Annotated in this window: 46 protein-coding genes (1 of these 46 running past the window's edge); 23 read left to right on the forward strand and 23 right to left on the reverse strand. The window is 49.1% G+C overall.

Going from position 1 to position 57,671, the window contains the following annotated elements; translation table 11 throughout:
* The first annotated feature begins 193 nt into the window (after window positions 1–193).
* From T497_RS0114285 to T497_RS0114300, 4 genes are all read left to right on the forward strand, one after another.
* Entirely contained in the window at window positions 194–2,749 is a 2,556-nt protein-coding gene (locus T497_RS0114285; protein ID WP_028516206.1) for a glycoside hydrolase family 9 protein, read from the forward strand.
* A 326-nt stretch (window positions 2,750–3,075) separates the two neighbouring features.
* Window positions 3,076–6,174 carry a glycoside hydrolase family 9 protein gene (locus T497_RS0114290; RefSeq protein ID WP_028516207.1) on the forward strand — a complete coding sequence of 1,033 codons (3,099 nt, stop codon included), beginning with the start codon at window positions 3,076–3,078 and terminating at the stop codon, window positions 6,172–6,174.
* 117 nt (window positions 6,175–6,291) lie between these two features.
* Entirely contained in the window at window positions 6,292–7,401 is a 1,110-nt protein-coding gene (locus T497_RS17010) for an Mbeg1-like protein (RefSeq protein WP_051530693.1), read from the forward strand.
* A 10-nt stretch (window positions 7,402–7,411) separates the two neighbouring features.
* Window positions 7,412–9,802 carry an endonuclease MutS2 gene (locus tag T497_RS0114300; protein WP_028516208.1) on the forward strand — a complete coding sequence of 797 codons (2,391 nt, stop codon included), beginning with the start codon at window positions 7,412–7,414 and terminating at the stop codon, window positions 9,800–9,802.
* 161 nt (window positions 9,803–9,963) lie between these two features.
* Here T497_RS0114300 and T497_RS0114305 read toward each other — a convergent pair whose 3' ends face one another.
* The 3 genes from T497_RS0114305 to T497_RS0114315 form a co-directional block, all read right to left on the reverse strand.
* Entirely contained in the window at window positions 9,964–11,070 is a 1,107-nt protein-coding gene (locus tag T497_RS0114305; protein ID WP_028516209.1) for a cation diffusion facilitator family transporter, read from the reverse strand.
* 312 nt (window positions 11,071–11,382) lie between these two features.
* Window positions 11,383–11,742 carry a TerY-C metal binding domain-containing protein gene (locus tag T497_RS0114310; RefSeq protein WP_037325233.1) on the reverse strand — a complete coding sequence of 120 codons (360 nt, stop codon included), beginning with the start codon at window positions 11,740–11,742 and terminating at the stop codon, window positions 11,383–11,385.
* The gene (locus tag T497_RS0114315; protein ID WP_028516211.1) at window positions 11,732–13,969 is read right to left on the reverse strand and encodes a substrate-binding domain-containing protein; all 2,238 of its coding nucleotides are present in this window, start codon (window positions 13,967–13,969) and stop codon (window positions 11,732–11,734) included. The genes T497_RS0114310 and T497_RS0114315 overlap by 11 nt, the downstream gene beginning before the upstream one ends.
* Before the next feature lie 758 nt (window positions 13,970–14,727).
* Here T497_RS0114315 and T497_RS0114320 point away from each other — a divergent pair.
* The 7 genes from T497_RS0114320 to T497_RS17020 all read left to right on the forward strand — a co-directional run bounded on the left by T497_RS0114320 (window position 14,728) and on the right by T497_RS17020 (window position 23,436).
* Window positions 14,728–16,653: an ATP-binding cassette domain-containing protein gene (locus tag T497_RS0114320; RefSeq protein ID WP_028516212.1), complete on the forward strand. Its 1,926-nt coding sequence runs from the start codon at window positions 14,728–14,730 to the stop codon at window positions 16,651–16,653.
* Window positions 16,654–16,667: 14 nt separating this feature from the next.
* Complete coding sequence (locus T497_RS17780; protein WP_028516213.1) at window positions 16,668–17,612, forward strand: dockerin type I domain-containing protein; 945 nt, start codon at window positions 16,668–16,670, stop codon at window positions 17,610–17,612.
* A gap of 115 nt (window positions 17,613–17,727) precedes the next feature.
* Window positions 17,728–17,865, forward strand: a complete 138-nt coding sequence (gene scfA / locus T497_RS18180; RefSeq protein ID WP_009985845.1) for a six-cysteine ranthipeptide SCIFF — start codon at window positions 17,728–17,730, stop codon at window positions 17,863–17,865.
* 70 nt (window positions 17,866–17,935) lie between these two features.
* Window positions 17,936–19,303 (forward strand): thioether cross-link-forming SCIFF peptide maturase, encoded by a 1,368-nt coding sequence (scfB, locus tag T497_RS0114335; RefSeq protein ID WP_028516214.1) that lies wholly within the window; start codon window positions 17,936–17,938, stop codon window positions 19,301–19,303.
* A gap of 72 nt (window positions 19,304–19,375) precedes the next feature.
* A complete protein-coding gene (locus T497_RS0114340; protein WP_028516215.1) occupies window positions 19,376–20,164 on the forward strand; it encodes a helix-turn-helix domain-containing protein in 789 nt (262 codons plus the stop codon).
* Window positions 20,165–20,399: 235 nt separating this feature from the next.
* A complete protein-coding gene (locus T497_RS0114345; RefSeq protein ID WP_028516216.1) occupies window positions 20,400–21,458 on the forward strand; it encodes a M15 family metallopeptidase in 1,059 nt (352 codons plus the stop codon).
* A 325-nt stretch (window positions 21,459–21,783) separates the two neighbouring features.
* Window positions 21,784–23,436 carry a peptide ABC transporter substrate-binding protein gene (locus T497_RS17020; protein WP_242840025.1) on the forward strand — a complete coding sequence of 551 codons (1,653 nt, stop codon included), beginning with the start codon at window positions 21,784–21,786 and terminating at the stop codon, window positions 23,434–23,436.
* Between the two features lie 6 nt (window positions 23,437–23,442).
* Here T497_RS17020 and T497_RS0114355 read toward each other — a convergent pair whose 3' ends face one another.
* Window positions 23,443–24,186, reverse strand: a complete 744-nt coding sequence (locus tag T497_RS0114355) for a glycosyltransferase (protein ID WP_028516217.1) — start codon at window positions 24,184–24,186, stop codon at window positions 23,443–23,445.
* A 314-nt stretch (window positions 24,187–24,500) separates the two neighbouring features.
* Between T497_RS0114355 and rpmG the strand changes: the two genes are divergently transcribed.
* From rpmG to rplA, 5 genes are all read left to right on the forward strand, one after another.
* Entirely contained in the window at window positions 24,501–24,650 is a 150-nt protein-coding gene (rpmG, locus tag T497_RS0114360) for a 50S ribosomal protein L33 (protein ID WP_009984160.1), read from the forward strand.
* 17 nt (window positions 24,651–24,667) lie between these two features.
* A complete protein-coding gene (secE, locus tag T497_RS0114365) occupies window positions 24,668–24,913 on the forward strand; it encodes a preprotein translocase subunit SecE (protein ID WP_028516218.1) in 246 nt (81 codons plus the stop codon).
* A 26-nt stretch (window positions 24,914–24,939) separates the two neighbouring features.
* Entirely contained in the window at window positions 24,940–25,467 is a 528-nt protein-coding gene (gene nusG, locus T497_RS0114370; RefSeq protein WP_024861793.1) for a transcription termination/antitermination protein NusG, read from the forward strand.
* A gap of 93 nt (window positions 25,468–25,560) precedes the next feature.
* Complete coding sequence (gene rplK / locus T497_RS0114375; protein WP_028516219.1) at window positions 25,561–25,986, forward strand: 50S ribosomal protein L11; 426 nt, start codon at window positions 25,561–25,563, stop codon at window positions 25,984–25,986.
* Between the two features lie 123 nt (window positions 25,987–26,109).
* The gene (rplA, locus tag T497_RS0114380; RefSeq protein ID WP_024861795.1) at window positions 26,110–26,805 is read left to right on the forward strand and encodes a 50S ribosomal protein L1; all 696 of its coding nucleotides are present in this window, start codon (window positions 26,110–26,112) and stop codon (window positions 26,803–26,805) included.
* 182 nt (window positions 26,806–26,987) lie between these two features.
* Here rplA and T497_RS0114385 read toward each other — a convergent pair whose 3' ends face one another.
* The 12 genes from T497_RS0114385 to T497_RS0114440 all read right to left on the reverse strand — a co-directional run bounded on the left by T497_RS0114385 (window position 26,988) and on the right by T497_RS0114440 (window position 39,814).
* Window positions 26,988–27,911 carry a hypothetical protein gene (locus tag T497_RS0114385; protein WP_028516220.1) on the reverse strand — a complete coding sequence of 308 codons (924 nt, stop codon included), beginning with the start codon at window positions 27,909–27,911 and terminating at the stop codon, window positions 26,988–26,990.
* Between the two features lie 45 nt (window positions 27,912–27,956).
* Window positions 27,957–28,214, reverse strand: a complete 258-nt coding sequence (locus tag T497_RS17025) for a hypothetical protein (protein WP_037325237.1) — start codon at window positions 28,212–28,214, stop codon at window positions 27,957–27,959.
* An 11-nt stretch (window positions 28,215–28,225) separates the two neighbouring features.
* A complete protein-coding gene (lysS, locus tag T497_RS0114395; protein WP_028516221.1) occupies window positions 28,226–29,806 on the reverse strand; it encodes a lysine--tRNA ligase in 1,581 nt (526 codons plus the stop codon).
* A gap of 17 nt (window positions 29,807–29,823) precedes the next feature.
* The gene (greA, locus tag T497_RS0114400) at window positions 29,824–30,294 is read right to left on the reverse strand and encodes a transcription elongation factor GreA (protein WP_028516222.1); all 471 of its coding nucleotides are present in this window, start codon (window positions 30,292–30,294) and stop codon (window positions 29,824–29,826) included.
* 186 nt (window positions 30,295–30,480) lie between these two features.
* Entirely contained in the window at window positions 30,481–31,653 is a 1,173-nt protein-coding gene (locus T497_RS0114405) for a S41 family peptidase (RefSeq protein WP_028516223.1), read from the reverse strand.
* A 68-nt stretch (window positions 31,654–31,721) separates the two neighbouring features.
* Window positions 31,722–33,113: a murein hydrolase activator EnvC family protein gene (locus tag T497_RS17785; protein ID WP_196243050.1), complete on the reverse strand. Its 1,392-nt coding sequence runs from the start codon at window positions 33,111–33,113 to the stop codon at window positions 31,722–31,724.
* A 90-nt stretch (window positions 33,114–33,203) separates the two neighbouring features.
* Window positions 33,204–34,115, reverse strand: coding sequence for a permease-like cell division protein FtsX (ftsX, locus tag T497_RS0114415; protein WP_028516225.1), 912 nt, complete (start codon window positions 34,113–34,115; stop codon window positions 33,204–33,206).
* Window positions 34,112–35,110: a cell division ATP-binding protein FtsE gene (gene ftsE / locus T497_RS0114420; protein WP_028516226.1), complete on the reverse strand. Its 999-nt coding sequence runs from the start codon at window positions 35,108–35,110 to the stop codon at window positions 34,112–34,114. Before ftsE ends, ftsX begins: the two co-directional genes overlap by 4 nt.
* Window positions 35,111–35,178: 68 nt before the next feature.
* Window positions 35,179–36,264 carry a helix-turn-helix domain-containing protein gene (locus tag T497_RS0114425; RefSeq protein ID WP_019680782.1) on the reverse strand — a complete coding sequence of 362 codons (1,086 nt, stop codon included), beginning with the start codon at window positions 36,262–36,264 and terminating at the stop codon, window positions 35,179–35,181.
* 228 nt (window positions 36,265–36,492) lie between these two features.
* The gene (argS, locus tag T497_RS0114430) at window positions 36,493–38,262 is read right to left on the reverse strand and encodes an arginine--tRNA ligase (RefSeq protein WP_028516227.1); all 1,770 of its coding nucleotides are present in this window, start codon (window positions 38,260–38,262) and stop codon (window positions 36,493–36,495) included.
* A gap of 23 nt (window positions 38,263–38,285) precedes the next feature.
* A complete protein-coding gene (locus T497_RS0114435) occupies window positions 38,286–38,708 on the reverse strand; it encodes a DUF1934 domain-containing protein (RefSeq protein ID WP_028516228.1) in 423 nt (140 codons plus the stop codon).
* Between the two features lie 32 nt (window positions 38,709–38,740).
* On the reverse strand, window positions 38,741–39,814 hold the full coding sequence (locus tag T497_RS0114440; RefSeq protein WP_028516229.1) for a D-alanine--D-alanine ligase family protein: 1,074 nt from the start codon (window positions 39,812–39,814) through the stop codon (window positions 38,741–38,743).
* 366 nt (window positions 39,815–40,180) lie between these two features.
* On the opposite strand from T497_RS0114440, the gene T497_RS0114445 reads away from it, so the two are divergent.
* Entirely contained in the window at window positions 40,181–41,173 is a 993-nt protein-coding gene (locus T497_RS0114445; protein ID WP_028516230.1) for a hypothetical protein, read from the forward strand.
* 48 nt (window positions 41,174–41,221) lie between these two features.
* Here the strand turns inward: T497_RS0114445 and T497_RS0114450 are convergent, their stop codons facing one another.
* Window positions 41,222–42,241, reverse strand: a complete 1,020-nt coding sequence (locus T497_RS0114450) for a glycoside hydrolase family 130 protein (protein WP_028516231.1) — start codon at window positions 42,239–42,241, stop codon at window positions 41,222–41,224.
* 228 nt (window positions 42,242–42,469) lie between these two features.
* Between T497_RS0114450 and T497_RS0114455 the strand changes: the two genes are divergently transcribed.
* From T497_RS0114455 to T497_RS17035, 5 genes are all read left to right on the forward strand, one after another.
* The gene (locus T497_RS0114455; protein ID WP_037325240.1) at window positions 42,470–43,765 is read left to right on the forward strand and encodes a galactokinase; all 1,296 of its coding nucleotides are present in this window, start codon (window positions 42,470–42,472) and stop codon (window positions 43,763–43,765) included.
* A gap of 363 nt (window positions 43,766–44,128) precedes the next feature.
* On the forward strand, window positions 44,129–45,454 hold the full coding sequence (locus tag T497_RS0114460) for a CCA tRNA nucleotidyltransferase (protein ID WP_028516233.1): 1,326 nt from the start codon (window positions 44,129–44,131) through the stop codon (window positions 45,452–45,454).
* A complete protein-coding gene (pflA, locus tag T497_RS0114465; protein WP_028516234.1) occupies window positions 45,451–46,194 on the forward strand; it encodes a pyruvate formate-lyase-activating protein in 744 nt (247 codons plus the stop codon). The genes T497_RS0114460 and pflA overlap by 4 nt, the downstream gene beginning before the upstream one ends.
* Window positions 46,195–46,421: 227 nt before the next feature.
* Window positions 46,422–48,239 (forward strand): asparagine synthase (glutamine-hydrolyzing), encoded by a 1,818-nt coding sequence (asnB, locus tag T497_RS0114470; RefSeq protein ID WP_028516235.1) that lies wholly within the window; start codon window positions 46,422–46,424, stop codon window positions 48,237–48,239.
* Window positions 48,240–48,470: 231 nt separating this feature from the next.
* A complete protein-coding gene (locus T497_RS17035; protein ID WP_051530695.1) occupies window positions 48,471–49,985 on the forward strand; it encodes a carbohydrate-binding domain-containing protein in 1,515 nt (504 codons plus the stop codon).
* 351 nt (window positions 49,986–50,336) lie between these two features.
* On the opposite strand, the gene T497_RS0114480 is transcribed toward T497_RS17035, so the two are convergent.
* The 3 genes from T497_RS0114480 to T497_RS0114490 all read right to left on the reverse strand — a co-directional run bounded on the left by T497_RS0114480 (window position 50,337) and on the right by T497_RS0114490 (window position 54,802).
* Window positions 50,337–51,017: a ComF family protein gene (locus T497_RS0114480; RefSeq protein ID WP_028516236.1), complete on the reverse strand. Its 681-nt coding sequence runs from the start codon at window positions 51,015–51,017 to the stop codon at window positions 50,337–50,339.
* A 96-nt stretch (window positions 51,018–51,113) separates the two neighbouring features.
* Entirely contained in the window at window positions 51,114–52,229 is a 1,116-nt protein-coding gene (locus T497_RS0114485) for a THUMP domain-containing class I SAM-dependent RNA methyltransferase (protein WP_242840026.1), read from the reverse strand.
* Window positions 52,230–52,243: 14 nt separating this feature from the next.
* A complete protein-coding gene (locus tag T497_RS0114490; RefSeq protein WP_028516238.1) occupies window positions 52,244–54,802 on the reverse strand; it encodes a transglycosylase domain-containing protein in 2,559 nt (852 codons plus the stop codon).
* Between the two features lie 187 nt (window positions 54,803–54,989).
* On the opposite strand from T497_RS0114490, the gene T497_RS0114495 reads away from it, so the two are divergent.
* Window positions 54,990–55,331, forward strand: a complete 342-nt coding sequence (locus T497_RS0114495; RefSeq protein WP_028516239.1) for a hypothetical protein — start codon at window positions 54,990–54,992, stop codon at window positions 55,329–55,331.
* On the opposite strand, the gene T497_RS0114500 is transcribed toward T497_RS0114495, so the two are convergent.
* From T497_RS0114500 to T497_RS0114510, 3 genes are all read right to left on the reverse strand, one after another.
* Complete coding sequence (locus tag T497_RS0114500; RefSeq protein ID WP_028516240.1) at window positions 55,323–55,913, reverse strand: flavin reductase family protein; 591 nt, start codon at window positions 55,911–55,913, stop codon at window positions 55,323–55,325. The genes T497_RS0114495 and T497_RS0114500 overlap by 9 nt on opposite strands.
* 145 nt (window positions 55,914–56,058) lie before the next feature.
* Window positions 56,059–56,835, reverse strand: a complete 777-nt coding sequence (locus T497_RS0114505) for an EFR1 family ferrodoxin (RefSeq protein ID WP_028516241.1) — start codon at window positions 56,833–56,835, stop codon at window positions 56,059–56,061.
* A 45-nt stretch (window positions 56,836–56,880) separates the two neighbouring features.
* Window positions 56,881–57,671: the 3' portion of an NCS2 family permease gene (locus T497_RS0114510; RefSeq protein WP_028516242.1), read on the reverse strand. 571 nt of this gene lie beyond the right edge of the window; the window shows 791 of its 1,362 coding nt (coding positions 572–1,362); its start codon lies beyond the right edge, outside the window; it ends in the stop codon at window positions 56,881–56,883.

Raw genomic sequence — 57,671 nt, forward strand, 5'->3', positions numbered from 1 at the left:
TTCGGCTAACGATCCTGATGAATGTGAGCGAGTTTACGAGCGGCAACGTGGCAAGCGGTCGAGCTGGCACAGCTCGTTTGTGAAAAATGTTGTTTTTGGCTTGACAAATCTGCGGTTTTATTGTATATTTAAGGTGTATAGGTGTGGTGTGATACCATATCTGAAAATATTTAATACGAGAGGGGTATTAAAAATGATAATCAAAAAAATCACGGCGGCAGCTTCTGCACTTGCCATGTCTATGGGTATGCTCTCATACGCTCCCACAGCAGGTCAGCAGGACGCAGCTTCCACAGCAAAGGCGGCTTCAAGCTACAACTACGCTGAGGCTCTCCAGAAGTCGATGTTCTTCTACGAAGTACAGCAGTCAGGCAAGCTCCCCGAATGGAACCAGGTACCGTGGCGCGCAGATTCCATGGTGGACGAGGACGGCAAAGAGACTGATGTTGTTCCCGGCGGCTGGTTCGATGCAGGCGACCACTTCAAGTTCTGCCTTACAAATGCTTACTCGGCTTCTATGCTGGGCTGGGGCTACATCGAGTATGAGGACGCTGTTAAAAAGGCCGGTCTTGACGACCTCTACCGTAAGAACCTCCAGTGGGGACTCGACTACGTTATGGGCTGCGACAAGGGCGGCGGAAGCGTAGTAGGAACTATCGGCGACTTCACAGGCGGCTCTACCGACCATAACATCTGGTGCAGCGCTGAGGTATACCTCCGCAAGCATCATCTTAACAACGGCGACTGGGAGCGTCCTTATGACGTTATCAAGAATGCTTCCGTAGCAGGCCTTTCGGCAGCAGCACTTGCAGAGGGCTATATCATATTCAAGGACAGCGATCCCGACAAGGCTGCCCAGTACCTCAAGCACGCAAAGGATCTCTTTGAGGGAGCTGACAAGATCAGAGCCTGCAAGGATATCGGCGGCATGAGCGGAATGTACAAAACAGAATCATGGATCGACGACTGTATGTTCGCAGCTCTGTGGCTCTACAAGGCTACAGGCGACAAGGCTTATCTTGACAAGGTTGAAAAGGACTATATCCCCAACTTCCCGCTTGAAGAGCAGTCTACTGCAAGAAAGTATACATGGGGACTCTGCTGGGACGATACTTCACAGGGCGCTGCATTCCTCTATGCTCAGATAACACAGGATCAGGAGTGGATCGACCACTGCGCACGTCACCTCAAATACTGGATGGGCGAGGACGAGAAGAAGCTCCAGTCCATAACTCCGAAGGGACTTTCATGGCTGTTCCAGTGGGGCTGCCTCCGTCATGCAACAACAACTGCGTTCCTTGCAAAGCTGGGCTCTGATACAATATTCAAGGGCACTGCAAATGAGAGCAAGTTCGACAAATGGGGCGACTCACAGATGAACTACTGCTTCGGCGATAATGAAATGGGACTCAGCTATGTTCTCGGCATGGGTGAGAAAAGCCCTACAGCTATCCACCACAGAACAACTTCGGGCGTTCACGATGACCACTGGAATGACCTCGGTCAGAAGTCAAGCGGCACCGAGGGCTGGCAGACTGAGTATGCTCATACTCTCTACGGCGCACTTATCGGCGGTCCTGACAGCAAGGGCAACTACGGCGACTACAAGGTAGCAGATTACCAGTACACAGAGGTAGCTATCGACTACAACGCAGGCTATACAGCTTGTCTCTGTGCTATGATAGACGATTACGGCGGAACTCCGCTTGCAGACTTCCCGCCTGCTGAGATGCCCAAGTGGGCTGAGTGGGAGGTAGCTGCTGTAGTAAATGGAACAGCAGGTACTACATATACCGAGATAAAGGCTTGGGCTATGAACCACACAGCTTGGCCTGCAAGAGTTGCCAAGGATGTTGAGTACAGATACTTCTTCGATGTATCTGAGGTCATCGATGCAGGTCTCTCGATTGACGATATCAAGGTAGAGGGCAAGTCACAGCAGTACGAGAGCGGTCAGGGACACGCTACAGTTACAGGTCCTCACAAGTATGAGGGCGATCCTACAGGCAATACATACTATGCAAGCATAAAGTTCGACGACGGCAGAGCTATCCAGCCTACAGGTCAGAGCGAGCACAGAGACGAGGTACAGTTCAGGATCTCTATTCCTGACGCAGTAGACGGCAAGTCCACAGCAGGCGCTTGGGATACATCAAACGACTGGTCATACCTCGGCGGTCTTGCAAAGGCTACAGACCTCAAGAAGGCTGATTCTCTCAACGAGCATATGCCTATGTACGTTGACGGCGTTATCGCATGGGGCGAGGAGCCTGACGGCACTAAGTTTGTAGCTAAGCCGTGCACAAAAGGCAGTGGGAGTAGTACACCAGCAACAGGTACAACAACCACAGCTCCAAAGCCAACAACAACCACAACAACCTCAGTTACAACAACAACTTCAACTGCAACTACAACAGGCAGCACAACAACTGCTACAACAACTAAACCGGATCCTACTGAGGGTACAACAACTTCAATAAACCAGGGAGGAAACAGCGTTTCCAAGTGGGGCGACGCTAACTGCGACAAGGGCGTTGACCTTGCAGACGCTGTTATCATCATGCAGGCTCTGGCTAATCCGAATAAGTACGGCACAAGCGGTACCGATGAGCACCACATCACGGAGCAGGGTACTATAAACGGCGACGTTTATGAGAACGGCTCGGGCATCACTTCTGCTGACGCTCTGAGCATTCAGAGATATCTTCTCCACCTCATCGACACGCTTCCCGAAAGCTACAAAAAGTAAGCTTCGGAAGCTCGTAAAAGGCAATATAAGAAAAATAATGAATTAATTCATATTTTGGAAATAAGAGGGTTTTACAGCCCTCTTATTTCTTTTACCTTTTTGACATTGTACACAAAATTTTCACAATCCCATTAGGGAAATGAACGAAATTCCAGAAAACTATTTACTTTTTTTTCTCGATATAATATAATATGATTGGTAAACAGAGGTCGGTGCAAGCTCCGCTCAGGAGGCTCTGTTTAGCCCGTAATACAAGCATATAACCGCAGCGTTTGCACTGACACTGCGTTATAAGTTATATTCAAATTTTCAGGGAGGGTATTCAAATGCACAAGAATGCAAAGAAGCTTATTGCCAGCGTAATGTCTATGGCTATGATCATTCCTTCAGCAGCTAATCTGGTTGCTCCTATGAATGCATCAGCTGGTCTGGTCGTTGGTGAGAGCGAATTCACACACAAGGCACTTCCATGGCACACTTGTGAGTCATCACCTGCTAAGCAGGACTTCAACCTTGAGGACGGTTCATTCCATATAAAGGTTCTCGTTCCAGAGGGTGCTGACCACGAGAAGTGGGACCTTCAGGTAAGACACAGAAACCTCAACTTCAAGGCTGGCCACGAGTACAAGGTAAGCTGTAAGCTCAAGGGCAGCAGAGACGGTATGGAGATCTGCTCAAAGATCGGTAATATCGCTGGTACAGAAGAGTATTTCGAGCTCGACGGCGGTTCCAAGGATATGCACATGGGACCTGATATGGGCGGTCAGTGGCCACAGGCTGCTGTAAAGCTCACAACTGACTGGCAGACATTCGAGGGTACATTCAAGCCTACTAAGGACCTTGAGGCTTGCGAGTGGTGCTTCCACTATGCAAAGGGTACTAAGTATCAGGGTAATGCTCAGGAAGGCGACGAGATCTGGTTCGACGATCTTGTAATCGACTGCGTAACTTGTGGCGACAAGGAGCACGGCGAGGGCTGCTGCAACGCTGATCCTAACGAGGGCTACGGCGCTACAACCCGTGACTACAGTGCTAACTTCGACAAGAACCTCAAGAAGAACGGCAAGACTGTTAACTTCATTTCTGTAAACCAGGTTGGTTATTTCACAAATCTCGCTAAGATCGCTGTTCTCGGCGATAACAAGGGTGATATCCTTCACGGCGCTACAAAGATCAACCTCTCAGGTACATATACATGGGAGCTCGTTGACGCTAAGTCAGGCGACGTTGTTGAGACAGGCGAGACAGGCGCAGTTACTAAGGATGCTGATTCAGCAGACTCAGTTGCTAAGATCGACTTCTCAAAGGCTAACAAGCCAGGCAGATATTACCTCCGCATCAAGGGCGAGGACTGGAGATCATTTGAGTTCAATATCGGCGACGACATCTACACAGACAAGTCACACGATATGCTCAAGAACGCTCTGAACTACTTCTATCAGAACCGTTCAGGTCTCGATATAGAGGAGAAGTATATTACATCAGGTGATACAAAGACTCTTGCTCACGAAGGTGGTCATAAGACTGATACAGCTTATGTTCAGACAGAGTGGCACAATGAGTACCTCAAGAACGAAGAGGCTACATCTACATATGCTTCATCCAAGATCACAGCTAACAAGGGCTGGTACGATGCTGGTGACCACGGTAAATACGTTGTTAACGGCGGTATCTCTGTATGGACTCTCCTTAATATGTATGAGAGATCTCTGTACAATGAGAAGACTAAGGAAAAGTTCGCTGACGGTTCAGGCACAGTAAATATCCCTGAGAGCGGCGATTCAAAGAAGATTCCTGATATCATCGACGAGTGTCTCTATGAGCTCGAGTTCATGACAGCTATGAAGGTTGACAAGTCCGAGCCTACATGGGGCAGCAAGTGCGCAGGCATGGTTTACCACAAGCTCCACGACCACAAGTGGACAGGTCTTGCTACAAAGCCTTGGGACTACTCAGGCGAGAAGCTCGAGGACGGTTCAAAGGGCTGGAACACAGAGCGTATCGTTAAGCCTCCAACGCTTGCAGCTACACTGAACTATGCTGCTTGTGCAGCTCAGGTTGCAAGACTTATCAAGCCTTATGACGCATCAAAGGCTGAGTTCTATCTCCAGGAAGCTAAGGACGCTTATGCAGCAGCTGACAAGAACTGGTATGAAGCTTCTAAAACAGAAGAGACAAACAAGACTTCACTCTATGCTCCGTTCAACCAGGCTAAGGGCGGTGGTCCTTACGGTGATAACGAGGTAAGAGACGATATGTACTGGGCAGCTTGCGAGATCTTCACATCTTGTAAGGCTCTCGAGGACGGCGACGCTGATACATACCTCACAGCTCTTTCCAAGTATGATAACGCTTTCAAGATCCCTGAGAGAATCACTGGCGGTGAGAACCAGACAGGTACATTCTCAGTTCTTAACTGGGGTAATACAGCTTCCGCTGGTTCTATCTCACTTCTCCTTAACAACCAGTACCTCACAGCAGATCAGAAGGATACACTGATCACTTCACTCAAGAAGACTGCTGATGCATATATCGCAGAAGAGGAGTCACAGGGTTACGGTATCCCATACAAGTATGACGGTCCCGGATACACTGATGAGAACAACCTCTCCAAGGATATCATCATCAAGGGCTATGAGTGGGGTTCAAACTCAATGGTTATCAACAACCTCATGGCTATTTCTTACGCTTACGATGTAACAGGCGAAGAGAAGTACCTGAACGGTGTTGTTACAGGTATGGACTACCTCCTCGGCTGTAACCCGCTTTCATTCTCATATGTAACAGGTTACGGTACATACAAGGAGAGAAATCCTCACCACAGATACTGGTCACACGAGCTCGATAAGACTCTGCCTATGGCTCCTGACGGAGTTCTCTCAGGCGGTCCTAACGCTGGTCTCCAGGATCCATACGTTCGTGCACTCGGATTCGTTCCCGGCGAGGCTACAAACCCATCACAGAGATGCTTCGTTGACTCTATCGAAGCTTGGTCAACCAACGAGGTTACAATCAACTGGAACGCTCCTCTTGCTTGGATCGTTGAGTTCCTCCAGGATAAGGACGAGAAGTACACATACATCGATGGTCAGCCAGATCCAGGTAAGACAACTACAACTACTACTAAGGATCCCGGCACTGTTACAACAACCACAACTGTAAGCACACCTGACGTTAAGGCTGACGTTTGGGGCGACGCTAACTGCGACAGCGATGTTGATATGTCAGACGTTGTTCTCATCATGCAGAACCTTGCTAACCCGAACAAGTACGGTCTCAACGGTTCTGATGACAAGCACATCACAGCTAAGGGTCTTGCTAATGCAGACGTTGCTTCACATGGTGACGGCGTAACAGCTAACGATGCTCTCCGCATCCAGGAGTACCTCCTCAAGAAGGTTTCCACACTCGATCCTACTAAGTAATTAAATTACTTGAATAATCAAGAAGCGGCGATTATCGCCGCTTCTTTTTTGTTTATACGCCCTCCACTTGAAAAGTTAATAAATAAGTGATATAATAGTGAGTAGCGCAAATTTATCATGGTTAAACTTCTTACAGGGGGCGGTATTCTGGCAAATATTCTTGATTATCTTGACTGGCGCGGCGATGTTCCTTTTTCTGCCGATCCATTCAATGAAATAGACGGACTTATTCTTTCTCAGCTGTGCTACGTGAATCTTGACGGCGCAGTTTCAGACAGCTTCGATGAGGAGATATCTATTCCCGACGCTTACCGCAGATACCGACCTGACCTCATTGATCCGAAATCTACCATACTTACCTTTGAGCAGGATAATCTGCTTTTCAGAAAGCTTGCGGAGTCAAGGCGTTTCCGCGGCACTATGCTGAGAGGCTATGTCAGCGAGAAGCAGCACGCCGAGGATATGCAGTTCGCAGCTCTGACCTACAGGCTCGGAGACGGCAGCGGCTTTGCGGCATTCCGCGGTACTGACGGCTCGGTCATCGGTTGGAAAGAGGACTTCACACTCAGCTATATGCAGATGACCTCGGGACAGGAGAGAGCTATCACATACCTCAATCACGCCTTTGAGGGCAGCGAATGTCCCATAAGAGTGGGCGGACACTCAAAGGGCGGAAATTCCGCGATATACAGCTCCCTTTTCTGCGATGAGAGCATACGTAAGCGCATAACCAATATCTACTCATTCGACGGTCCCGGATTCCGCGATGAGATACTCAATTCCGAGACATACAAGGAAATGCTGCCGAGAATAAGGAGCTTTATACCCGAAGCTTCTATCGTGGGAATGCTGCTGGGCAGCGGCTCCGATCCGACGATAGTGAAAAACTCCGCTATCGGTATCAAGCAGCATTATGCCTATAACTGGGAGCTGAAGCGCAACCGCTTCCTCCTTGCAGACAGGCTGAAAAAGTCGGGAGACGTCATAAACAGAGCCATTTCGGGTATGCTGGACGACCTAAGCGATACCGAAAGACAGATATTCTCCGACGCCCTGTTCGAGATACTCCGTGCTCCCGATAAGGATACGCTGAAGGAGATAGCAAAGCTCAAGTCCTATCCGTCCATAATCAAGGCGATATCAAATCTTCGCCCCGAGCAGCAGGCGGTAATGAAAACTGCCTTCAAGAAAATAGCTCAGAACGGAACAGGCGCATTTTTCAAGTAAAGGATAAAACATGGATAAATACTTAAAAACATTAGAACTTGACAAAATACTGGAGATGCTGGCGGAGCTCACCTCAAACGAGGAGACGCGCCGCATGGCTTTAGCAGTCCGTCCCGACAACGATTTGGAGAGGGTTCGCTACGAATGTCTCAAGACATCGCAGGCGCTTTCACTGTCGGTGCAGTTCGGAACTCCGCCGTTCAGCAATTTCAAGGATATAAGCTCAGTGGCTGCAAGAGCAAAGCAGGGAGCTGTCATATCTCTCCGTGACCTTATGGATATCGCGGCTATGCTCCGCCAGATAAAGGCTCTTGCGGACTGGTACGCTCACTGCGAGAACGTGGAAACAGAGCTTAGCTATCTGTTTTCAAGATTGCAGCCCAACGACTGGCTGCTTGAAAAGCTGGAGCGCTCCATAATCTCTGAAAACGAGATAGCCGACGCTGCAAGTCCCGAGCTGGCTGCAATACGCCGTAAAATAAACCGCGCAGGTATGCAGCTCCGTGAAACTCTCGATAAAATGATAAAGAACAAGACCACTCAGCAGTACTTGCAGGAGGCGAATGTCACTATCCGTGACGGACGATTCGTTCTTCCCGTAAAATCGGAGTACCGCGGACAGGTCAGCGGTCTTATACACGATACATCGGCTACGGGACAGACCATATTCATCGAGCCTATGGCTATCGTCGAAGCCAACAACGATATCCGTCTCCTTGAAGCCAAGGAGCAGGAGGAGATAGAGCGTATTATCCGTCAGCTCTGCCGCGACTGCGGCGACTATGCGGATATACTTGCCGAGAATTATAAGGTCTGCACTGAGCTGAACCTCTATTTTGCAAAGTCAAACTTAGCGGCAAAGCTGAACTGCTCCCTGCCCGAGATAACCGACGACGGCACTATGCACCTGAAAAAGGCTCGTCACCCCCTTATCGACAAGAACAAGGCTGTTCCCGTGGAGATAAGCCTTGGCGAGGATTATCAGGCGCTGATAATCACAGGTCCGAATACAGGCGGTAAGACTGTATCTCTGAAAACTGCGGGACTTCTTGCGGCTATGACAATGTGCGGACTTCTTATCCCTGTTGCCGACGGCAGCAAGATCTCCGTTTATGACCATATCCTTGCGGATATAGGCGACAGCCAGAGCATTGAGCAGAACCTCTCCACATTCTCGTCCCATACAAACAAGGTCATCGAGATACTGAAAACTGCCGACGAGCAGTCGCTGGTGCTCCTTGACGAGCTTGGTTCGGGTACGGATCCCGTGGAGGGCGCGGCACTTGCCATATCCATTATCCGCCGTCTCATGGAAAGCGGCGCCAAGGTAATGGTGACTACTCATTATCAGGAGCTGAAAGTATTCGCAATAGACAGCGAGGGCGTGGAAAACGCCTCCTGCGAGTTCGACATAGAGATGCTGAGACCGACATATAAGCTTATCGTGGGCTCTCCGGGTAAGTCCAACGCTTTCGCTATATCCGAAAGCTTGGGTATGCCGTCGGATATAATCGCTGACGCCAAATCAAGAGTAAGTGAAGCAAACACCCGTCTTGAAGAGGTCATCGGCAAGCTGGAAGCAAGCCGTATGGAGCTTGAAAAGCAGAAAGAGGAGATATCACGTCTGAGAGCAGAAACTGCTGAGCACGAGGAGGCTATCCGTAAGGAGCGCGAGCAGCTCGAAAAAACAAAGGCTGAGGAGCTTGAAAAGGCGAGACTCCGCGCAATGACCATTATCGAGCAGACAAAGGCGGAGTCCAACGAGCTTCTTGACGAGCTTGACAGACTGCGCAAGGAAAAGGATAAAAAGGATTTCAGCAGCAACGTTTCGGGCATGAAGTCCAAAACGAAGCAGAGCTTCAACAAGATGTACGATACGGCAAATCCCGTGGAGAAGCGTGATCCCAACGAGGGCTACGTGCTGCCGAGAAAGCTCCGCCGCGGGGATACGGTGTACGTTGTGGACTTGCAGCGCAAGGGCATAATCTCGGGCGAGCCCGACGGCAGCGACTTCGTGTTCGTGCAAATGGGCGTTATGAAGACCAAGATGAACATCTCCCGTCTGCGTCTTGAAGAGCCCGAAAAGGTCACTGTGGGCAACAAGTCCATACGTCCTGCCCGAAAGATGAACAAGATAGGCGTAAAGGCTGAGCGCAGGGGAAAAATGGAGCTTGATATCCGCGGCTGTACCTGCGATGACGGACTGGTTCAGCTTGACGCATTCATAGATCAGGCAGTAATGTCCAATATCTCCACCGTGACTATTATCCACGGCAAGGGAACGGGACTTCTGAGACAGGCAGTCCAGAACCGTCTGAAGCACCACCCGTCCATAAAGTCATACAGGCTCGGACTGTTCGGCGAGGGCGAGGACGGCGTTACAATTGCAGAAGTGAAATAAAAAAGTCCAGCTTTGCTGGACTTTTTTTAAGTTGAGAGTTTAGAGTTAAGAGTTGAAAGTTGTGGTGTCGCCTTTGGCGACTTATTTGAATAAAATGAGCGAAGCGAATACATTAACTCTCAACTCTCAACTCTCAACTTTACGCCGTGACGGCGGCTTTTTTAGTCGCTGACGTCGGTATCAAGCGTGATACTTACGCTGTAATCGGGGTAAGCCTGCTGAGTTTCGGTGAGGATATGCTCATAGAGCTCCTCGCTGTCGGGAGCGGCAAAGTCTATGATGATATCGAAGTGTATCGTCATGCGCTTTTCGTCAAGATAGAAGCCGTGAATCTGCAAGACATATTCGTGGGACATGACGTTCCTGCGGATATCGCTGTATACCTGCGAAGCATGGTCGTTCTGAGTATTTACGGCATAGACGCTTATACCTGCAAGAATTACATTGTGCTCCACAAAGGTCTTTTCCGTTATGCGGTGCTCCAGCTTGTCGAGCTCCGCAACGGTCAGCGTGTCGGGAACTTCTATATGCACCGAGCCGATAAGCAGGTCGGGACCGTAGCTGTGTAGTATCAGGTCATATGCGCCCTGAACCTCGGGGAATGAGGTGACGGTCTCCTTTATCTCCTTGGAGAGCTCGCTGCTGATACGCTTTCCGATGATGCTGGAGAGACTGTCGCCCAGAATCTCCAGACCTGATTTGATGATGACAAGGGATATTACTGCGCCCAGCCATGCTTCTGTGCGGATATCGAATATAAGGTATATCATAGCCGCAAGGAGAGTTGCCGCAGAGATCACCGAGTCCAGCAGAGCGTCCTTGCCCGAAGCGATAAGCGAGTCGGAGTTTACGCTCTCGCCTTTTCTGCGGACGTAAAGTCCGAGAAGTATCTTTACCACGACTGCCGAAGCAACAATGATTATAGCGGCGGCGGAATAATCGGGCACAGGCGGGTGGATTATCTTCTTTATGGACTCCACAAGGGAGGTAACGCCTGCATATAGAACTATGACGGCTATCAGCGAGGTGCTGAGGTTTTCTATCCTGCCGTAGCCGTAGGGGTGCTTTTTGTCGGGACGTTTTTGTGCAAGCTTAGTGCCGATAATGGTTATCACCGAGGACATTACGTCGCTGAGATTATTGACGGCGTCCAGTATGATAGCGATAGAGGAGCTGAGTATGCCTACTACAGCCTTGAATGACGCAAGGAACACATTTGCCAGAATACCGATAAGGCTGGTTCTGACAATGACCTTATCTCTGTTCATTGAGGATAGCCTCCTTGATAAAAATGAGTTTGACGTCTTGCAAAAATATGATGATACTAATAAGGGGATTCCAAAGGGACTGTGTTCCTTTGGTCAGGTCAAGGGCTGACAGCCCTTGCAGGGTTTGGGGCAGCGCCCCGATTTCGACAGGCGCTTCGCAAAGGGTGAATTGAAAAACAGTCCGGTGGACTGTTTTTCAAGAGGGTGACTCCCTGCTGTGCAGGGAGATGTCAGCAAAGCTGACAGAGGGTGCCGGACACGATTAGTGTCGCCTTGCAAGTGAAGGCGTTCCCTTAATTCCTTCTTAATTTATCAATAATCTCCGCCCTTTACGTCGACCTCGTCCTCGATTCTGGAAACATCGCCTGTGAGTCCGCACCATGCGCAGGAGATACGCTCCTCGTTGTTCCAGCAGCTGAGCTTTCCGCAGCGTGTACACTGCACGAAGCATACAGACTTGCAGTAGGGACAGCCGTTGTACTCGTCAGCAGGGTAGAGGTTACCTCTTATCTTATTCTTGTCGAAGCCTTCGTGTGAGGCTTTTTTTACGTCAACGGGAAAAGCCCATGTCCTGAACCAGTCCCCCTGCCATTCCTCCACTCTTACTCCGTATATCTTCTGAGTTTCGGGGCATTTCATGAGGATAACTTCAGCTTTAGTATCAGTTTTCATGTTCAACAGCCTTTCTTTTCTGTTCGTCGCGGTATTCCGACGGCGAGCAGCCCTCGCACATCCTGAACTGGCGGACGAAGTAGTTATACGATGAATAGCCGCACTCTCGGGATATCTCCGTAACGGTCATATCCGTCTGAGCAAGCAGAGTTTTTGCATTGTCTATGCGGAACTGTATCATTTCCTCGATAATGCTCCTGCCGAAGTAGGACTTGTATATCTTTTGCAGGTAGCTCTTGCTAAGGTACAGGCTTTCCGCTATTTCGCTTATCTTCCACGGCAGCTCGGGGTTCTTCATTATCCTGTTGCGGAGCAGGCAGAGCTTCTCGAACTGGGGATTTGAGGTGGGCTCGGAAATGGTGTAGGTGTACACGCGGTTCACAGTTGCCTTGTACATGGCTTCTGACAGGTCAGAGGAACTATCCAGCTCAAGGCTGCAAACTCCCACGGTGAAGTCGATATTGCAGTTTTCCTCGCTGCTGAACTGAGTTTCGCGTATCTTGCCGCAGAGCTGCTCGTATATGGTGGGTACACGTTCACTCTCGGGACTGATAACGCATAGAGTCTGGGAAGACCATGCGCCGCATATCTCGCGCCCGTGTATGCAGGAGCGGAGCTTCTTGGCGAATGCCGCCATAATGCTGTTGGATTTTTCCTCGCCGCTCTGGTAGTAGGCTTTTTTCAGTCCGCCCAGCTCAAAGGTCATGCACTCGATGAAGCGGTTTCCCGAAGCCGCAGACAGCTTGGTTTCAAACTCCTGCTCGATACCGCTTCTGTTGAGAAGTCCCGTAATGTGGTCGTAGAGCAGAGCCTTGCTGGTGTTGAGTATAGTGCGGTTCATTATAGCCTTTATGCGAACCTGTTCAAGGGCGACGTTTACGTAGTTTATCCATTTCAGGTACAGTGAGCTGAACGAACGTGGCTCCTTGCCGAAGGAAACTGCGCAGTAGCCGAAGAAGTTATTGTTGTAGTGCAGGGGAGAGATGAAAAATGCGGAGGGGTAGCTGCGCTCCTCGCTGTAATCGGGGAGTATATCCGACGAGCTGAAAAAGCCGTGGGACTCGGATTCACGCCAGATAGCAGACTTCGCAAGAATTACCTTCATCTGGTCGCCTGTGTGGAAGCTTAGCTCCTCGGCGTTTTTATCCACGGTGGCGTCCACGTAGCTCTTGGTGAGACATATCCTCACCCTTCTCATTTTATGCAGGAAGTAGGTGTAATTATCCAGCCTGTCGGCAAAAGTGTGGATATTATCCGCATTTGTTATATCAAAGAGCATATCGCCATAGAGAAGCTGCGTCTCAAAGCGGCTGTTTATGCTTATATTTCGCTGTATGCTGTGTCGCAGGCTTGGGTTTTCCGCGCAGCCGCAGCTCTCTCCCAGACGGAGCTCGCCGTTCTCATTGGGGACTTTGCTGCATATCTTTCCTGTGATAATGCGGTAAAGACGTCTGAGAGCCTCCGCGCCAAGCTGGAAATTGGGGCGGCTGTAGCTTGTGATAGACGGTGAGGACTGGTAGCCCTCGATAGAAGCGTCGTAGCCCGTAACGGCTATGTCCTCGGGAACTCTGATACCTGCGTCGGTGAAAAGCTTGGTGAGAGTTATAGCCATAACGTCGTTTCCGCAGACTATAGCCTCGGGACGCTCCAGCTCTCCGCTGAAAATACGCTTTGCATAGCGCTTTGGAGCTTCTGTCCAGAAGTCGCCGTATTCCGTCCAGTCCTTACCTATATTAATACTGTGCTTCTTCATGGAGCTTTTATAGCCTGCAAGGCGTTCCTCGCCGCTGAATGTATTCTTCGGACCTGTCAGGCAGTATATTTTTTTATAGCCGTGGACGTTGATAAGGTGGTCGGTTATGGTCTCAAAGGCTTCGCGGTCGTCCACGGAAGTGGTCTCGAAGCTCTTGTGGTCGTTGTAGTCAAGGAGCATGACGGGTTTTTCCGAACGTTTGCATAGGTTGTCGATGTGTCGGCAGATGTCCTCGTCGTGGAAGGTGTTCCTGTCGTAGATGATGCCGTCAATGCTGTCGGAGAGTATAAGGTCGAGGACAGAGCGCTCGGCGTCCTTGTGGACGGAGCGGACGGAGAAGTCGTGGAGGGGCGCGATTACTGCGATATCGCAGTTGCTCTTGAAAGCCTGCGTGATTATGCCGCGCAGTATCTCGCTCTGAAAGTCTATATGGCAGTCAGCGATGATCACGCCTATAAGTATCCTGCGGCTCATATTATCTCTCCTTTCATGATCAAAATTCAGATATTCTGAATTTTGATACAGTTCAGAGTTGAGAGTGGAGAGTTTAGAGTTAGTGTGTTCGCTTCGCTCATATTATTTAAATAATGTCGCTGAAGTTCCTATCATAACTTTTAACTCTCAATTCTCAACTCTCAACTAAGCAATGATTTTGGCGAAGCAAAATCATTGCTTCTATATGTACTATTGTATCATAGTTCAGTGCCAAATGCAAGATGATTTTATATATTTGTCATGAGAATTACAAATAATCTTCTGAAAAGGATAGTATTTTTCATTGTATTTATGCTCAGATAATGTATAATATATGAAGAAGGTGTAAACGAATTACCGATTATGCCTTTCAGGGGTTATTATTTCCGTTTCGGAGATTAGGCACTTCGCACGGAACATCAGCTTTAGAAGCTGAACACAGGACAAGCTTAATACCCTCAATCCTTATATCTTTTAATCCTCAGAAAAATCTCCCCCCTCGGGAGATTTTTCTATTTTATCCGTGAACGTCCGAAAAATAGGCGATTTTAATGAAATATGCATAAAAGCGCTTGAAATCGCGGCGGCGTTTTATTTACCGTGACCATTGACATTTCAGTGTAAAAATGGTATTATGTTGGTATATGTATGCTGGGTATTTTGTTGACTGACAATGCTTTGGCTGCATTTATATTTGCAGTATGCACAATAATGTGAAAACCTGCTTGTGCATATCAGCTGAAAAAAGGAAATTCACAATGCTTGCAAGCTTAACGAATGTAAACAAGTTCTATAACGGGAATCAGGTGCTGAAAAATGTCTCACTCTCCATTGACGAGAGCGACAGGATAGGCCTTGTGGGAAACAACGGCTGCGGCAAGTCCACGCTTCTGAAAATTCTCACAGGCTCCGTTGAGCCTGACCGCTTCACCGAAAAGGACGGCGTCATCTCAATGGCGGCAAAGACCACGGTGGGCTACCTCGAACAGATGGGCGGTCTCAATACCGAGAATACCGTCATCGACGAGATGAGAAGCGTATTTGCTCCCATACACCGTGCTATCGACAGACTCCGCGAGATAGAGCTTGAAATAGAAATGGGCGATAATTCCGCTGCGGACGAGTACCAGCAGCTCTCTTCATGGGTTGAAGCCAACGACGGCTACAACACTGATGTGAAGATACGCATGGTGCTTAACGGTATGGGCTTCTCGGGCGAGGAGCTGGAGCGTACCGTGTCGGGCTTCAGCGGCGGCGAAAAAACTCGTCTCTGCATTGCAAGGCTCCTTCTTGAAGAGCCCAATCTGCTCATTCTTGACGAGCCTACAAACCACCTTGATTTCAAGACGATAATGTGGCTTGAGGACTATCTCCGCTCCTACAAGGGCGCGGTGCTGATAGTTTCCCATGACCGCTACTTCCTCGATAGGCTCTGCACCTCTATCTGCGAGATAGAGAGGGGAGTCCTCACACGCTACAGAGGAAATTATACCGCCTTTGTCCGTCAGCGCGAGGAAAACGACGCGCGGCGCGAAAAGGAATATGAGATACAGCAGAAGCAGATAGCTCATATGGAGGAATACGTGGCAAAGAACCTCGTTCGTGCGTCAACTACGAAAATGGCTCAGAGCCGCAGAAAACAGCTTGAAAAGATAGAACGTGTGGAACGTCCCGTCCACGACACAAAACACGCGAAGATCCGCTTCACATACGCCGTTGAGCCGCCTATAGACGTGCTCAAGGTCAAGGGCGTGGATATTTCCGTAGGAGAGGGCGCTGCACGAAAAACTCTCGTTGATACTCTGGATTTTGAAGTCCGCAGGGGCGAAAAGGTGGGTATCATCGGAGATAACGGTATCGGAAAATCAACGCTGCTCCGCATAATACAGGAGCAGCTTCCACATAAAGGCATTGTACGCTGGAACAGCAATATTAAAATTTCCTACTTCGAGCAGGAAAGTACAAACCTAAATAAAGAGCTCACAGTTATGGAGGAGCTCCACAGCCGCTATCCTCTCATGTCAGATCTGGAGGTGCGCAGCCTGCTTGCACAGGTACGCCTTATCGGCGAGAACGTGTTCAAGGAGACAGGTGTCATCAGCGGCGGCGAACGCGCCAAGCTCTGCTTCGCTATCATGATGCAGGAGCACGGCAATGTTCTTATTCTCGACGAGCCTACCAACCATCTCGACCTCAGTTCAAAAGAGGCTATCGAGGAGGCGTTGGCTGAATATACGGGTACGGTCATATTTGTCAGCCATGACCGCTACCTTTTAAGCAAGATCGCTGACAGACTTATCGAGCTTACCGACGGAGGCTATCGGCTTCATAATTATGGCTTCAACAAGTATCTCGATGTGCTCCGTGAGGAGCAGGCGGCGGAGAGGCGGGCTCTCGAAGCCGAAAAACAGCAGAAGGCTGCGGAGGCAGCCAAGGAAAGATCTGCTAAAAACTATCGCAGCAAGCAGCAGAGAAGCGCTGACGCTGCGAGAAAAAATGAAATGAGACGCCTTGAAAAGGAAATCGACGATCTGCAGGCGCAGATAGACTCGCTTACCGAGGAGATCGGCAAGGAGGAGGTCTACACCGATTATGAGCTTATGAATCGTAAATGTGCCGAGATCGAAGAGCTTAAACAGAGGATCGATGCGGATTTCGAGCTTCTGATTGAGCTTGACCAGTGAAAAGGAGTAAATCTATGAAAAAGAAGACGCTTATGAGCCTTACCGCGGCTGCGGTGCTCGCTGTCAATGCAGCGGCTCTGCCCGCTCACGGAGAAGCAGGTCTCTTTATGATCGGCGACGTGAACGGCGACGGTACGGTGGACTCAGTGGACGCTTCAAGCGTTCTTGATGCATATGCGGCAGTTTCTTCGGGACAGGAAAGTCCCCTTTATTCGTACGAGGAATCGGCAGGCGACTTCAACGGCGACGGCAAGCTGGACGCCATTGACGCTTCTATGATACTTTCTTATTATGCTTGGGTATCAGTGAGCGATGAAGGTGCTATTTTTACCGACTTCCTTGAAAAAAACGGCATCAAGCAGAGAAACACAGAGGAAGAACAGAAAGCTGAAGAGCAGGCGGCGGCACAGTCTCAGCCTACCGAGATTCAGCAGGCAGTAGAAGCGGACAGCTTCGAGTATACTCTTCCGCGTATCGACAGCGAGTACGAAGAGTGGTTCTGGGTGGGAGATTCACGTACAGTGGGACTTTCACGCAGTGTCGCTATTGACAACATCGCAAAGGTCGGTGCTGGTATCGGTCTCTTTAGGAACAACTTTGACCAGATATGCCAGATACGCGATAAGACGGTAATTATCAACCTCGGAGTAAACGACCTTGACAGCGGCGCTTATCTCAGACTTTACAATGGTCTGCCAGATGAGTTCCTCGATAACAACAAGGTCATCGTAATGTCTGTTAATCCATGCGACGGCGGATACTCCTACCTCAACGGCAGGATAGAAGCTTTCAACAGCGCTCTCCGCGACGGTCTGGACAGCAGGATAACCTTCCTTGATTCATATACATATCTTGTGTGGAACGGCTACGGCACAACAGACGGCCTCCACTATACAGCCAATACTTATATCGATATCTATAACTTTGTCTACGACAGTATCTTCGGACCTGAAGAGTGATATCGGTAAAAGAATAAATTATTTGAAATTACTATTGCATTGTACTTCAATGTATGGTATAATATTATAAAGTATTCTGCGGTGAATACCGTTAAAACCTATGGAGGTCACAAATATGAAACACATCAAGACTATCAATAAGGCTAATCTCAAGGAATCCGCTAAGAAGGGCGGCTGCGGCAAGTGTCAGGCTTCATGTCAGTCTGCTTGCAAGACTTCTTGCACAGTTGCAAATCAGAAGTGCGAGAGATAAGCTAAAGGCTAAGATAAGTCGGGGCAGTATGCAAATGCTGCCTCATATTTTTTGAATAGAGGTATTGAAGATGATACATAAATATAAGCTTAACGGACTTAACATAGTCCTCGATGTCAACAGCGGCGGCGTTCATCTGGTGGACGAGCTCACATACGACCTGCTGGACAACGTTGAGCCCCCTTTCGAGGCTGAATGTCCACAGGGAGTTGTGGATAAGCTCTCAAAATCCTATGCTCCCGATGATATCCGCGAGTGCTATGAGGAGATAGTGGAGCTCTACAACGACAAGATACTCTTCTCCGAGGACGATTATGAGAAGTACGCTCAGTACTCCGTAGCTTCTCCCGTTAAGGCTATGTGCCTGAATATCGCACACGACTGTCAGCTTCGCTGCAAGTACTGCTTCGCTTCCACAGGCGACTTCGGCAAGGGCAGAAAGCTCATGTCCTTTGAGACAGGCAAGCACGCTATAGATTTTCTCCTTGAAAATTCAGGCGACAGACCGAATCTGGAGCTTGACTTCTTCGGCGGCGAGCCCCTTATGAACTTCAATGTTGTAAAGCAGGTAGTCGAGTACGCAAGAAGCCGTGAAAAGGAGTACAACAAGAAGTTCCGCTTTACTATCACCACAAACGGACTTCTCCTCGACGACGATAAGATAGACTTCATCAACCGCGAAATGTCCAACGTTGTTCTCTCTATCGACGGACGCAAGGAGGTAAACGACTACTTCCGCGTTCTCCCCAACGGACAGGGCTGCTACGATATGATACTTCCAAAGTACCAGAAGCTTGTAGCAGGCAGAGGCGATAAGGAATACTATGTAAGAGGCACATTCACCAACAAGAACCTCGACTTCTCCAATGACGTTTTTGCCCTTAACGAGGCAGGCTTCGACCAGATATCCGTTGAGCCTGTTGTGGGCGACGACGATATCTATGCCCTCACAGAGAAAGACCTCCCCACAGTTTTCGCCGAGTACGAAAAGCTGGCTCAGAGACTTCTCGAAAACGAGAAGCAGGGCAAGAAGTTCAACTTCTTCCACTTCATGCTTGACCTCGATCAGGGACCATGCGCTATCAAGCGTCTGAGAGGCTGCGGCTGCGGAAACGACTACGTCGCTATCACTCCCGACGGTGATATTTTCCCATGTCACCAGTTCGTAGGTATCGACGAGTACAAAATGGGCAACATAGACGAGGGCACTTTCAATCAGGAGATGAAAGCGGACTTCGCAAAGGCTCACGTTTACTCAAAGCCCGACTGCCGCGAGTGCTGGGCAAAGTTCTATTGCAGCGGCGGCTGCAACGCCAATAATTACCAGTATATGGGCGATATCAGAACTGCTCATAAGATATCATGCCAGCTGGAAAAGAAGCGCCTTGAATGCGCTATCATGATGAAGGCTGTACGTATGGCTGAAAGCGCAGAATGACATAAGAAAGGGAATATCGGCAGCGATGTTCCCTTTGATTTGTATTGATAAAAATTCAGAGGGGTGAGGCACTTGAAGATAAACCGCATATTGCTCAATTGCAGGCGCGACACCGCTTTAGGCGGTGAAATGGGTGCCGATCCCGTGCTGCTGTTCTTCAGAACGCCTGTCTCCTACATGGACGGGGGAGTTCAGAAGCAGACTGCAAAGTCCTCTGCTGCCCTGCTTACCAGCGGCTACAAGCAGAGCTTCCGCTCCGTAAACGGCAAGCCGCTCCGCTATGACCTTGTGAGCTTCAAGACCTCTGCCGCCGACAGGCAGTACATCAGTTCTATGAACATCACTCAGGATATCCCTGTGGAGCTCAAGGACGATTTCGTTATCGTAAGCACTCTGCGCTCGATGAGGACGCAGTCCATGCACCGCGGAAAGCATTTCAGCGAGTTCATGGAGCTCTCCATGCGTATCATATTCATTGCCATGAGCGATATCACAGACAGCGCCGATGTTGATCCAAAGGAGAATATACCGCGGTATGCCGAGCTGAAAAAGCTACGTCAGGCTGTGTACGACGATCCAACTGCAAGCTGGTCAGTGGAGGAAATGTGCGAGGATATGCAGATAAGCAGGACATACTTCCACCGCCTGTATTTCGAGGCATTCGGCGTTACGTTCAGACAGGACATCATAGAGAGCCGTCTTATCCATGCGTCGGAGCTTCTGAAAAACACCGACCTTTCGGTAACTGCCATATCCGAGACCTGCGGATACGACAGCGAGTCCTATTTTATGCGGCAGTTCAAACAGCATAAGGGCTGTACTCCCTCAGAGTACAGAAGAAGAGTGAAAAACTCGGATTGACCACAGTTTTTTGTGGACATTTCAAGCCTCTTCGTGCACTATGTTACAAGAATCTATAAATTATTAGTGCAAAAAATAAAAAAAACACTTTACAAGTACAAAAAATTGTGATATAATACTCAATAGAAGTTGATTACGACATTTTTCGCACTTCTTTGTGCAATGATATAGGACAGGCAGAACCTTGGGGACTGCCGATAAAAACCGAATAATCTTTAAGGAGCGATTTCGTTTTATGACTAACGGAGATAAGCGAAGAAACCGCAAAAGAGATAAGGTGTCAAAGAGATATAAAATAAGATATGACAGACTTGTTGCGGTTATCCTTGTTCTGATAGTACTTATCGTGATACTTTCGTCATGCGTTAAGAGCTGCTCGGGCAAGGGAAAGAACAAAAACTCCGATACAAAGGCAACGACAACAACCGCTGACAATACTCAGCAATCATCAATAATAGACAAGCTTGAATCAAGCAATGAGACAAACGCTATACTTTCAGGTACAGCAGACGGTCAGAAGCCGTCAGAATCTCAGTATACCACCGAGATACATAAGGCAGCCGATATAAATACAGGTAATCTTCTGCTTGTAAATACCGAACACGAATACAAGTTCGTTGAGGGTGATATCGACTTAGCTGTTCTTTACGATGTTATAGACGGCACTGCCTTCCACGTAAGCGACAGAGTTATTTCTCTCGATAAGGAGACTCTCGAGCAGTTTACAGCTCTTATGAATGCGTTTTATGCTGAGAGTAAGAATTCCGATATCTATGTCATCGGCGGTTACCGTACTGCCGAGGAGCAGAACGATAAGTACTACAACGGCAATTCACAGTTCCAGGGCGGACATTCCGATTACCACACAGGAAGATCCCTCGACATTATAATCGCACCGTCTGACGGTTCGAGCTCGGGCTACTATTCGCCAACAGGCGTCTACAGCTACATCGACGAGCACGCCGCAGAATACGGTTTTGTAGTACGTTTCCCCGAGGGTAAGGAAAATTACACCCGCGAGCGTGCAAGAGATTATACATACAGATACGTGGGAGCTCCTCACGCTATGTATATGAAGCAGAATTCCCTTTGCCTTGAGGAGTATATCAACAAGCTTAAAGAGCATACTAAGGACGAACCCATTGAGGTGACAGTAGGCAAGAAGCTTTATCAGATATACTATGCTCCTGCAAATCCGACAGGAGATACAGAGGTGCCTGTTCCGTCGAACAAGACCTATACCGTATCGGGAAACAACGCTGACGGATTTATTGTAACAGTCAGCATGAATTAAAGCAAAAATGTCCCCCTCTATGGGGGACTATTTTGGTTTGAGTAGGGAACGCCGTTCTCGGCGTTCCACAAGATGTAGGGGACTGCGTCCTCGACGTCCCATTAGATAATATGTGACTTTCAGGGAACGCCCTCACTTGCAGGGCGTTCCCTCTTGAAAAACAGTCCACCGGACTGTTTTTCAATTCACCCTTTGCGGAGCGCTTTGTAACTGCGGGGCTTTGCCCCACGCCCCACCAGAGGCGCTGCCTCTGGACTTCGCCAAAGGAACACAGTCCCTTTGGAATCCCATTCATATGCATTTCTGAGAAAGATTGGAGAACAATGTGAAAAAGAGAAAGATAATTGCAATTACTGCCTGTGCGGCTATGATAGCAGGCGGAATAACAGCCTGCGGCGGCGATGACGATAAACGCGGCAGCGGCGCAGGTCATATGTACGGAGCGGCGCTGGCAGGCAATCCCCGGAGCCTCGATCCCCAGTTTGCAGGCGATCCCTCGTCTGCTACTGTCATAAAGAATCTGTACAGCGGTCTCGTTATGAAAGACTCAAGCGGCAGTATCGTCTGCTGTAACGCCAAGGACTACACCGTGTCCGAGGACGGCTGTGTCTATACATTCAACCTGAGAGACGATAACTACTGGTTTTTCGATACAAATGAGGACGACGCCATAGGAGACGACGAGTATTTTCCTGTAACTGCCAATGATTACGTTTTTGCGTTCAGAAGACTTCTCGATCCGAAAATGCATTCCCCATATGCCCGTGATTTCACCTGCATAAAGAACAGTCAGCGTGTAATGGAGGGCGGCTATTCTACCGAAGCAGTAGGCGCTGAGGCGCTTGACGACTTTACATTGCAGATAACACTGGAATATCCCTGTGCGGAGTTCCTCGGACTTCTGACAACTCCTGCGGCTTTTCCCTGCAATGAGCAGTTTTTCATTTCCACCAAGGGCAGATACGGTCTCGACGACAGGTCGGTAATGTCCAACGGACCTTTTTATGTCCGCCAGTGGTTCTACGATCCCTACGGAAGCAACAATATCCTATATATGCGCAAGAATACAGCCAACGAGCGCGACGGCTACGAGGTGCTCCCAAGCTTTGTCAGCTTCTCCATACAGGACAGTGAAGCTGAGGTTCGTCAGTGCTTCAAGGAAGAGGAGACCGAATGCTTTACCGCTATGAAGGTTGGCGGCTACAATCCCAGAAAGTACAGCATTGTCGGACAAAAGGCTACTACCCTCGGACTTATCTTCAATCCCAAGGATAAGCTGTACTCGAACAAGGAGCTCTGCAAGGCAGTTGCTTTTTCTGCGGACAGAGAGGCGCTGAGAGGTCAGCTTGACAGCGACTTGCAGATAGCCTACGGTATCATTCCGCCTGCTGTGGATATCCTCGGCAGAAGCTACCGTGACCTTGCTTCTGATAAGCAGTTCGATATGTTCGACAAGGAAAAGGCTGTTCAGTGCCTTGCAAAAGCAAAAGAGGAGCTGAAGATCAGCTCCGTGGAAAGTGTAAAGATAATAGTTGACTCCAGCACTGTTGATTCGAGGTATCTCCATTTGCTGTCGCAGGGCTGTCAGGAAAGCCTTGGTATCTATATAGGCATCGAAGACCTGACCTCAAAGGAGTTCAACGAGCGTATCGCCAACGGTGATTACAGTATCGCGCTGTATCCGCTGAAAGCTGATTTCAACAGCGGACTTGCTGTGTTTGGCGAGTTTGATGAGAACGAGTGCCTGAGAAGCGCAAAGGGCGGCTTGAACAGCTCCGAGAGCATAATGCAGTGCCCATCGGTGAATCAGCTCGTGGACAGCTATGCCGCCGCAGAAAAGGCTCTTCTTGAGCAGTACGGCTTCATACCGCTGTTTTACAAGAATTCCTACATCGTTGCCAACAAGGACAACGAGGACATCATATACGATCCCTTCACCGGCTCTGTGGACTACAGAATCGCCAAGAATTACAGCTAAAAGGCGCTATTTGCCGTTGTAATCGTAAAAGAGCTCGTCCATGAGCTTGTCATAATCGGTGCGGTCACCGAGAGCCGCCTTTATCATGGCTCCTGCGTTCTTGAAGATGAGCTTGAAATACAGCCAGTCTCCCATATCGTCGTATTTTCGCGTGGAGTTGATAAGGTGGTTCCTGCGGAGACAGCCGTAGCGTTTGCCCAGCTTTTTGCCGTAGGCTCTCATATTCTTGGCAGTTGCGATATCCTCGCCTGCCTTTTTGTCGGCAAAGCCGCCGATAGCTTCAAAGGTGGACTTCTCTGCCCAGAATATGCCGCAGTAAAGCCCTGTGAGCTTAAAGCCTGCCCTGCACATCATATCGTTGAGCCATAAGGGGAAGGAGTAACGCTCGAAGCGCAGAGGCGCTCCGCCGCCGATATACCTGCCGCTGTTCAGCATACCGAGTACCTCGCGGATAGTATCCTCAGTCATACGGTTGTCGCAGTCGATAGTCATTATGACCTTTCCACGGGCGGCTTTTATGCCTGTGTTGCGGACTGTGGCTATACATCGGCTCTCGTCGGTGACTACACGGGCTCCGTTTTCTGCTGCGAGTTCGGCAGTGCGGTCGGTACATCTGTTGCAGACCACGATTATCTCAACTCCGCATTTTACACGGCTTGCTGCCTGTTTTACGGAGTTTATGCACCTGACAACGTATTTCTCCTCGTTATGTGCAGGGACTATCACCGAGACCTTGATATTATCGGACATATTATCAGCTCCTTTGACATTTGTTATATTCATTATAATATATGGGACGAGGTGTGTCAACACCGTGAGAACGGCTAAAGGCTGGCAAAAAGGAGCGGATTTTATGCATTATGATTCATCGGGAGCACAATGTGCGCCGCTGCACTAATCACTATGCACTAATCACTAAAAACTTGAAAAAAGGCTTGACTTTCGGGAATATATGTGTTATAATATTAGTACCTCGTTGGGGGTTTATTTTTTTGTCCCCGTGCGAGGGAGGCAAACAACCTACCTTTGGTAACAAAGGAAGTACTAATTCAGGAGGTGCCGATATGAGAGTAAAGGTTACTTTAGCTTGTACAGAGTGCAAGCAGCGCAACTATGTTTCCAAGAAAAACAAGAAGAATGACCCGGACAGAATTGAAATGATGAAGCATTGCAAATTCTGCAGAAAGCATACTCTTCACAAGGAAACAAAGTAATCGGAAGGAGTATTTTTATGGCTAAGAATACAACTTCAGAGAAGAAGTCAGAAAAGAAGTCCGAGAAAAAAGAAGGCGGCAAGATCCGCAAGTGGTTCAAGGACCTCAAAGTCGAATTCAAAAAAGTGGTTTGGCCGACCAAGAAGACAGTTATCAACAATACTTCAGTCGTTCTCGGCGTTATTGTTGGTTCAGCTATCCTCGTTGGACTTATCGACCAGGGCTTTCTCGGTTTACTGCGTCTTATCTATAACGCAGGCTAATTTCTAAGGGAATCAGGAGGAATATTATGTCAGAAGCAGCTAAGTGGTACGTTATACACACATATTCGGGCTATGAGAACAAGGTTGCCCAGAATATTGAAAAGGTCGTAGAAAACCGCAAGCTTCATGAACTTATCCAAGAGGTAAGAGTTCCTACCGAAAAAGCTACTGAGATCACAGACGGCAAAACCAAAGAAGTAGAGCGTAAGACCTATCCGGGCTACGTTCTCGTCAAGATGATCATGAACGACGATTCATGGTACGTCGTTAGAAATACCAGAGGCTGTACAGGCTTCGTAGGTCCTGCTTCAGAGCCCACACCCCTTTCAGAGGAGGAAGTTCAGAAGCTATTCGGTCTCGAAGTCGCAACCGTTACCGTCAACTTCAAGGTCGGCGACAGCGTGCGCATCTCGGGTACTGCTATGGACGGATTTATCGGCGTTGTTCAGAACATCAATATCGACGACCGCACTGTAGACCTTCTTGTCTCAATGTTTGGTCGTGAAACCCCCACAACTCTGCCTATCAATCAGGTAGTTAAGGTGGAGGACTAATTCAGGTCAAAAAGAATCCGCAGTATGGATTCAGTGGGAGAGGTAAAATAATTCTTGCCTCGCCATTTACCACATTTATGGAGGTGCGAATACATGGCACAGAAAGTAGTTGGCTACATTAAGCTTCAGATCGCAGCAGGAAAGGCTACTCCTGCACCACCTGTTGGTCCGGCACTCGGTCAGCACGGTGTTAATATCATGGCATTCACAAAGGAATTCAACGAGAGAACAAAGAACGACATCGGTATGATAATCCCTGTTGTAATCACTGTTTACGCAGACCGTTCATTCTCGTTCATCACTAAGACTCCACCCGCAGCAGTCCTCATCAAGAAGGCTTGCAACATCAACAGCGGTTCGGGAGTACCTAACAAGACTAAGGTCGCAAACATCACTAAGGAGCAGATCAAGAAGATCGCTGAGACAAAGATGCAGGATCTCAACGCTGGTTCTATCGAGGCAGCTATGAGCATGATCGCTGGTACAGCTCGCTCAATGGGCGTTGTAGTTGTTGACTAATCAATTTAATGAATGATGAAGTGGGGATATCCCCGTTCAGAGTTCTATTGGTGGGAGGAAAATTCCGCTAATCGGGTAAGCTATAAGCTTCTCGGTATTACCACTTAAATAGGAGGAAATATAATGAAACACGGCAAAAAATATGTTGACAGCGCTAAGGCTGTTGATTATGCTAAGCAGTATGATTCCACAGAGGCTCTCGACCTCGTTTGCAAGAACGCAAAGGCTAAGTTCGATGAGACTATAGAGGCTCACATCCGTCTCGGCGTTGACTCAAGACACGCTGACCAGCAGGTTAGAGGTGCTGTTGTACTTCCTAACGGTACTGGTAAGACAGTTAGAGTATGCGTATTCTGTAAGGAAGACAAGTACGAGGCTGCTCAGGGCGCTGGCGCAGAGTTCGTTGGCGGTCAGGACCTCGTTGACAAGATCATGAAGGAAAACTGGATGGACTTCGACGTAGTTATCGCATCACCTGATATGATGGGACTCGTTGGTCGTCTCGGTAAGGTTCTCGGACCTCGTGGTCTTATGCCAAACCCAAAGGCTGGTACAGTAACACCTGACGTTGCAAAGGCTGTTACAGAGGCTAAGGCTGGTAAGATCGAGTATCGTCTCGATAAGACAAATATCATTCACTGCCCGATCGGTAAGGCTTCATTCGGTGCTGCTAAGCTCGAAGAGAACTTCAACACACTTATGGAGGCTGTTGTTAAGGCAAAGCCTGCTGCTGCTAAGGGTACTTACCTCAAGAGCTGCACAGTTACTTCAACAATGGGCCCCGGTGTTCCGGTTGCTACAGCTAAGTACGGTGTCTGATCATTAAGACAAATATCAAAGGCTTCACAAACGTGAAGCCTTTTGTGTTTTGCAGGGACGACCATTGACCGTCTGCGTAAACGTCATGTATGGTCGGCGTTCCGCCGCCCCTACACATAAAACAAAAGGGACGCCATGGCATCCCTTAATTCTTAGTTCTTAGCTCTAAGCTCTAAGTTCTATTATTCCTCTTCGCTGGAAAGTGCCTTTACCACCTTGTCGAAAACAGGGAAGTCCTTATCGTAGGTCTCCTGCATTTTCTCCTTGCTGTCGTTCATAACGTCTTTGGGCTTACGGAGAGCAAAGAACATATCATCAGTGATAGCGTCGGGAGAAACGCCGATGTGCTCGGCAAATTTCGTATCCTTGATGTAGTAGAAGTATTTATCCACATGAGGATCATCGGGATAAAGGGTACTGAGGTCAACGAAGCTTTCCTCCGCAGGGAGCAGGTCGTCCACGGTCAGTTTATTACCGATTATCATGACGCCGTCTGCATTGTTCAGGAAGGTTGTTATCTTGGTGGATACGCCGTTGATGTAGTCCTGATACTCGTCGTTGGAGTAGGGGATATAGTACACGGTTACCAGCACCTTGCCGTTGCCGTTGAAGTCGTCGGCGTACTCCTCAAAGTATTCTTCGAGGAATGTGGAGGTTCCCACAGCGTTGTTGTCGCAGAGCATGAGTATGACCATATCGGGATTTGGCTTGGACAGTATATCGTATACAAGGTATGAACCCAGAACAATGAAGAAAACTCCCAGTCCCAGCCACCATTTGTTGTGGTAGAAGAAATTGGCTATTTTCTTGCCGAAAGACAGCTTTATTTCCTCTTCCTTTTCCTCGTGGATAGTCTCGCTTTCCTCGACGATACCCTGCTTTAAGCGCATAAGCTCTATTTTTTCATCGTGGAGCTTCTTCTCGTAGGCTTCCTGCTTTTCCTTCTCGCGCTGAGCGTACTGCTCGGCGATCATCTGCTCTTTTTTAGCCTGTTCTTCCTCTTGTTTTTGGCGGAGTTCCTTGTTTACTTTGAAAAAGCTCTTGTTTATCTCGACTTTGTCGTCCTGTTTGGAAACACTTTCGGTATTTTTTTCTTTATCTTTCATGGTATATTCCTTACGATAACGGGCGGCAATTGCCGCCCGTATGGTTTATTCTTCTAAATCCTTTCCGCAGTGAGGACACTTCGGACCGCAAATTCTTCCGGGGTGATAACCGCAGTGCGGACAGCGTACTAAAGCTAAATTTACGATAATACCTGCCACAAAAACAGCTATAGCAATAATAATTACCAGCATTGACATTGGCTTGTTATCCAGAAAGAAAAGGGAACAAAATCCGATAGCTACTCCGATAAACATTATAAGAACTGACAGCCATGCTGTTTTAGTAGGTGATCTCTTTTTCATACGTAAGCTCCTTAGTTAAGGCTTTTAAGTGTCGGGAAGAGAAGTACGTCTCTGATAGAAGCGCTGTTTGTGAGAAGCATTACCAGACGGTCGATTCCGTAGCCGATACCGCCCGTAGGAGGCATACCAATTTCAAGAGCATTGAGGAAGTCCTCGTCTGTGCGGTTAGCTTCTTCATCGCCCTGACTGAGAGCCTCTTCCTGAGCCTTGAAGCGCTCACGCTGGTCGATAGGATCGTTGAGCTCGGAGTAAGCGTTGCACATCTCACGGCCTGTGATGAACAGCTCGAAACGCTCAACATAGTCGGGAGCGTCGGGCTTCTTCTTGGTAAGAGGAGATATCTCTATCGGGTGATCCATGATGAAAGTAGGCTGAATGAGGTGCTCCTCAACGAAGGTCTCGAAGAAGAGGTTGAGGATATCGCCGCGCTTGTGGCGAGTCTCGTACTCTACGCCCTTTTCATCAGCTATCTTGCGTGCTTCTTCGAGAGTCTTTATCTCGTTGAAGTCAACGCCTGAATACTTCTTGACTGCGTCTATCATAGTGAGGCGCTCGAAAGGCTTGCCCAGGTCTATCATGTGCTCACCGTAAGGAACGCAGGTAGTTCCGCATACCTCCTGAGCAACGTGACGGTACATATTCTCTGTAAGGTCCATCATACCGTAGTAGTCGGTATATGCCTGATAGAGCTCCATAAGTGTGAACTCTGGGTTATGACGGGTGTCAACGCCCTCGTTACGGAAAACTCTGCCTATCTCGTAAACTCTTTCAAGACCACCGACGATAAGTCTCTTGAGGTAGAGCTCAAGGCTTATACGGAGCTTAACGTCCTCATCGAGAGCATTGTAGTGTGTCTCGAAAGGTCTTGCAGCTGCGCCGCCTGCATTGGATACCAGCATAGGAGTCTCGACCTCCATGAAGCCCTGATCGTCAAGGTAGCGGCGGATAGATGAGATTATCTTTGAGCGCTTGATGAATGTATCCTTTACCTCGGGATTGATAACGAGGTCAAGGTAGCGCTGACGGTATCTTGTATCTGTGTCCTTGAGTCCGTGCCACTTCTCGGGGAGAGGAAGGAGGGACTTTGTAAGGAGGGTGATATTCTTGGCGTGGATAGAGATCTCGCCCTTGCGAGTCCTGAAAACATAGCCCTCAACGCCGATAATATCGCCGATATCCCACTTCTTCTTGAACTCCTTGAAGAGGTCTGCGCCAACGTCGTTTGAACGAACGTATACCTGTATACGATCGGACTTGTCGCGGACGTCGATGAAGTTAGCCTTACCCATATCTCTCCAGCTCATAATTCTTCCTGCGATACGGATAATATTCTCGTTGAGCTTTTCAAGCTCGGCAGTTTTCTTCTCCTCGTCGTCGCCGCAGGCAGCAAGTATCTCAGCTTCCTTGGCTTCGTACTCCTTCTTGTAGTCGGCAGCGTGACCTGTTACGTCGAACTTTGTGATGACGAAGGGATCGTGTCCCAGTTCGCGGAGGTCAGCCAGCTTGTCGAGTCTGTCCTTCTTTAATACGTTTATATCCTGAGCAGGCTCTTCCTCAGCCTGAACAGGTGAATTTACCTGATTTTCGCTCATTTTATGCGTCCTTTCGATTACTTGGAGATCTCTACGACCTCGAACTTCAGCTCGCCTGCGGGAGCTTCAACGATGAAGATATCGCCGACTCTCTTTTTCATAGCAGCCTTGCCGATAGGAGACTCGTCTGAGATAAGTCCCTCGCGTACATTAGCGTGGTTAGTACCAACGATAGTGAAAGTCTCTATCTTGCCTGTATCAACGCGCTTAATGGTTATCTTGGAGCTCATACCGATCTCGTCAACGGAGATACTCTCGTCGTCAACGATCTCAGCGTTGTCGATAGTATACTGGAGTTCCTGAATGTGAGCTTCGAGGATAGCCTGTTCGTTTTTAGCCTCATCGTACTCAGCGTTCTCGGAGAGGTCTCCGTAGGAACGTGCAACTTTAAGTCTTTCAGCGACTTCCTTACGTTTATTGATCTTAAGGTCATCGAGTTCAGCGACGAGCTTGTCGTAGCTTTCTCTGGACATCTTCTTTGTAGCCATATCAATGCACTCCTTTATATTTGATAAATAAATAGCATTACATAATATTATACTATATTACGCTGAAAAAGTCAAGTGTGGATTAGAATTAAGAGCTAAGAACAGGATTAGAATTAAGAGCTAAGAACTAAGTCTGTAGGGGCAGTAAATCAAAAGGGCGGATGATATCCGCCCCTGCAAAACTAATTACTGCATAATTTCCTGACTTATAGCATCAACAGCCGCCTGAAGCTGCATATCGAAGCCCTCGGTGCTGCCTTTTTCAGCCGCCACATCGGGGACAAGTCCCACGCCGTCGTAGCATTCGGATACCGCAGTCCTATACTTCGCCACGGTAAGAACTACCGCGCCGTTGTTATTGAACTCAGTGGTCTTCTGCATAACGCCCTTGCCGTAGGTCTTTTCGCCTACAAGCTTAGCTCCGCCGAAATCACGGAGAGAAGCCGCAAAGAGTTCTGCTGCGCTGGCAGTGTTCTTATTGACGATGACAGCCATTGGCACATCAAGCTTCGTATCGTCGGAGTATATAAGCGTCTCGCTGTGGCCGTCCTTATATTCCGCAGTTGCGATAACTCCCTCGGGGAGCAGAGGATCGAGACAGTCCGAAAGCATATCCACCATGCCGCCGCTGTTGTCACGGACGTCGAATATAAGCGCCCTGGCGCCGTTTGAGGTGAGTCTTTCGAGAGTATCCAAAAACTGCTGCGGAGTATTCTTCTTGAAGTTGTTTATCTCGATATAGCCGATAGTTTCGTCCAGCATTTTTCCGCTGACGGTAGTTACCTCCATAGAGCGGCGTGTAAAGGTATAATCCCTGTCTATGCCGCCTCTGCGGACAGTGAGCTTTATCTCCGAGCCCTCGACGCCTCGCATAGCCTCAACGGACTCGTCAAAGCCAGCCTCAAGAACGTCGATACCGTCGATAATGGTGATTATATCGCCCTCGCGGAGACCTGCTTCCTCCACAGGTGACTCGTTGTTGATACCTGCGATACGGATATAGCCGCTCTCGTCCTCGTCAAGGACAAGACCGAGACCGATGAGCTGTCCCTCGTCCTCGCTTTTTTCTTCGAGGTATTCCTCCTCTGAGAGAAACTTCGAGTACTTATCGTCAAGTCCCGAGATATAGCCCTTTAGGATACCGTCGCTGAGCTTGTTCTCGTCGATATCGCCGAGGAAGTTCTCGCGGACGTAGGAATCCAGACTTTGCAGCGAATTGTACTTCTTTGCCTTTTCGTTTACGTCAACTACCTTGGTGTTGAAGCTTTGCAGCGAGAAAAAGGAAGTCAGTATAAACGTTACCGCAGAAGCGATAGCGATAAGGCTCAGCGCCAGACCGAGACTGATTTTCTTATTCATATTATCATCGCTTTCTGACAAAAATTCGGGCAGTTGCTTGAACTGCCCTGAATTATCGTTGTTATATTTTACGGACTAACGTAGCCCAGAGGATCAACACGGTTTCCGTTCACACGTACCTCAAAGTGGAGGTGAGCGCCTGTTGACCAGCCTGTAGAGCCGATGTAGCCGATAACATCTCCCTGATTTACATACTGACCTACAGAAACACAAGCAGAAGCAAGGTGTCCGTAAACTGTAGAATATGTACCGTCGTGAGAGATAACGACATAGTTGCCGTAGCCGCCGCCGCAGCCGCAGCTTCCGTTCTTAGCGTAGTCATGGGTGCATGAGTTGCATACAGTGATGACAGTACCTGACTTTGAAGCGCAGGCTGCACCGCCGTGGATACCTGCGTCACCTACGTCTATACCGCCGTGGAAAGAGCCCCATCTCGGACCGTAATAGCTGGAGATGTAGCAGAATCCCGGTGCAGGCCATGCAAATCCCGAAGCAGAAGGTGCAGGGATATATGCGGGCTGCTGATAATCAACAGCAGTATATGCGCTCTGATAACCGCCCTGTGAAGCCGAAGCCTGTGCAGCAGCAGCTCTTTCAGCGGCAAGTCTTGCCTGCTCAGCCTCATATGCAGCCTGTGCAGCCGCAGCCTGACGAGCGATCTCAGCCTGTATCTCTGCATCGAACTCAGCGTTCATAGCTTCGAGTTCGCGCTTCTTTTCAGCTGTCATAGCTTCTTCCTGAGAGATACGGTCTATCTCGTTCTGAGTCTGCTGGTATTTCTCGTTGAGAACAGCGATCTCAGCGTCCTTTTCTTCCTTACGCTTCTGCTGCTCCTCAAGCTTCATCTCAAGGGCGAGCTTTTCGGTCTCAAGGTCTTTCTTTGACTGTTCCATCTGGTCGATATCTCCGAGGATATCGTTTATGAGCTCCTCGTCGTAGGAAGCGATACGGTTTACCATTTCAACTCTTGACATCATATCGTAGAAGCTTGATGTGCCTACTACGACTGTAGCGAGGTTGTCGTTTCCTGTGACGTACATAGCGCAGAGGCGCTGCTTGAAGAGTTCGATATTAGCGTCGATCTCGTTCTGCTGGTCTATGATAGACTGGTCGAGGTCGGCGATATTGGTCTTGGCAGTATCGATGTCTGCGTTGATATTTTCAAGTTCCTTGTTGAGAAGGTCGATATTAGTGCTGATAACACTTATCTGTTCATTGAGCACCGACTGGTACTGCTGTTCCTCAGCCTTGTTGCCTGCAAGGGCGTCAAGCTGATTCTGGAGCTCGCTGATAGTTTCCTTATTGGACTTGATCTCTTCCTGCATTTCTGCAATAGTCTTAGCGTATGCGTTGTTTGATCTTTTTCCCTCATTTACGGGAACGAATGTGATAAATGCTGCGGCGATTGCTGAGCTTGTCACAAAGGATATTACCTTCTTGAACATATGTAGCTTTTCCATAATTAAGCTGCGTAACGGACAGTTGCTTGCTGTCCGAGAGCACACTCCTTTCATAGTAAAATTCATATTGTCGGGTTCACTTTGAGCATATCATACATCAATATGTTTTCTTGTGCTTATAACACTTCCGAGAGCGCCTATGAGAGCGCCTGCGACGAGGTAAGCAAGGATAACGACGAGCTGTATCTTATCGAATGGGATAAGGCTGCTCACGCCGAAGGTATTCATCAGCATACCCTGCTCCTTTATCATGTTGTAAGCTGAGCTGTAAATAGCCCATGTTATGAAGTAAGCGCCTGCGCCTGCGAAGAAGCCCGTTACCATGCCCTCAACGAAGAAGGGGAGTCTGATAAAGGCATTTGTAGCGCCGACATACTTCATTATCTGTATTTCCTCACGGCGGGCAAAAACGCTTGCCTTTGTGGTATTGGAAATGATTATCATCGAAACAACTGCAAGTGCTGCGATAATAGCGCCTGCAATGAGAGATACTACCTTTCTGAGCTCTCTCAGGAACTCAGCTACCTGCGGTGAAGCAGATGCGCTCTGGATATTAGCGAGAGCGCTTATCTTTTCGGTAGTCTCGGTTATCTTATCGGTGTTCTTGACAGTCACGCTGAAGCCGTCAGGCATAAAGCTTGCGTCATCACCGATATAATCGTTGAATATCTTTTCGGCATTTGGAAGGCTTGCCTTCTGTCTTGCGAGAGCGTCCTCCTTGGACACGAATTCCACCTTGTCGATGTTGGGGAGAGCCTTTATAGCCTCCTCGGCGGCGGAGTTCTGTTCCTCGGTAGTGCCGACATTCATAATGACAACTACCTCGTTCTGACTTCCCAGACCTTTTATCATGGAATTGAGGTTGATATAGAACAGACCTGCTATTCCGACGAGAAGCAGAGATATGAGCAGAACGCAGAATGTAGCGAATGCCATCATTTTATTCTTCCAGATATTTTCCACGCCCTGATCGGCGAGGTATCTGATACCGCTTAGTTTCATTCCGCACCCCCTTCAGTTTTTTCTGTGAGTGCGGCGAGCATTTCCTGCGGAGTCGGCTCGTCTGATTTCGGCTTGGGAGTTATATCGACGTCGATATTCTCCTTTACGGGCTTCATGAGCTCCTTTTCGGGAGCGTCGGGTATACCGCCTATAGCCGATATTATATCATCAGCGGTCATATTCTCGATAGGGAGGTCGATAGCCTCCTCGGTATTGACCATTTCTGCGGCTTCCGTATCCTCGGCAGCCTCGGCTTCGCTGATAGCGGCAGCCATAGCCTCGGGAGTTATCTCGCTGTCGATATCGGGGATAAGCTCGTCTCCCGTACCTGTGATGACCTCGTCAAAGACGATCTCACCCTCGGTGATGTTGATGATACGTCCGCCGAAGTGACGAACCAAGTCGTGCTCATGGGTTACCATGAGTATTGTCGTACCCTGATCGTTTATGCCCTTGAGCAGCTCTACTATTTCGTAGGAGAGCTCGGGATCGATATTACCCGTAGGCTCGTCGGCAATTATGAGCTGCGGATCGTTTACCAGCGCACGGGCGATAGCCACACGCTGCTTTTCACCGCCCGACAGCTCGTCGGGGTAAGAGTTTGTTTTAGCGTGGAGTCCTACAAGACTGATAACGTAGGGGACTCTCTTGCGTATGTACTTGATAGGAGCGTCGATAACTCTGAGAACGAATGCTATGTTCTCGTAAACTGTCATTGACGGTATCAAGCGGAAGTCCTGAAATACGAAGCCGAGAGTACGGCGAAATTCAGGTATCTTGCGTTTTTTGAGCTTATTGAGGTTATAGCCGTTAACCGTAACAACACCGCTTGTAGCGTCTATCTCCTTCAAAAGCAGTTTTATCATAGTACTTTTTCCCGCACCTGATGAACCTACAACGAAAGCGAAGTCGCCGTCGTTTATCTTCAGACTGACGTTGTTCAAAGCGTCAACGCCGCTGGAGTAGGTCACGGATACGTTTTTAAGTTCTACCAATGGGTTACACCTACCTTAATCTGTAAGGGGCGGCAGTACCGCCCGAAGTTCGTCAGCTGTAAGTGCTATCAGAACTTGACAGGATTAGCGGACAGGTACTTCTTTACCATGAGAGCGATCTTGAATATGATAGCGTGATCGAACTCGCGGAGGTCAAGACCTGTGAGCTTCTTGATCTTTTCGAGTCTGTAAACAAGAGTATTTCTGTGAACGAAGAGCTTTCTTGATGTTTCTGAAACGTTCAGGTTGTTCTCGAAGAACTTCTGGATAGTAAAGAGTGTTTCATGGTCAAGAGACTCAATGCTGCCGACCTTGAATACCTCGTGGAGGAAGGTCTCGCAGAGAGTTGTTGGGAGGTGGTAGATAAGACGAGCGATACCGAGGTTATCGTAGCTTACGATGACCTTGTCTGTATCGAATACCTTACCGACCTCAAGAGCCATCTGAGCTTCCTTGAATGAACGTGCAAGGTCCTTGACGCCGACAACGGCTGTACCGATACCAACGTTTACTCTTGTATAGAACTCACTGCTGAGTGTATCAGCGATAGAGCGAGCAAGCTTTTCGAGGTCCTTTGAGTCAACAGCGCTCTTGAGCTCCTTGACGAGGACGATATCAGTCTCAGTGATATTGAAGACGAAGTCCTTGTTCTTGTCAGGGAAGAGGTTCTGTATAACATCATATGCAGAGATATCGTTAGCTGAGATTATTCTGATAAGGAATACAGCACGGCTTATCTCGGCATTGAAGTGGAGCTCTCTTGCCTTGATGACAATATCTCCGGGGAGAACATTGTCGAGGATAACGTTCTTGATGAAGTTGTTTCTGTCATACTTCTCATCATAGTACTGCTTGATATTTGAAAGTGCGATAGCAAGAATGCTTGCGTATTTAGCAGCAGCGTCGTCTACGCCTTCAACGAAAACAGCGTAGTCGGGCTTTACTCTTGAACCGAATGGCTTATATGTGAAGCCGTCGCGGATAAAGATATCGTGTGAATCGCTGAGGTCCAGAGATACGAACTCATTAGTTGTTCCTACGCGAGTAAGGTCGCTGCAGGCAATGATCGTAGCTGTCTCGTCAACAACACCGATGGTAGCGTCGATAGAATCGCGCATCTGATGAACTAAACCCTGAAATAATCTGTTGGACATGATTTACATCCTTTCTCTTAATAAGATCTTATTTTGAGCGGACCTTCAAGGAGAGTCGGGGAGCGTTCTGCTCCTCAACATATTACAAATTGTAACACATTTTTGGTCTGAATTTGTTAACAAACTGTTAACTCTCGTCTGAAGGCTCACAAACATGACTTGACAATATGTTGAATTTTGTTAATATTTACCAATGACGGCAAATTCTTTGTAACCGGCTTGTAATTTTTACATCTTCTCGGGACGGTCAATATTGAGTATCTCCAGTGTGTTTCTCAGTACCTGACGTACTGCAACGCTGAGGAGGATACGTGCGTCCCTGAGCTGTTCTGTCTCGGCGTTCTTTACGCTGCAGGCGTCATAGAAGCGGTGAAACAGAGTTGCAAGGTCGATAGCGTACTTAGTTATCTTTGCAGGATCGTAGGTCTTAGCCGCAAGGTCTATCTCCTTCGGAAGTGAAGCAAGATGACGGATAAGCTCTATCTCGCGGGGATCGGAGAGAAGGTCAAAGTCTGCCGATGCAGGCACGTTGATACCCTCGTCTGCCAGATTGCGGAGCATACTGCAAATTCTTGCGTGTGCATACTGAACGTAGTATACGGGGTTCTGTGAGGTCTTTTCGATTGCCAGACCGAGGTCGAACTCAAACTGTGAATTTGCCTCGCGGAGATTGAAGAAGAATCTCGCAGCGTCTATCGGTATCTCATCGAGGAGAGTTACCAGTGTGATAGCCTTGCCGCTTCTCTTTGAGAGCTTTACTGTCTCGCCGTTGCGGACAAGTCTTACCATCTGCATGAGGACTACATCAAGCTTTGTCTCGTCAACGCCGAGAGCGTTGAGAGCAGCTTTAAGTCTCGGAACATAGCCGTGGTGGTCAGCACCGAGTACGTTGATAGCCTTATCGAAGCCTCTTGTTACCAGCTTGTTGTAGTGGTAAGCGATATCGGGAACGATATATGTGTAAAGACCGTTGCTTCTCTTGAGCACGAAGTCCTTGTCCATGCCGTATTCGGTAGCCTTGAACCAGATAGCGCCGTCCTGCTCGTAAGCCTTTCCAGCCTCCATGAGCTTGTCAACTACCAGCTTTGTCTCGTTCTTTTCGTGAACTGTGCTCTCTCTGAACCAGTTGTCGTAAACGATACGGTACTTTTTGAGGTCGCGTTCCAGACCTGCTATATTAATAGGAAGTGCGTAGTCAACGAGAGCCTTGCGGCGTTCTGTTTCGGAAACGCTTTCCATAGCCTTGCCGTTTATATCGTAGAAGTTCTTGGCGTGTTCGATGATGTCTGTACCGAGGTAAACGTCCTCGGGCATCTGGAACTCTCCGCCTTCGCCGCTGCCCTCATAGATAACGGAGCAGAGCTTGTCGGCGTCGTCCTTGTACTGAGCCATGAGCTCCTGTCCCTTTGGCGAGCAGAGCTGTAAGTATCTGAGCTCCAAGGACTTTCCGAACTTTTCTATCTGATTGCCTGCGTCATTTACGTAGAACTCACGCTCTGCGTGATAGCCTGCCCACTGGAGCACGCTTGCGAGACAGTCTCCGATAGCGCCGCCTCTTGCATTACCGATATGCATAGGACCTGTGGGGTTTGCGGAAACGAACTCAACGAGGACTTTCTTGCCCTTGCCAAGCTCGGTCTTGCCGTAGTCGCCGCCCTCTTCAAGAACGTTGCGCACTACGTCCGAGAACCAGCTTCTTCCGAGGAAGAAATTGAGGAATCCCGGTCCTGCAACCTCTGCCTTCTCGAAGATAGTGCCCTCAAGGCTGAGTTTCTCACAGATGAGCTCTGCTATCTTTCTCGGAGGCATTTTAAGAGCCTTTGCGCATACCATAGCGGTATTTGCTGCGAAATCGCCGTGTGACTTATCCGCAGGTATCTCGATGTTGAAGCTCGGCAGCGGAACTGCCGGGATAGCTTCCTCGGATACCAGAACTCCGAGAGCGTCCATGATTATCTCACGGAGACGCAGGGAGGCGGAATTGATAAGGTCTGACATTTTATCTATCCTTTCTTTCGGGCTCAGTTCTGAGCCTGTACTGTCATTATTATCTCGTTATCTGAAAGATACGAGGAATTGAGGTCAAGTGTATACTTCATATACAGCCTGCCGTTTTCGGCAAGAGTATTCTCTATAGCGTGGGTGTAGACGCCTATCTGCAAGTTGCCGTAGGGAGTGCCGTACTGGCAGAAGTGCTTTCGTCCTATCTCCAGAGAGAGTACGGAATTTGCCGTGCCCTCACGGGTAATGGAGGCGTTCTTGCAGTTGTCCACCTTTATCGTAGTGACAGAGCCCTCGAAGCCTGTAGCCGAGGTGTCCTCATAGGAGATTATATCCCAGCCGTTTTCACGGGTGAGGCTTGCCTTGGTGAGCAGCTCGGTCTCGCTTTTCTCGTTCTCCTGCCACTGTATGCTCGTAAGAGAGATCAAAACGTTATTTTTCAATGTTATCTCCTTAAATATCTTTTATCTCAGGCTCAGTATGTCCTGTCGGCGTTTTCGATAGCCTGTTCCAGCAGCATATCTATGAGATCCTCATGCTCGTAGCCCAGCTGCTCCATGAGCTTTGAGAAAACGCTGTTCTGTCTGAGTCCCGGCATAGTGCCGATCTTGTTCAGCAGGAGCTCTCCGTCCTCGGTGAGGAAGAGGTCAACTCTTGCGAAGCCCTTGCAGCCCAGAGCCTTGAACGCAGTAACAGCTATCTCCTTAGCCTTGTTTCTTATTTCGGGAGTTATATCCGCAGGGATAGTGAGGTCGTCTCCCGAGCTTACATTGAAGTTGCTCGGATCGTACAGCTTGTCATCGGCAATTATCTCTCCGATAGGCGAGCAGACAGGCGTATCATAGCCGTAAACTGCCGCTTCAAGCTTTCTTGCCTTGACGTATTTCTCAACTATGACCTTGTTGTCGTTGGAGAAAGCCACCTTTACAGCCTTGATGAATTCCTCGGGGCTGTTTACGAAGCTTATACCCTGATTGCTGCCGCTGTTTGCAGGCTTTACTACTAAATTGCAGCCGAATTTCTCAGCAATCTCGGCACATCTCTTATCAAGGCCGTTCAGCTCGCGCTGAGTTATGAGCTCCCATTCGGGAGTCTTGATATCGTAGTCGTCCATGACCATGTGCGTATGGGACTTATCCATGCACGAAGCGCAGGCGAGCACTCCGCTGCCCGCATAGGGGATGCCCGAAAGGTCGAGGAGTCCCTGTATCGTACCGTCGCCGCCGCGCTTACCCATGAGTATCGGCAGTACAACGTCTATTTTCTTGACTGAGGTCTCACCGTTTTCAATGGTGATTATGCCTCTGTGTATCGGATCGGGAGAAATGAAAGCCGAAGTGCAGTCTGTATTCTGCTCCCATGTTCCGTCAGCTATCTCCTCGGGCGAGCCGGGGAAGAACAGCCAGCGTCCCTTGCGGTTTATGCCTATTGAGATGACCTCATAGGTGTCTCTTGGTATATTCTTTATGACCTCTGCGGCAGAAGCCAGTGAAAGGGCGTGTTCCCGAGCAGTACCGCCGAAGATCACAGCCGCTTTTATCTTTGCCATATGCGTCTCCTTTATATATAGTACCCTGAAATTTCTGTTGTCATTTTCAAGTATCACTATATTTTATCATATTTCACAAAAAACTGCAAGTATTTTTTGCGGAAATGAAGAATAACACAGTGAAATTCGCAAGGATAGTATATTGCGGACAATTTTTAACACTCAGTTTTGTGCATAATCACAATGAAATTATAGCTTTTTCATCAAATTGACGGAGAACCCCTTAGTAAAAATGACGAAGCAAAAAAGGCTTGTTTCGTAAAAAAGATCATTTTTTTACCGTTTATTGGTCGGCTTGACTTTAATGTAAAAATAATATATAATTATTTTATGATATTAGGGATATCATAGATCGGAGGATTTAACATGAAAATAATCAAAAGAGCTTTACTGTGGGTGTCCATAATGCTGGTGCTGGAATTGATGATAAACGCAGCAGGAGCATTCATGGTCAAGCGTGCGGCAGACAGAATGACAGGCTCGTTGAGCGGCTACTCGAAAAAAACGGAAATGATGCTTCACCCGACGGTCATAGATAATACCGACGGAAAAGCCAAGACCAACGGACTTGCGGCACTTGCTGTCCGCGCACTTCTCAGCGACGGCAGACTTTATAATCATACAAATTTCGGCTATAACTTCCTGTTCCTCAACTTCACTATGGAGCAGTCCGTGGTGTTTTTTGACGAAAACGGCACAACTCAGGTGTCATCGGGCGTATTCAATATCGCTTATGAGGACAGAGGCGGCAAAACGGACTACTTCAGATACCCCTTGGGACTTATCGACGTCAAGGAGCTTTGCGCTCAGAGCAATGCAAAGGAGCTGTACAGCGCCCTTGAGAAAAGGCAGTTTGACTCCATAAGATTGGACGAATACTCAGTTGACGAGGATTTCATCGTGAGACCTAAGAAACTGACATTCCTTGATTCGGATAAAAATGCCATTCAGAGCTTTGAATTCCCCTGCGAGGGCGAGATAAAAACAGGGGACTGCTATTATGTTTACGATGTGCTTGCAAATGGCGAGCAGATGAGAAATGCCACTACAACGCTCTACAAGAAGATGAAGGACGTTTACGACGGTGCGCAGAAGACGGACAAAACAGCAAAGGAGCTTATGGAGGACGTCGATTTTTCACAGAGCAGACAGGACGTTACCAAGACAAGCGTCGGTTTTGCGGCTGTCAAAGTGAAGCACGTTGAGACCTATGACGGCAGTGCCATGACATTTGCTCTGCGCTTCAACTATATAAAGGGAGTTATCCTTTATACCATTATCTTTGCAGTTATCCTGACGGCTATCCTGCTGCCTATATGGATACACAAGGACAGAAAAATCCAGAACAGCTATTACTGATAAATCAAAGAGCCTTCGGACGCATTGTCCGAAGGCTCGAAAAGTACATTATCTTATGCCGAGAGAGTCGTCCTCGGGCTGGAGCTTATCGTGGGCGAGGATATAGTCGTATACCTCGGTCACGGTAGTGAAAGCGACTCCCACATAGCTGTCAGCGCAGCCGTAATAAAGGGCGATACGTCCCGAAGCTGCGTCCGTCAGGGCAGCGCATGGGAAGCATACATTTGGCACGAAGCCCCGTTCCTCATAGTCTGTTTCGGGAGCGAGGAGATAGTTCTCACAGCGGTGAAGCACCCGTGAGGGTTCATTGATATCGAGTATAGCTCCGCCAATGCTGTAAACATAGCCGTTGCAGGTGTTGACAACTCCGTGATAGAACAGCAGCCAGCCCTTATCGGTCTCGATAGGAGCAGCTCCGCCGCCTATTTTAAGGCTTTCCCACCAGTTGTCGGAGCGCCCCATGACATGGCGGTGACGTCCCCAGAACTCCATATCGGGGCTCTCTGAGAGGAAGATGTCACCGAAAGCGGTGTGACCGTTGTCACAGGGACGCGACAGCATAACGTAATTGCCGTTTATTTTCCGAGGGAAGAGCACGGCGTTTCGGTTATATGGGAGATATGGGCTTTCAATGCGCTCAAAGCGCTTGAAATCGAGGGTTTTGGCAATGCCTATTGTAGGTCCGTATGCGTCCTGACACCACATGATGTAGTAGGTGTCCTCCACCTTTACAAGCCTTGGATCGTAGGCATAGGGCGGCATGAATGGCTCGCCGTTTTTATCGGTGAAGGGTATCTTTTCCGAGTCGAACTCCCAGTGCAGAGCGTCCTTGCTCCTGCCAAGATAGATGTGAGGGATACCGTTGCGCTGCTCTCCGCGGAATACGCCTATATATCCGCCGTTGTAGGGCGTTACTGCGCTGTTGAATATCCTTGCCACCTCGGGCAGTGGATTTCTGCCGATAATGGGGTTCGCGGTGTATCTCCAGAGTGGAGATGTGCAGTCTTTCGGCTTGTCCTGCCACGGTATAGACGGCAGGTCTGCTCCAATAATTTTAATATCCGTCATAACAAACTCCTTTAATCCTTAGTATGGATTAATTAAATTATAGCGTGATAATATTGTTAAGTCAATAGATTAGTAAAATTTAAGTAAATTTCGTGAAAATGCACTATTATCGAGGCTGTAATTTTACGGCTTAAAATTTACAGAAAAATATAGAATGTTACGTTGGATAGGTGTATAATTAAGAAAAACAGTATCGCCTTAAATAATAACTTAAAAGGAGCTGTGGGTATGAATTTTTATGACCTTATAAACGGAATATCAAACGGAGCCTTTGACGAGCAGCTCCGTATGCTCTACGGAAACAGTGAAAAGGCTGTATTACGGGCAAGAGCCCGTTATCTCAGTGCGGCTGAGGGCTTTTCGCGGCTCTGTCCCGAGTGCGGCGAGATACACGTTTACTCGGCTTCGGGACGTACCGAGGTTGGCGGAAATCATACCGACCACCAGCACGGCTGTGTGCTTGCGGCGGCTGTAAGCCTTGATATAATCGCAATCGTGGCTTTTCACGACGAGGGTGTTATCCGCGTGACCTCCGAGGGCTACCCTCAGAATGTGGTGTCACTGGACGACCTTGACGTGAAAGAGGAGGAAAAGGGGACTTCTGCGGCGCTTATCCGCGGAATCGCTGCAAAATTCAAGGATATGGGCGTGGAAACAGGCGGTTTCGACGCCTATATGACCTCGGACGTTCTCAGCGGCAGCGGTCTTTCCTCATCGGCGGCATTCGAGGTGCTTATCGCTGCTATTATAAATGAGCAGTACAACGGCGGACGGACCGAGCCTGCGGAGCTGGCTAAAATAAGCCAATACGCTGAAAACGTGTACTTTGGCAAGGCAAGCGGTCTCATGGACCAGACTGTCTGTGCCGCAGGCGGCTTCGTTGCCATTGATTTCGCCGAGCCCGATAAACCGCAGATAACCAATGTTGACTTTGACTTTGAAAAGGCAGGGTACTCGGTGTGCATTACCGACACAAAGGGCAGTCACGCCGACCTTTCCGACGAGTACAGTGCTGTTTCTGCGGAAATGAAGCACGTTGCGGAGGCTATGGGCTGCGGATATCTCCGCGAGGCCGATGAGGAGGAGTTTTATGAGAAACTGCCGAAGCTACGCGAGAAATGCACCGACAGGGAGCTGCTCCGTGCCGCTCATTTCTTTGACGAGAACAGGCGAGCCGTTGAAGAAGCGCAGGCTCTTGCAGAGGGCGATACAGAGCGATTCTTTGAGCTGGTGAACCAGTCGGGGACTTCCTCGGCGGAGCTGCTGCAAAATCTCTATTCAAACAAGGATCCACAGTGTCAGCAGATACCGCTGGCGATAATGCTGAGCAAGCGATTTTTGGGCGAAAGCGGCGCTGTGAGAGTTCACGGCGGCGGCTTCGCAGGAACGATACAGGCATTCGTGCCGACGTACCTTGCGGCGGACTACGCCGCGGAAATGGAGCGCGTATTCGGCGAGGGCAGCTGCTACGTGCTGACTGTGCGCCCTGTGGGCGGTTATGAATTAACCATGCTGAGCCGATGAATGGGATTCCAAAGGGAATGCGTTCCTTTGGCGGAGTGACTCCCCATAAAATGGGGAGATGTCGCGAAGCGACAGAGGGGACGTACCTGTTAGGTCAGAGGCAGCGCCTCTGGTGGGTTTGGGCAAAGCCCAATAATCGAAGGCGCTTCGCAAGGGGTGAATTGAAAAACAGTCCAGTGGACTGTTTTTAAGAGGGTGACTCCCTGCTGTGCAGGGAGATGTCAGCAAAGCTGACAGAGGGTGCCGAGCCCGATTAGGGACGCCTTGCAAGTGAAGGCGTCCCCTTGACGGGCGGATATTATCCTCCCCTACAGTGGGACGTCGAGGACGCCGTCCCCTACAAGAATGAAAGGAGAAGCTGCCTTGACAATAGGAGCTAATACGGAAAAGATACTGACAGAGCTGGAAAATCACGGCTTTGAGGCATATATGGTGGGCGGCTGCGTCCGCGACGGTATAATGGGCAGGGAGTGCAATGACATCGACATCACTACAAACGCCCTACCAGAGCAGATGCTGGCGGTTTTTAGCGGATATAAGGTCATTCCAACGGGCATTAAGCACGGTACGGTGACGGTCCTCTGCGGCGGCGAGTCCTTTGAGGTCACTACATATCGCATAGACGGGGAGTACACCGACCACCGCCGTCCCGACGAGGTGAGGTTTACCGCTGATATAGCCGACGACCTGGCACGGCGCGATTTTACGGTAAATGCCGTGGCTATGGACAGGCGCGGCAATATAGTTGACCCATTCGGCGGCAGAGCTGACATGGAATCGGGCATTATCCGCTGTGTGGGCGTGCCGCAGGAGCGCTTCTCCGAGGACGCTCTGCGTATTCTCAGGGCTGTGCGTTTTTCGGCGCAGCTTGACTTTAAGATAGACGAGACTACTTCCGAGGCTGTCCACGGTATGAGGACAGATTTGCGGAATATCTCCTCTGAGCGTATCCGCGACGAGCTGGACAAGCTCATCTGCGGCAAAAATGCCGTTGAGGTGCTTCTGGGATACAGCGACGTCATCACAGCCGTTATTCCCGAATTTAAGGCGAGTATAGGCCTCGACCAGCGCTCTCCCTACCACAGGTACGACGTCTGGGAGCACACTGTCCGCGCACTGGCGACAGCTCCTGCCGAGAATATGAAGCTCCGCAGAGCACTGCTTTATCACGATATCGGCAAGCCTGCCTGTATGAAGCTTGACGAAACGGGCAGGGGACACTTCAAACAGCACGACCGAGTTGGCGCGGAGATGACCTCGGAGATAATGAAGCGGCTCCACTATGACAACAAGACTATCGCCTATACTACGGCGCTTATCGCCAATCACAGCAAGAAGCTCCGCAATAAGACCGACGTAAAAAAGATGATGTGCAAAATAGGCGACGAGCTGTTCTTTGAGCTTATGGAGATGAAAAAGTGCGATAATTCCGCGAAAAACGAGTTCGTACTGAAAGAAAACGTCTTTTTTGACAAGCTGGCAGACATCGGACGGGAGATAGCCGCAAATGACGAATGCAGGAGCATTCGCGGACTGGCGGTCAATGGCTCGGAGCTTGCGGCGCTTGGACTTAAAGGCGCGGAAATAGGCGAGATACAGCGCGAAATGCTGGAGCTTGTCATGGAGGAGGAGCTCCCCAATGATAGGGCGGAGCTGCTCAAATTCGCAGAACAGAGGTGCAGAAAATGAAAGGACGCATACATTCAACGGAGAGCTTCGGCACGGTTGACGGGCCCGGAATAAGGTTCGTGGTGTTTTTTCAGGGCTGCCCCATGAGGTGCAAGTATTGCCACAACCCCGATACATGGGACTTTTCTGGCGGTACGGAGCGTACTGCCGAGGACCTTATGAGGGAGTACGATTCCTACAAGGAGTTCCTGAAATCAGGCGGTATCACGGCAACAGGGGGCGAACCCCTTGCACAGCCCGAGTTCTTAGCGGAGCTTTTCCGCCTTGCCAAGGAAAAGGGCGTCCATACCTGCCTTGACACGTCAGCAGGAGTCTATAATCCCGATTCTCACGAAAAAATAGACGAGGTGCTGAAATATACCGACCTTGTAATGCTGGATATAAAGCATATCGACAACGATTGCCACAGGGAGCTGACGGGCATAGGAAACCGCAATATACTTGCCTTTGCGGAGCATATCCGCGACCTGGGCATACCCGTCTGGATACGCCATGTGGTAGTTCCGAATATCACGGACAAGTATGAGGAGCTGTTCGCTCTCGGTGAGTATCTCTCCACGCTGACGAATCTGAAAGCGCTGGACGTTCTGCCCTATCACGATATGGCGAAGCCGAAATATGCGGAGCTCGGTATAGAATATCCGCTGGGTGATACTCCGCCGCTGACAAAGGAAGAAGCCATAAAGGCACGGAATACCATAATCGACGGCATAAAATCCGGACTTCACAAGCAAAACTGAATAATATACACAGACCTCTGACACACATCAGAGGTCTTTTTCATATACTGTGGTAAATCAAAATTTAATGATGTAGGGGCGCACAATGTGCGCCCGCAAACATACACATCAATTTTGACACGGGCGAACAATGTTCGCCCCTACAATACCAATTTTTCGGGACGCCAAAGGCGTTAAATTATGATTTATCTCAGCGTGCCGTATGCTGTAAAGCGGTGGAGATACTTATGTGCGGAATTGCAGGAGCTATCAGCTTTGTGGAGGATATGCGGGAGGACATGAAGATATATGAGAATATGCAGCGAGCTCTGCTGCGGCGCGGTCCAGACCAGCGCGGTATGTTCATGAGCCGTGAGGCTGCCCTTATCCACACCCGTCTGGCGGTCATCGACATTGACGGCGGACGTCAGCCCATGAGCTTTGGCAGGTATACTATCGTATACAACGGGGAGCTTTACAACACAGCGGAGCTCCGCGGCGAGCTAAGTGAGGATTTTGACTTCAATACTCATTCCGACACCGAGGTGGTGCTGAAAAGCTACATAAAATGGGGCAGCGCCTGCGTGGAGCGCTTCAACGGCATATTCGCCTTTGCGGTATACGACGAGCAGGAGCACCGTGTCTTCCTTGCCCGTGACAGGATAGGCGTGAAGCCCCTGTTTTACTATGATACTGGCAGGAAGCTCATCTTCGCTTCGGAGCTCCCTGCGCTTCTTGAGCACCCCGATATCCCACATGAGATAGACGAGCACGGCGCAGCGGAGCTGCTGCTCATGGCGCCCGGGCGGACTATGGGCTGCGGGGTTATCTGCGGCGTTGAGGAAGTACGTCCTGCATACTGCGGATATTACACGGCAGAGGGGCTGAAGCTCCGCGAATACTGGCGGCTGAAAGCATATGAGCTCCACGAGAGCTTCGAGCAGACCGCCGAGCACGTTCGCGAGCTGGTGCTGGACTCCATAAGGCGGCAGCTGGTCTCCGACGTGCCTGTTTGCACGTTCCTGTCGGGAGGACTGGATTCAAGCCTTATATCCTCAGTTGCGGCGGCGGAGCTTAAAAAGCAGGGGAGACAGCTCAGCACCTTTTCCGTGGACTACCGCGACAATGACAAATATTTCCAGAAGAGCCATTTTCAGCCCAACAGCGATCCCGAGTATATCACCTGCATGGCTGAGTATCTGGGTACAGACCATCACTGGACGGTGGTTGATACTCCCGAGCTTATAGACGCTCTTGACGAAGCAACCGAAGCAAGGGGACTTCCCGGCATGGCGGACGTGGACGCTTCGCTGCTGCTTTTCTGCCGTGAGATAAAGAAATACGGCACTGTGGCTCTTTCGGGGGAGTGCGCCGACGAGATATTCGGCGGCTATCCGTGGTACAGGGATAAGGATATCCGCATGACAGACGGCTTTCCGTGGGCTCAGAGCACAGCCTACCGCAAGCGCTTCCTCTGCGATGATTATGCCGCAATGATAAACGCCGAGGACTACGTTTACTCCGCATACAGGAACACAGCCGACAGCGCCGAAAAGCTGGACACTGACAGTCCTCTCGAAGCACGTATGCGCGAAATGACGGAGCTGAACTTCAAGTGGTTCATGCAGACCTTGCTCGACAGAAAGGACAGAATGTCCATGTACAGCGGTCTGGAGGTCAGAGTGCCGTTCTGCGATTATCGGATAGCTGAGTATCTATACAACGTGCCGTGGGAGTACAAGGACTACATGGGCAGGGAAAAGGGACTTCTCCGCGAAGCTATGAAGGAATGGCTCCCAGATAAGGTGCTGTGGCGCAAGAAGAGTCCCTATCCGAAAACTCACAATCCTGCATTTTTAGAGGGCGTGACTGCGAAGCTCCGCAAAATACTTGACGAGGACGGCGAAAAGCTTACTCAGCTTGTGAAGCGTGAGGAGCTTGAAAAGCTTCTGTGCCATGAGGAGCAGGTGCAGTGGTACGGTCAGCTCATGAATTTACCGCAGACTATAGCCTTTTTCATACAGCTTAACTACTGGCTTAACCGCTTTGACATTAAGCTGAGATAAAAAACGCTGTTTGTTTATTTTACAAAGATATTCTTAAACGTTGACAAATATTATAACATTTGATATAATTGTAATAGCCTTATTAGGTAAAAATGGTAATCTTAATCATACATTAAGGATATTTTAAGGTTATTTTAAGGTGTTGCCGATATAATAAGCCCATAAGATAAAGCGGTTTGGGTTGGTTATGAAAAATAAGGCGATATTAAAATAAAGGGAGTAAGAATCATTATGAGAAAAAATGGCTTGAAAAAGCTCTTGGCAGGGCTCTCGGCTGCTTGTCTGGCAGCTGCGGCGATGCCTGCTGTGAGCTATGCTGCCGAGACTGCTGATACAGCGGCAAAGGAAGTGGTAGGCGACTCAAACTGTGACGGCAGCGTTGATATGTCAGACGTTGTCCTTATCATGCAGGCAATGGCAAATCCAAACAAGTTCGGTCTGGGCGGAACCGACGAGCACGCTATAACCGAGCAGGGCTGGAAGAATGCGGACTGCAATGGCAAGGCTGACGGAGTTTCTACAGACGACGCGCTTGCCATTCAGCTTTATCTCCTCGGCAAGGGCGAGATAAGCAACGGCAAGACCGACGAGCAGCCTCCTGCTGTAGAAGCAACAAAGATTCACCTCAAGAATACCACTATCACAGTTGAGGGCGAGAATGCTACAGTTGAGGGCACTACCGTTACTATCACTCATTCGGGTGAGTTCTACATTGACGGTACTCTTGACGACGGTCAGATAAATGTAAATATTGCTGACGAGACTGCCGACGCAGAGACCGTAAAGATATTCCTCAACGGCGTAAATATCACAGGCAAGAGCGCTCCTGCTATTCTCGTGACAAACGCTGAGAATACCTCGATAAATATCGTTGACGGTACTGAGAATACTATCACCGACGGCGAGACTGCTTACGCAGGCGACTTCGCAAAGGCAGCGGTTATCGAGGCAAAGGACGATATTACTATCAAGGGCGGCGAAAAGGGCGACGGAGTCCTCAATATTACCGCTAATGTTCAGGACGCAATTTCCTGCAACAACGATATCAAGGTAAACGGTGGTATTATCAATATTACCACAAACAATTCAGAGACCAAGACCGACGGTATCAAGGCTAAGAAATCTGTTACCATAAAGGACGGTACTCTGGATATAGACGCTGCAGGTGACGGTATAAAGTCCACCAAGGACGCCATTTCATTTGCAGGCGGTATCACGAAGATAAAGGCAGGCAATGACGCTGTACAGGCTGAAACAACTATCGACATCAGCGACGGAAAGCTCGTTGCAGGCGGAGACAGAGGTCTCACAGCTGTTACAGGCATCAACATCACAGGCGGTACAGTTATCGCTACAGCTACCGATAATCAGGTCGATGAAAAGCTCATAAAGGCTGAAACCCAGCCTGTGATCCTTCTTAACTGCATTGCCGATCCAACAAACGAAAAGGACGGCACATGGAAGAAAGCCAATAACCTCGAATGGACTGTAATGCGTCCCGAAATGAATGTTAATACGGATAAAACTGATTTCCAGAAGAAATATAAATATATTCTTATCAGCACATACAGCATTACAGCAGGAACAACCAATTTCACAAATACAAATGTAAACAAGTGGATAACACACACCAATTCAGAAGAATCTCTATTTGCTGTAAGCAATGGAATCAACGTATTCAATAACGTAAATCCGGCAGGAGCAGCAGATAATGTAAATGTTCCTCCTTCGGAGACGAACGCATAATAAGGGGTAATACGAGAAATGCCGTCTTACGGCAAAAAGTATTGCCATAAGCCGGCTTCCGGATCATTCTGATCCTTTTCTCAAAAAGCGCCACAGTATTCCCAATACTGCGGCGCATTTCCCTTTATACGGATATTTATGCCGAGCCCATGAACGGGATTCCAAAGGGACTGTGTTCCTTTGGTCAGGTCAAGGGCTGAAAGCCCTTGCAGGGTTCGGGGCAGCGCCCCGAGATACGAAGGCGCTCCGCAAGGGGGAATTTCAAAAACAGTCCAGTGGACTGTTTTTGAAAGAGGGACGCCCTGCAAGTGAGGGCGTCCCTTAACGGGCGGCGGAACGCCGCCCCTACATCTATTGCTTCATTTTTACGTCCGATTCGTAATTCCGCGAGCGCGTTTTACAGCAGCAGGCGCAGTACACCTTTGCCGCTCCTGCCTTTTTCAGAGCCGAGGTTATCTCGCGGAGCGTACTGCCCGTAGTGCAGATATCGTCAATGAGCAGCACGTTCTTACCCTTGATATCCGCAGAAGCCGTGAACGCGCTTTTCAGATTAAGGGCTCTGCTGACGCGGCTGAGCTCCTTTTGCGAGTGCGTATGACGGGACTTCACCACCGACTTTGTATCAACGGGCAGTCCGAGAACTCTCCCCGCCTCACGGGCTATGAGCACCGACTGATTGAAGCCGCGCCTGCGGATATCACGCTTATGCATGGGAGCAGGTATCACCACGTCTGTTTTCTTGTCGATACCCTCTGCTTTGAGCCGCTCCGCAAGGGCTTCTCCGAGAGCATAGGCGGCATTGCCGTCAGTGCCGTTTTTCAGCAGGATTATGGCAGGCTTCACGTTTTCGTCGTAGTCGAATGCGGCAGTGAAGCTCTCAGCGCCCTCGATATTGAAGCTGCCGCTGTAAACGCTGAGCTTCGCCGTACATTCCGCGCAGAAGCGCTCCATAGCGCCGATAAGTGCGCCGCATACGGGACAGCGAGTAGGGAAGAACAGATGCAAAAGCCGCCGTTTCCATAAAAATCTCATATCATCACCTAAATTTAAAGCTCCGTTGATACGGAGCTTTTTTTGCGTAATTGTAGGGGCGGCGGAACGCCGCCCGCATAGGTTTTGCATTATAAATCAAAAATACATATAAAGCTGGCATTTTATCATTCCGTTGTAGAGCTTTCTGCGCTTATGGGCGTCTGAGCCGAAGAACTTCTCGAACTCCTCATGAGGGGAGATGATGTAGCTCTGTTTGCTGCCGCCCTTTCCGAGAACTCTGCCCATTTTGCGGTAGATATCCTCAGCCTCTCTCAGCTCAAGAAGTCTCTCGCCGTAGGGCGGATTGCAGATAACGATAGAATTTTCGGGCTGAACAAATTTCGTGATATCAGCCTGCTCTATTTTCAGTCGTGACTTGATACCTGCCTTGTGAGCGTTATCGAGAGTCAGTGCAACTGCTGCGTCGTCGATATCCGCGCCTATTCCGTGAAATTCAGCGCTTCGGTCAACGTTTTCGATAGCTCTTTTGCGCTCCTCCTGCCAGATACGCGAGTCAAATGTGCTCCATTTTTCCGCCGCAAAGCGCCTGTTGATACCGGGAGCTATCTTCAGCGCTTTCAGCGCCGCTTCGATAAGAAGCGTACCGCTTCCGCAGAACGGATCGCATACAATGGTATCGGGGCGAACTCTCGCAAGGTCAACTATACCTGCCGCAAGAGTCTCCTTGATAGGAGCCGCATTGGAATTGCGCCTGTAGCCGCGCTTGTGGAGCCCTACGCCGCTGGTATCGAGATAAAGTGAAACGACGTCCTTGAGGATACTGAATTTTATCTGCACTGTCGGACCTGTCTCGTCGAACCAGTTTATGTTATACTTGGATTTAAGGCGTTCCACCGCCGCCTTTTTTACAATAGACTGACAGTCGGGAACGCTGTGGAGCGCTGAGTTCAGCGAATAGCCCTTTACGGGGAATGCGTCCTCGGGACCGATATAGCGTTCAAGCTCGACAGCCTTTACGCCCTGAAAGAGCTCCTCAAAGGTTGTAGCCTTGAACTCGATGAGCTCGATGAGAACTCTCTCGGCAGTAGAGAGACAAAGATTAGCACGGGCGAGGATATTCTCGTCGCCCGTGAAGCTTATCTTGCCGTCGCAGACCTTCAGGTCAGTGCCGCCTATTTTTTGTATTTCGTATTTCAGCACGCTTTCCAGACCAAAATGGCATGGACAGCATAATCTTATATTATTGCTCAAATTATCACCTGTTATTAGTTTTCAACGACGCCTGCTGCTGCAACACCTGCGTCGCCGCCGCCTGCGTCACCGCCGCCGCTGACATCGCCGCCGCCTGCGCCTCCGCTTACGTCGCCGCCTGCACCGCCGCTGACGTCACCGCCGCCGCTGACATCGCCGCCGCCTGCACCGCCTGCGTTTCCGCCTGCTGCTGCGCCTGAGTTATCCGAAGCCTGTGTTGTTGCCTGTGTAGTGGACTGTGTGCCGCCGTGAGCACCGTTACAGTACGGAGGAGAGTAATCCTCGGTGACCTGAGATTTCCAGTATCCTGTAACGCCTCTGCCGCAGTTAGGACCTGCGATACCGCCTGTAGAGCTGCACATAGGCGCTTCGATAACGGAGCTTACCTTCTCGAAGTAAGGAGAAGTATTTGCGTATTCTGTAGTAATGTAATCGCCGATGATGTTTCGCCATATCTGAGCGGATACAATGCCCTGCAGGTCGAGGGCAGGGTTCTTGTACTTATAACCCATTGTCATACCGCTGACGAAGTCGGGAGTAAGACCGACGAATACTTCGTCGTACCAGTCCTGAGTAGTACCTGTCTTGCCGCATACTTCCTTGTTGTAGAGCTTAGCGGCAGTACCTGTACCGTTGTCTATAACGTTTTTGAGAAGTCTGTTCATTACCCATGCAGTCTCGTCGGAAACAGCCTGTCTCGGGTTGCCGTTGTTCTCATAGATTATCTGCTGACTGCTGTCCTCTATCCTTGTGATGATATGAGCCTCGTTGTAGATACCCTGATTGCCGTATGGGATATAGGCATTTACAAGGTTTTCGAGGGTGATACCCTCTTCAAGGCTTCCCAGCGTCATAGGAGAGTAGTTCTTATCGTATGCGCAGAATTCAAGTCCCAGCTTTTCAGTGGAGAACTTGAATACTTCTTCAAGTCCGAATTTATAAAGGAGCTGTGCGGGAACGGTGTTGTATGACTGCTGAAGTGCCTGATAAATCTTTAAAGGCTGACCATGTCCGCCCGAGCCCATGTAGTTGTTAGGCCACGGCTGACCGTCATCACCTGTGATGACATCTGTAGGGAGCTTTGAATCGTATACAGTGGTGCCCCAGTGTATCTGACCTGTTTCAATACCGTATCCGTAAGATGTGATAGGCTTTACGGTAGAACCTATCTGACGTCCGTCTTCCTTACGTACAGCATAGTTTGTACCGAGTGAGCCCACCTTAGGTCCGATGTCACCGACAGCACAGAGGAGCTCGCCGTCGTAGTTCATAGCAACGAATGCGATATGCGGCAGATATTCTTCGGCAGTTCCGTCGCCGTCGATATCAGCCCATTTCTTTACGGAGTACTCAGGTACCATATTGTTGATGTCAAGAAGTCTGTTTTCAACGTACTCCTGCATCTTTTCGTCGTAGGTTGTATAAATTCTGTAGCCGCCCTTGTTTATCTTGTCAAGAGCCTGCCACTTGTCAACAAGGTTGTATTTCTCCTTGATGATGTCCATAGCTTCAAAGTAAGCGGCGTCCAGTATCCAGCTGTTTGACTTCTGCTTTTCGATCTCCTCCTCGGCAGTGAGTTCGGGGTGAGCCGCAAGGTACTCGGGAGAATCAGTGTATATGAGCGGAGTTTTCAGGTATTCCTGATACTCGTCGTATGTGATAGCGCCGTTTTCATAGAGCTTGTAGAGAACGTATTCCTGACGGGGCTTGTTGTTGGCACGTCCGTCAACTACTACAGGCTCCTTGGGATTGTCGTCCTTGTGGTAGATAACGAAAGGACCGTATTCCTCAGGGCTCTTCGGGATAGCTGCGAGAACAGCCGCCTCAGGGATAGTGAGGTCGTCAACGTCTTTGCCGAAGTATTTCAGCGAAGCGAGCTGAATGCCGTTGTAAGCTCCGCCGAAGCCGATATAGTTGAGGTACTCTTCGAGTATCTCGTCCTTTGAGTAGGTCTTTTCCAGCTGCATAGCCGCGAATATCTCGCGTATCTTACGCTGTGGGGTATGTCTGTCGTCGCCTGACAGGTTCTTGATGAGCTGCTGAGTGATAGTCGAACCACCCTGCTCGGTATCATAGAAGTGCAGGAACATATTGAGGAAGGCGGAGAATGTACGCTTGTAGTCAACGCCGTCGTGAACGTAGAAACGCTCGTCCTCGGTATAAACGAAGCAGTTGCGGACGTGCTGAGGTATCCTGTCAATGCTGACGGGGATACGCTGGAAGTCGTTCTGTACGCGGTGGAGCACCTTGAGCTCGGTCTCGCCGTCTTCGTTTATGTGGTTTGAGTAGAAGTAGGTATCGCTTCCCGATTCAAGCTGCTGGAGCGTAACGCTGGTGGCGTCGTCCATAAAGTTGAGGACGTAAACGGTCAGCGCGGTACTTACGATAGTACCCGTTATGATTATGACCAGAAGCAGTGAAAGAAGTGTGGTAGCGATGACGGTCATCAGCTTTTTGAAGATGATGAAGCCCTTGCTGTGTTTTTTCTTTTTCTTTTTTGGCGGCTGCTTTTTGCTGAGCTCATCGTCGGCAGGGACGAGCTGCGCAGAAGCCTTTCTTTTTTTATCGTTCATTTTGTAAGAATGACCGCAGAAGTGCGGCAGACTCCTTTCAAATTTATTTTTACGTATAAATATACATTATATATTATAGCACTTTGAGAATAAAATGTTAAGACCTTTCCGAAAAAATCGGCGTTTTGTATAATATAGAAAAATCGGGCGATAATATTTACGGATATTTCGGCAAGGGAGTGATAGAATGACGCTTAAAAACGCCAAAAAAATATATTTTACCCTGATAGCGGCAGTTACCGTATCGGGCTTTCTTACGGTCTGTACCCTCGGTCAGGCTGTCCGCAGGAAAAAGGTGGAAACGCGGCTTGCGGCAGCCGCCACAGAGCATGAAGAAGCGCCGCTTTTCACGGTAAGGGAAAGCGGCGGACGGGCAGCGGTATTCCGCTGCGGCGAGGACGAGCCTTTTCTGTATATAGACATCGATACCGCCCTGCTGTCTGATTATGACAGGGCGATGATATCCGAGGGGATATATTTTACCTCGGAGAGCACTCTCCGACAGTTTATCGAGGATATCTCATCGTGAGCCCTGCTGGGGGTTGTGCTTTTTCTTTTTGCGCACTGAGAAGCCGAAGTCGCCCAGCTTTCTGCCGAGAGCAAAGTATTCTCCGTGGGCGAATGCCATGAGCCCGCACTGCTGGAGATTTAGCTTGCCCTTGCTGTCGATGTACTTCTCGTCAACGTCAATGCCGATTATCTCCGCAAGGAACATGGTGTGCGAGCCGAGAAGCTTCTCGTCAACGACTTTGCATTCAAGGCTCAGCGGACACTCGTCGATAAGGGGCGGAGCTACCTTCTGCGCAGGTACGGTGTGGAATCCGCAGGCGCCGAGCTTGTCCGTATTTTTGCCGCTCTTTACGCCGCAGAAGTCGGTCTCGCGGCACATAGCGGAGGTCGTAAGGTTTATGACGAATTCTCCCGAAGCTTTTATGATATCATGGGAGTGCCTTTCGGGACGAACGGATATGTATGTCATAGGCGGACGGGTGCAGACAATGCCTGTCCAGCCGATAGTGAGCACGTTAGGCTGCTCCATAGTGCCGCAGGTGACCAGCGCAGCAGGTACGGGAGCAAGAAGAGTGCTGCCTTTCCAGAATTGTTTTGCCATATTTCCTCCTTATTCATGGCTTCGGGGCTGAGTTTTCATTGTATTTGCAGAGTTTGCGCATATTATTGAGATAAACTCTTTGAAGGTTTTTCCCGATGAATACGTGTAATTTCTGTAAGTACAATGGAGCACAGCCCCGATAGTTTTATCTTATCTCATTGAGGAAATGTCTGTATTCCTCGAAGTTGTATTTGCCCTTTTCACGGGTTATCTCGCCGTATTCTATGGCGCTTGTGGGACAGTTTCCGATACAGCCCATGCAGTGAGCGCAGGTAGTGCCCCATGTGGGCTTATCCTCTTTCAGAGTTATGTTGTTGAGAGGACAGACCTCCTCGCATTTTCCGCAGCCGATGCACTTATCCGACGCGAAGAAATCCTCGGTCTTCATCTTGTGCTTATACCAGATAGGATTGAACGGCAGGGTTATGAGCTTCTCGAACAGGAAAACGTACCTTGATTTCAGCTTTTCGCAGTTTTGTATGCTGTTGGCGATGTCGTCTATCTTGTCAAAGGACTTGAAGATACGGTTCTTTATCTCCTCCTCGGTGAGCTGCGGATAGTGGCTGATGTAGTAGTTTCGCGGCATTATGAGCTCTGAGCACCCCATGAACTCCATGCCCTTTTTCTTGAACAGCTTCTTTGCCAGCCAGCCTGTTATGCCTGCATAGCCTGCGCTGTTTGCGATGAAGTATACCGCCTTATTGCCTGTCAGCTCGACATTTTTGAGATAATCGCTCATAAAACGCGGCATTTCGCATATATATACGGGAGCGCAGACGATAAACGGATTGTCGGAGTGAAGCTCGGAATAGTCGTTCTTTTTTATTCTTCCCAGCAGGTCTATACACTGGTCGTCCAGCTTTTTTGCAAGCTCCGTGGCAATGAATTTCGTATTGCCTGTAGCCGAATAGTAAAGGATCATAAAATTCCCCCCAGAAAGTATTTGCCGCGGCGCAAAGCGCCGATATCATAAGAAAATGTATTTGAGTACAAAGAGTACCGCAAGAACATACATCAAAGGTTTGATTTCCCTGCGCTTTCCGCAGATGAGATTTATCAGGACATAGGAGATAATGCCCACTGAGATACCCTCGGATATGCTGTAGAACATAGGCATTGCAATAATGCAGAGGTAAGCAGGGATAGCCGAGGTGTAGTTCTTTTCTTCCGTATTTATCTCGGATATGGTGCCGAACATCAGGAAGCCTACCAGTATCAGCGCAGGTGCAGTTGCAAATGCAGGTATAGAGATGAATACAGGCGCTAAAAACATTGAGAGCAGGAACAGGATACCTGTAGTCAGTGCTGTCAGACCTGTTTTTCCGCCTGCCGCGATACCTGCCGATGACTCAACGAATGTGGTGGTGGTCGATGTGCCGAGAACAGCTCCTGCTGTTGTAGCAACGGCGTCTGCCATGAGAGCAGGTCTGATAGATGGAAGCTTGCCCTCCTTGTCGATAAGTCCTGCCTTTGTGCTTACGCCTATGAGAGTGCCGAGAGTATCGAAGAGGTCAACGAAAAGGAATGCAAATACAACAACGATGAAGTTGAATACTCCCACAGCGTCAAAATCAACGTTGAAGCACTGACCGAAGGTCTCGCCCAGCTTTGAGAAGTCCGTCATGTGGAAGGACGGGATAAGGGAGAAGGCTCCTGCCTCTGCGTCGGGTACATAGATACCTGTGACCTCGCACAGGATACCGAGTATCCATGTGCCGAATATGCCGATAAGTATAGAGCCCTTGACCTTTTTGATGT

It is taken from the genome of Ruminococcus flavefaciens MA2007 (assembly GCF_000621845.1).
Classification (GTDB): domain Bacteria; phylum Bacillota; class Clostridia; order Oscillospirales; family Ruminococcaceae; genus Ruminococcus; species Ruminococcus flavefaciens_E.

Coding starts and splice junctions, on each gene's coding strand:
- T497_RS0114285 (WP_028516206.1), top strand. CDS start 194: ATGATAATCAAAAAAATCACGGCGGCAGCTTCTGCACTTGCCATGTCT.
- T497_RS0114290 (WP_028516207.1), top strand. CDS start 3,076: ATGCACAAGAATGCAAAGAAGCTTATTGCCAGCGTAATGTCTATGGCT.
- T497_RS17010 (WP_051530693.1), top strand. CDS start 6,292: ATGGTTAAACTTCTTACAGGGGGCGGTATTCTGGCAAATATTCTTGAT.
- T497_RS0114300 (WP_028516208.1), top strand. CDS start 7,412: ATGGATAAATACTTAAAAACATTAGAACTTGACAAAATACTGGAGATG.
- T497_RS0114305 (WP_028516209.1), bottom strand. CDS start 11,070: ATGAACAGAGATAAGGTCATTGTCAGAACCAGCCTTATCGGTATTCTG.
- T497_RS0114310 (WP_037325233.1), bottom strand. CDS start 11,742: ATGAAAACTGATACTAAAGCTGAAGTTATCCTCATGAAATGCCCCGAA.
- T497_RS0114315 (WP_028516211.1), bottom strand. CDS start 13,969: ATGAGCCGCAGGATACTTATAGGCGTGATCATCGCTGACTGCCATATA.
- T497_RS0114320 (WP_028516212.1), top strand. CDS start 14,728: ATGCTTGCAAGCTTAACGAATGTAAACAAGTTCTATAACGGGAATCAG.
- T497_RS17780 (WP_028516213.1), top strand. CDS start 16,668: ATGAAAAAGAAGACGCTTATGAGCCTTACCGCGGCTGCGGTGCTCGCT.
- scfA (WP_009985845.1), top strand. CDS start 17,728: ATGAAACACATCAAGACTATCAATAAGGCTAATCTCAAGGAATCCGCT.
- scfB (WP_028516214.1), top strand. CDS start 17,936: ATGATACATAAATATAAGCTTAACGGACTTAACATAGTCCTCGATGTC.
- T497_RS0114345 (WP_028516216.1), top strand. CDS start 20,400: ATGACTAACGGAGATAAGCGAAGAAACCGCAAAAGAGATAAGGTGTCA.
- T497_RS0114355 (WP_028516217.1), bottom strand. CDS start 24,186: ATGTCCGATAATATCAAGGTCTCGGTGATAGTCCCTGCACATAACGAG.
- rpmG (WP_009984160.1), top strand. CDS start 24,501: ATGAGAGTAAAGGTTACTTTAGCTTGTACAGAGTGCAAGCAGCGCAAC.
- secE (WP_028516218.1), top strand. CDS start 24,668: ATGGCTAAGAATACAACTTCAGAGAAGAAGTCAGAAAAGAAGTCCGAG.
- nusG (WP_024861793.1), top strand. CDS start 24,940: ATGTCAGAAGCAGCTAAGTGGTACGTTATACACACATATTCGGGCTAT.
- rplK (WP_028516219.1), top strand. CDS start 25,561: ATGGCACAGAAAGTAGTTGGCTACATTAAGCTTCAGATCGCAGCAGGA.
- rplA (WP_024861795.1), top strand. CDS start 26,110: ATGAAACACGGCAAAAAATATGTTGACAGCGCTAAGGCTGTTGATTAT.
- T497_RS0114385 (WP_028516220.1), bottom strand. CDS start 27,911: ATGAAAGATAAAGAAAAAAATACCGAAAGTGTTTCCAAACAGGACGAC.
- T497_RS17025 (WP_037325237.1), bottom strand. CDS start 28,214: ATGAAAAAGAGATCACCTACTAAAACAGCATGGCTGTCAGTTCTTATA.
- lysS (WP_028516221.1), bottom strand. CDS start 29,806: ATGAGCGAAAATCAGGTAAATTCACCTGTTCAGGCTGAGGAAGAGCCT.
- greA (WP_028516222.1), bottom strand. CDS start 30,294: ATGGCTACAAAGAAGATGTCCAGAGAAAGCTACGACAAGCTCGTCGCT.
- T497_RS0114405 (WP_028516223.1), bottom strand. CDS start 31,653: ATGAATAAGAAAATCAGTCTCGGTCTGGCGCTGAGCCTTATCGCTATC.
- T497_RS17785 (WP_196243050.1), bottom strand. CDS start 33,113: ATGGAAAAGCTACATATGTTCAAGAAGGTAATATCCTTTGTGACAAGC.
- ftsX (WP_028516225.1), bottom strand. CDS start 34,115: ATGAAACTAAGCGGTATCAGATACCTCGCCGATCAGGGCGTGGAAAAT.
- T497_RS0114425 (WP_019680782.1), bottom strand. CDS start 36,264: ATGTCCAACAGATTATTTCAGGGTTTAGTTCATCAGATGCGCGATTCT.
- argS (WP_028516227.1), bottom strand. CDS start 38,262: ATGTCAGACCTTATCAATTCCGCCTCCCTGCGTCTCCGTGAGATAATC.
- T497_RS0114440 (WP_028516229.1), bottom strand. CDS start 39,814: ATGGCAAAGATAAAAGCGGCTGTGATCTTCGGCGGTACTGCTCGGGAA.
- T497_RS0114445 (WP_028516230.1), top strand. CDS start 40,181: ATGAAAATAATCAAAAGAGCTTTACTGTGGGTGTCCATAATGCTGGTG.
- T497_RS0114450 (WP_028516231.1), bottom strand. CDS start 42,241: ATGACGGATATTAAAATTATTGGAGCAGACCTGCCGTCTATACCGTGG.
- T497_RS0114455 (WP_037325240.1), top strand. CDS start 42,470: ATGAATTTTTATGACCTTATAAACGGAATATCAAACGGAGCCTTTGAC.
- pflA (WP_028516234.1), top strand. CDS start 45,451: ATGAAAGGACGCATACATTCAACGGAGAGCTTCGGCACGGTTGACGGG.
- asnB (WP_028516235.1), top strand. CDS start 46,422: ATGTGCGGAATTGCAGGAGCTATCAGCTTTGTGGAGGATATGCGGGAG.
- T497_RS17035 (WP_051530695.1), top strand. CDS start 48,471: ATGAGAAAAAATGGCTTGAAAAAGCTCTTGGCAGGGCTCTCGGCTGCT.
- T497_RS0114480 (WP_028516236.1), bottom strand. CDS start 51,017: ATGAGATTTTTATGGAAACGGCGGCTTTTGCATCTGTTCTTCCCTACT.
- T497_RS0114490 (WP_028516238.1), bottom strand. CDS start 54,802: ATGAACGATAAAAAAAGAAAGGCTTCTGCGCAGCTCGTCCCTGCCGAC.
- T497_RS0114495 (WP_028516239.1), top strand. CDS start 54,990: ATGACGCTTAAAAACGCCAAAAAAATATATTTTACCCTGATAGCGGCA.
- T497_RS0114500 (WP_028516240.1), bottom strand. CDS start 55,913: ATGGCAAAACAATTCTGGAAAGGCAGCACTCTTCTTGCTCCCGTACCT.
- T497_RS0114505 (WP_028516241.1), bottom strand. CDS start 56,835: ATGATCCTTTACTATTCGGCTACAGGCAATACGAAATTCATTGCCACG.